Below are 44606 nucleotides of genomic sequence, written 5' to 3' on the forward strand. Positions count from 1 at the left end.
AGGCAGAAGGTCATCGTGGCGCCGGCCACGACGCCTGCCGTAGACAGCGGCATGATGACCCGCACGAAGGTCTCGAAAGGGCCGGCTCCGAGATCCTGCGACGCCTCGATCAGGTTCGAGGGGATGCGCTCCAACGCGGTGAAGATCGGCATCACCATGAAGGGGATGAAGATATAGGTCAGCGTGATGACCATGGCGGCCTGGTTATAGAGAAAGATGTCCAGCGGCTGGTCGATCAGGCCCAGCCAGAGGAGGGCTGAGTTCAGTGCGCCATCCGTGCCAAGGATAATCTTCCAGGTGTAGGCGCGCAGCAGGTAGGAGACCCAGAGCGGCACCACCACGCACATGTAGAGAAGGGTGCGCAGTTTCTCGGAGCGAATGGTGAAGACGAGGAAATAGGCGAGGGGGTAACCGAGCGCGACGGAGTAGAGGGTGACGAGTGCCGCGATCTTCAGGGTTCTGAGGATGACCGTCGAGTATTGCGGGTCATAGAACAGCTGGAGGTAGTTTCCGAGCTGGAAGGCGGGGACGAACAGCGGAAATTTCCGCTCCCAGAAACTCATCATTGCCATCGAGGCATAGGGAAGGATGAGGAAGACCAGGGTCCAGAGAAGCGGCACGGAAAAGAGCAGCCAGAAGCTCGCCTTGTTACGGGTGCGGGCCCTCATGCGGCGTCCTCCGCCCGGTAGACCAGCACATCGAGCGGGGCGACGTGGAAGGCGATGCGGTTTCCGGGCTGGGGAACGCTGCCGTCGGCTGCAACGGTGCTGCGGGGGATGTCGACGAAGATCGGTGCCTCGACGCCGTCGAGCTTGAGCTCGATCTGGAAACGGCCACCGTGGAAGAGCTGGTTGACGACGGTCGCGGCCAATGTCGAGCTTCCATCCGGTGCAGGCCCGGCCTGCATGCGCTCGGGGCGGATCGCGATCAATGCGCGGTCACCATCCTTGAGTGCGGCCTGCGGTTGGACCTCGATCCCGGATATCACGCTGCCATCCGGCAACCGGACCTTGGCGTGTCCGCTTTCACGACCGACGAAGGTGCAGGCAAGCAGATTGGCGGCGCCGATGAAATCGGCGACATAGGGGGTTGCGGGGCGATCGTACAGCTCCGACGGCGAGCCGATCTGGGCGATGCGGCCGCCCTGCATCACCGCGATGCGATCCGACAGCACCAGCGCTTCCTCCTGGTCGTGGGTGACCATCAGGAAGGTGATGCCGAGTTTCTGGTGGAGATGCTTCAGCTCGACCTGCATGGCTTCGCGCAGCTTGACGTCGAGCGCCGAGAGCGGTTCGTCGAGCAGCAGCACTTTCGGTTGGCGCACCAGCGCACGAGCCATTGCCACACGCTGGCGCTGGCCGCCGGAAAGTTGCTGGGGCATGCGATCGGCCTTGTCGGCGAGACCGACCAGCGCAAGCGCATCGGCGGTGCGCCTGACGCGCTCCTCCTTCGGCTTGCGGTTGGCCCGGACCGTCAGCCCGTAAGCGACGTTTTCGGCCACGGTCATGTGGGGGAACAAGGCATAGTCCTGGAACACCGTATTGATGTCGCGGCGATAGGGCGGCTCTTGCGTCACGTCCGAACCTGCCAATGTGATGCGGCCCTGGTCCGCGGTTTCGAAGCCTCCGATGAGGCGAAGCGTCGTCGTTTTGCCGCAGCCGGACGGGCCGAGAAGGGTAACGAATTCACCGGTGCCGATTTCGAGATTGATATTGTGGAGCGCGGTGAAGTTCCCGTAGGCCTTCACGACGTTTTCCAGGGTCACGATGGGTTGCAATGCCATAGGCAGGTCCTTGAGCGGGTCGAATATGAACAGCGGAGATCACCGCCGGAATGACCGGCGGTGATCGGGGTCGTCCTGATCGGTGCTCAGGGAGCCGCCTTCACGGCGTTCCAGACCTCGAGATACTTGTCGAGGCGTGCCGGCATCTGCCACATCACGAGGCTCTTCACGAACTCGATGTTGTTGACCTTCTTGGCTTCCGCGTCGGCGCCCGTCAGGCATCCTGAGACGGATTTCGGGTTGACCGGGAAGTAGCCCGTCGAGCCGACGATGCCGCACTGGCCCTCGGCCGACAGCATGAAGGAGAAGAACTTATAGGCGCATTCGCTGTTGGCGCTGCCCTTGACGAGCTGCATGGAGTCCATCCAGCCCTCGGCCTTTTCCTTCGGCGTGAACTCGACGACCTCGAAGCCCTTCTTGAGGGCGTTTACGTCCTTGCTCTGCAGCCCGGTCCAGGTGTTGGAGACCCAGACTTCCTGGTTGGCGTAGAGTTCGGTGAGTTCGCCAGCGGTCGCCCAGTATTTGCGGATCAGCGGCTTCTGCGCGATCAGCTTCTGCTTGACCGCCTCGAGCTGTTCGTCGGTCAGGTCGTAGATGTTCTCGTAGCCGAGCAGGCGAGCGGTCCAGTAGAGCGACGACTTGTCGTCCCACATGGCGATCTTGCCCTTGTACTTCTCGTCGAAAAGTACACCGATCGAATCCGGCTTCGGGTCGATCTTGTCGGCGCGATACATCAGCGAAATCGAGCCCCAGACGAGCGGAACGGACCAGACCGAGCCCTCGGCCGAAACGTCGTTCGCGCCGGAGAATTCCGGATAGACGTCGGACCAGCCTTCGATCTTGGCGGTGTCGATCGGCTCCACGAATCCGGCTTGGCGCATCAGGCCGATCGTGTCGATCGAAGGGACGATGATGTCATAGACGCCGCCGCCTGCTGCAAGCTTGGGGGCAAAGTCGTCATTCGAGCCGACATAGGTCGAAGTCGTCTTGCAACCGGACGATTCCTCGAACTTGGAGATGAAAGACGGGTCGGCATAGCCTTCCCAGGTCAGAATATTGAGTTCAGCCGAAGCTGCGACGGAAGGGGCGGCAATTGCCAACGCGGAGACGAGGGCAAGCAGACGACGGCCCGGGCCAATATGCTTTTTCATTTCGGTTCCCTTTCTGGATTATTCTTAACGTGCATTTTTCGACCGTTTCTGCCGACGGTTCTTTTGGGTCCTCGGGATCACTCCCGGGACGCGATGCTGCAACGCAAGACGCATGCCAGCCTGTGGCGCGTCGAATTTCTCTTCTTTGTCAGTTGTTTGAGCGAAACGTTAATTCTGCTTCGACGCGTCCGCTGCATTAACGCAGCATGGCGGGCAAAACGGCATCGATGCATGATCGCGATCTGATCCGTCGCTCGGCAAGGAAACCCGTGTTACCCGGCCGTCAAAGTGGTGCGATAGGTTTCGACATGCCGCGCGAGGCATGACATAAGGGCGCCGCAAATCCGCAGTCCCCGTTCTCCAGTTTCCTGTCCGGTCATGATACGCATCGAAAACATCAGCAAGCAGCTCAGCCACCGCATCCTCTTCCTCGAAGCGTCCGCCGCCCTCAACAAGGGCGAGAAGATCGGCCTCGTCGGGCCGAACGGTGCGGGAAAAACGACCATCTTCCGCATGGTCACGGGGCAGGAGCTTCCCGACGAGGGGCAGGTCTCGGTCGAGCGCGGCGTCACCATCGGCTACTTCAACCAGGATGTCGGCGAGATGTCCGGTCGAAGCGCTGTCGCCGAGGTGATGGATGGGGCCGGGCCTGTCAGCGTCGTCGCTGCCGAGCTTCGCGACCTTGAGGCCGCCATGGTCGATCCCGACCGTCTCGACGAAATGGACCAGATCATCGAGCGCTACGGCGAGGTTCAGGCGCGCTACGAGGAGCTGGACGGTTACGGCCTGGAGGGGCGCGCGCGCGAGGTGCTTGCCGGCCTCAGCTTCAGCCAGGAGATGATGGACGGCGACGTGGGCAAGCTTTCCGGTGGCTGGAAGATGCGCGTGGCGCTTGCCCGCATCCTCCTCATGCGTCCCGACGTGATGCTGCTCGACGAACCCTCGAACCATCTCGATCTCGAGAGCCTGATCTGGCTGGAGCAGTTTCTCAAAGGTTATGACGGCGCGCTGCTGATGACCTCGCACGACCGCGAGTTCATGAACCGCATCGTCAACAAGATCATCGAAATCGATGCGGGTTCGCTCAACAGTTATTCCGGCGACTATGAGTTCTATGCGCAGCAGCGGGCGCAGAACGAGAAGCAGCAGCAGGCGCAGTTCGAGCGGCAGCAGGCGATGCTGGCCAAGGAAATCAAGTTCATCGAACGCTTCAAGGCCCGGGCCAGCCATGCCGCACAGGTGCAGAGCCGGGTGAAGAAGCTCGACAAGATCGAACGTGTCGAACCGCCGAAGCGGCGTCAGGTCGTGGCCTTCGAATTCCAACCGGCGCCGCGTTCGGGTGAAGACGTGATCAACCTGAAGAACGTCCACAAGACGTATGGACAGCGGGTGATCTACGACGGTTTCGATTTCATGGTCCGGCGCAAGGAGCGCTGGTGCATCATGGGCGTCAACGGCGCTGGCAAGTCGACGTTGCTGAAGCTGGTCGCCGGCGAGTCCAAGCCGGACCAGGGAACGGTCAACATCGGTGCGAGTGTGAAGATGGGTTACTTCGCCCAGCACGCCATGGATATCCTCGACGGAGACATGACCATCTTCGAAACGCTGGAAAGCACCTTCCCGCGGGCCGGTCAGGCGCCGCTTAGGGCACTCGCCGGCTGCTTCGGCTTTTCCGGTGACGACATCGAGAAGCGTTGCCGGGTCCTGTCCGGCGGCGAGAAGGCGCGTTTGGTGATGGCGATCATGCTGTTCGATCCGCCGAACCTGCTCGTCCTCGACGAGCCGACCAACCACCTCGATCTCGATACCAAGGAAATGCTGATCAAGGCGCTGTCCCAGTACGAGGGGACGATGCTGTTCGTCAGCCACGATCGACACTTCCTGGCCGAGCTTTCGAACCGGGTGCTGGAACTCACCCCGGAAGGCGCCTTCCAGTACAATGGGGGCTACACCGAATATGTGGCGCGCACCGGCCACGAGGCGCCGGGGCTGAGAAGCTGAGCCCGATCAGCCGGCGACAGGTATGACGACAAAAAATACGGAAGCGCGGGACCGACATCCCGCACTTCCGTTTGCCCGGCTTCCGGGTGAAGCTTTCAAGCGCCGAGACGGGCCGGCAGGAAGGTTCCGGCGTTGAGCCCGAGCCGGGTCAGGTGCTCCGGAGGCGCGCCGTCAAGAAACACGCCTGCCGCCCATTCGGACAGCGCTGGGGATGTCAGGATACCGCTTCCGCCCTGCCCGGCCAGCCAGAAGAAATTGGGATCGCGGGGATCGAAACCGACGACCTGATGCTTGTCCGGAGCGAAGGAGCGCAGACCCGCCCACTTGTGGGAAATGGTTCTTACCGGAAGCGTGGTGGACTGCTCGAGAAAATGCGCGGCATAGGCGACGTCGATGTCTTCCGGCTGGGCGTCGCAGGGAATGCTGGGGGTCGCGTCGGCCGGTGAGACCATCAGCTTTCCCGCCTCCGGCTTGAAATAGAAATCCTCGTCGACCTCGTTGACGCCGGGCATGGGGCCCAGATCGTACTCGTCCGGCACGTCGACGGTGATGGCCGTGCGGCGATGCGGCACGATACCGAGCGGTTCGAGGCCGGACAGTTCGGCGAGCCTGTCCGCCCAGGCCCCGGCGGTGTTGACGATGCGCCGGGCAAAGACCGGCCCTTGCGGCGTTTCCAGGCGGTAGGCGTTGTTCTCCCGCTTGACGGCTGTAACGGGCGCGCCCGTGCGGATATCCGCGCCGGCGCGGCGGGCGGCACGCAGATAGCCTTGCAGGATGCTCTCGACCTCCATGTCCCAGCAGGCGGGATCATAGAAGGCCCCGGCCATGTAGTCGCCGCGCAGGAAGGGAACCATGGCGATCGCCTCGTCCGTGGATACCCGGCGGGTTTCCGGCGATGTTCCGATCACTTCGCGAAAGGCCGCGTCCAGCTGGGGCAGGCGGTCCTCGGTGGCAATCACCAGGTTGCCGCGGGGGACAAGCAGCGGCACATCGGCGAAACCCTCCGGAGGGGCCGACAGGAAGTCATAGGATGCGTCCGCGAGCAGGCCGGTCGTCTCATTCTGGAACTGCCGTGAGAATTCCGCGGCCGAACGGCCGGTCGAATGATAGCCGACCTGCGCTTCCGCCTCAAGCAGCACGAGCGATCGGCGCCCGGCTACCCGATAGGCGAACGATGCACCGGCGATGCCGCCTCCCACGACGGCAACGTCGAAGATTTCCATGTCGTTTCCTCCGGCGCCGGTCTTCAGCGCACCATGTCCCTGTCGAGCGGAAAGATCGGCCGCGGGATCTTCTTGTAGGGCAGTCGGGCATAATCGAGCGTGCAGAGTGCGCCGCTGTCGCAGACCACGACCTTGCTGGCGATCGGCTCGAAGGCGGCGCGGAAATGCTGCATGGACTTCAGTCCGACAACACGCTTTTTGGCCGGATCGATGCCGAAGGCGCGGAACTGCTGGAGGTCGAGCATCTGCAGCGGCACGCTGGTGACGAGGACTTCGATGCCATCGACAACGAGGACCGCACTTGTGCCGTAGCTCTGCTCCAGCCCGCCGACCATCGGTCCGTCACCGACGAAGTGGCCGTTGCTGACCAGACGGATCGTGCCCGTCACGGTCAGCGGTTCGCCGCCGAAACGCGGATCGGTCTTGCCGCCGATGGCGATGGTGACAGTTGCACCTTCGCCCTTGGCAGCGAGTGCGGCCGCGGCCTCGGGGTCCACCATCGGACCAAAGGCTGCATCGTCAACGCCCGCCTCCAGCATGGCCTTGAGCAGGTTGGTGGAGTCGCCATAGGAACCGCCACCCGGGTTGTCGGCATAGTCGGCAATGATCAACGGACCGTTGGACTTGGGATAGGTACGCGCCATCTCGGCGACCGTTTCCACCGGGTGGAAGGTGTTCATCACGTCGTGACGCTTTTCCCAGATGTCATCGGCCAGCGTCTCGGCGAAGGCCTGGTGGCGGGCCGGGTCGCCATCGTAAGTGACGAGGACCGTCGGGCCGACCTCGGGGATGTCGGCTTCCGGGAACGCGCCGTTGATGCTGACGGCCAGTGCGCCCGGCTCGCTCTTCTCATAGGCGCGTGCCTTGGCGATCCGTTCCACCATGGCGCCGACGTCGGTGCGGCCGCCATTCGCCTCTTCGAGCATCGGCAGCTGGATGCGCAGCGTCCTTGGTGCGATCTCGCCCTTCATCGTGCGGTCGAGCAGGCTGCCGGCGTGGTAGGCAGTCTCCCGCAGGTCGATATGCGGATAGGTCTTGTAGGAGACGAGGATCTGGGCAAGCGCGCACATGCGCTTCGTCACGTTGGCGTGCAGGTCGAGCGTGACTGCAATCGGCAGATCCGGGCCGACGACGGCCCGCAGACGCTCGAGCAGTTCGCCTTCGCCGTCGTCCGTGTGTTCGGCGACCATCGCACCGTGCAGGCAGAGCAGGATGCCGTCGAACTTCTCGGCCTTGGCGGCTTCGATGATCTTGCCCGTCAGGAACTCATAGGCTTCGACGGTGACGGGCCCCGACGGCTCGGTCCAGGCGCTTACCGAATGGCGCATGTCCCAGCCGAACTCCTTCTGGCAGACGAGCGCGCCGGCGAGCCCGGTGTTCGACTGGCTGCGTTTGGCGATCGCCTCGTCGCCCATCATCAGCGTTTCACGCTCAAACTCGGGAATGCCGGTCTTGCGGATGCTGAAGGTGTTGGACTCATGCATGAACTCGGCAGTCAGGACTTTAAACGGCATTCTCGGTCTCCAGTATGATTTGCGCCGCGCCCCTGACGTGGCATGCCACGGCATGGGTCCCGGCCAGGGATTTCAGGTGAGGCAATTGGCTGTGGCAGCGATCCTCGACGAGGGGACAGCGGCTGGCGAAGGCACAGCCCCGGGGTTCGTCGTAGCCGCTCCGGATCTCTCCGCTGATGCGCGGAATGTCCCGGCGATTGTGCGGGTCTGGCACGAAGGCGCTGTCGAGAAGCGCGATTGTGTAGGGATGCGTCGGCGTTGCTCCGCGCGGCAGCACCTCGACGATGCGGCCGAGATACATCACGAGGATCCGGTCGCAGAAATACTGGACCAGCGCCAGGTCATGCGAGATGAAGACGTAGGTCAGGTCGAGGCGGTCTCGCAGGTCCTGCAGCAGGTTGATAACCTGGGCCTGGATCGACACGTCGAGGGAGGCCGTCGGTTCGTCGAGCACCACCAACGAGGGGGAAAGCGCCAGCGCGCGGGCGATGCCGACACGCTGTTTCTGTCCGCCGGACAGCTGGTGCTGATAACTGTCTGCCAGGTGCGCGGGCAGCGAGACCATCGCGAGGAGTTCCGACACCTTGGCGTCGCGTTCCGCCCGGTTCATGCGGATGCCTTGCACGTCGAAGGGTTCGAGTAGGGCGGAGCGGATCGACTGGCGCGGGTCGATCGAGGAGTAGGGGTCCTGGAACACCATCTGGAATCGTCGGCGGAGACGGCTCAGCGCACGACCTTTCAACGGACGGATGTCCTGTCCGTCGAAGAGGATTTCCCCGCCGGTGGGCTCGATCAGGCGCGAGACGAGGCGGGCGAGCGTCGACTTGCCACAGCCGGATTCGCCGACGACGCCGAGAATTTCGCCGCGCTCTATATCGAAGGACACGTCGGTCACGGCACGGAACTGGCGTTTCTTGCGGAAGAGACCGCCGCCGTTCGAGAAGACGCGGGACAGCGATCGGATGGAAAGAAGTGGCGTCATGCGCTCGCTCCTTCGGCAAGGAAACAGGCGACCGATCGTCCGGCATCGACCACGCTCGGCGGGCTCGATGAGCGGCAGACGTCGATCGCCTGCGGGCATCGCGGATTGAAACGGCAGCCGGCGGGCATGGCGCTTGCCGGCGGCACCATTCCGGGGATTCCGGCCAAGCTGCCCGGGGCCATGCCGGGTTGAGGGATGCAGCCGATCAGCGCGCGAGTATAGGGATGACGGGGTGCGTCGAAGATCGCGTCGACCTGGCCGTATTCGACGACCTTGCCGCAATACATGACCGCGACCTCGTCGCAGGTCTGGGCGACGACGCCCATATCATGAGTGATGAGAACAAGGCCGAGGCCCTTTTCCTTCACGAGCTCGTGGAGGAGCGCGATGATCTGCGCCTGGACCGTGACGTCGAGCGCCGTGGTCGGTTCGTCGGCGATCAGCAGGTCGGGGTCGCCGGCCAGCGCCATGGCGATGACGATGCGCTGACGCAGGCCGCCCGACAGCTGATGCGGGAAGAGATCGTAGGTCATTTCGGGTGAAGGGATGCGCATGCGCGCCATCAGGCCAATCGTCTTTTCCCTGGCAGCCCGCCGGTCGAGCCTGAGGTGGATCTCCGCGACCTGGTCGATCTGTCGGCCGACCTTCACGACCGGATCGAGCGAGGTCATGGGATTCTGGGTAATCAGCGCGATCCGGCCGCCGCGGAGGTTGCGATAGGCCTTTTCGCCGATGGAGGTCAGGTCGGTCCCGTCGAACAGGATGCGGCCCGACTTGATCCGACCGCCCATCAGCGGCAGCAGGCCCATCACGCTCATCGCCGTCATCGACTTGCCCGAACCGGACTCGCCGACGAGGCCGAGAATGCGGCCGCGATCGACGGCGATGTCGACGCCGGCCAGCGGTTCAAGCGGCCCGAAGCCGATATGGAGGTCTTCGACCTTGAGGAGGGCGGGCATTAGCTTCTCATCCTCGCCTTGACGTCGAGGGACTTCAGCACGCCCTGCCCGAACAGATTGATGAAGATCACCGAGGCGGCGACGAAGACACCCGGCCAGAGGATGACCCATGGCGCGTTGAAGAGCTGGGCGGATCCCGTGCTCATCATTCCGCCCCAGCTCGGCACCGGCGGCTGCGCGCCCATGCCGAAGAAGCCCAGGGTCGCCTCAAGTAGGATGGCGTTGCCGGTCGACAGCATGGCGACGACCACGACCGGCGCGATCGCGTTCGGGAGAAGCCGCCGCATCATGATGTGGAAGGGGCCGGCGCCCATGCTGCGGCTCGCCTCGACGAAGGTCTGCCGCTTCAGCGTGATGATCTGGGTTCTCGTCAGGCGGGTGAACTGCGCCAGATAGGCGATCGCGATCGCCAGGATCGTACTGCCGGAGCCGGGGCCGAGGATTGCGACGATCAGCAGCGCCAGGAGGATTTCCGGAAAGCACCAGGTCAGGTCGACCGCGGACATGACGAGCCGGTCGAAGCGGCCGCCGATATAGCCGCAGACGGCGCCGATCAGGATTCCGCCGACCAGGGACAGGGTGATCGAGATCACGGAGACGCTCAGCGAGGTACGGGCGCCGTAGATGACGCGCGAGAGAATGTCGCGACCGAACTCGTCGGTACCGAACCAGTGCAGGGCCGACGGCGCCTGGTTGGCGATCGAGAGATCCTGCACGTCGTAGGCGTAAGGTGAAAGCCAGGGCGCACCGATCGCCGCAATGGCGAGCGCGACGAGGCCAAGGCCGGAAAAGGCTGCCGCCGGGGTTGGCGCAAGGGATGCCAGACGCTGCATCGGGGAAAGCTGGTGCACGCGCCCGCTCATGCTGCCGCCTCCTCGCGCTGCCGCGGGTCCATGGCCGCTTGAAGAAGGTCGCCGAGCAGGGTGCCCAGCATCACGGCGATGGCGAGAAAAAGAAGACAGCCCTGGATCAGCGGATAGTCGCGCTGACCGAGCGCACGGATCAAAAGCGAGCCGAGACCGGGCCGGGCAAAGACATATTCGACCGTGACCGAGCCGCCGACGATGAGGCCGATGCGCAGGCTCAAGATGGTGACGACCGGGATCAGCGCATGGCGCAGGACGTGGGCAATCTGGATGCGAAGGCGCGACAGGCCCTTGGCGTGCAGGAGCATGACGAAATCCTCACGAGCCGTCTCGATCATGGCGACGCGGGTCACCTGGGCGACGAGGGCCATGCCGCCGAGGCCGACGGTCAGGACCGGCAGGATGAGGGACGTCCAGTGGCGCGCACCGGAGACCGGAACCCAGCCAAGCTCCACGGCAAAGAGCATGATCATCAACAGGCCGAGCCAGAAGGTCGGAACCGTCGAGCCAAGTAGGGAGACGCCCATCAGGGCATGGTCCACGAAGCGATCGCGGAAGCTTGCGGCAAGCGCGCCGGCGAGAATGCCGAAGACGGCGGAAAAGGCGAGGGCCCAGGCGCCGAGCGCGAGGCTCGGACCGAGATTGGCGAGAATGAGGTCGGCCACGGGACGGCGCATGACGATGGCCGTCCCGAGGTCGCCTTGGGCGACATTGCCGAGCCAGGTGACGTATTGCTCGAGGAGTGAACGGTCCAGCCCGTAGCGGGCGATGATCGCCGCCCGCTGTTCGGGTGAGGAACCTGTCCTGATCAGATTGTCCACCGGATCGCCGGGGACGAGATGGACGATCAGGAAGACCACGCCGGAGACGACGAAGAAGACCGGTATCATCGCGAGAAGGCGCCTGAGCGCATAACCCATCATATCCGCCGTCTCCGAACCGTCATTCCTTGACTTCGACGTCGAGGACGCTCTGGGCCGAGAATTGCGGGCCATCGATCTTGGCCGGCACGCTCAGACGATCCTTGTTGTAGACAAGAGTTTGCACGGGCTCGTAGATCGGTGCGAAGGGCACCTGGCTCAGCACATACTCATGATAGGTAATGAAGTTGGCCACGCGTTCTTCCGGGGTCTTCGAACCCGTCAGCGCCTTGACGCGCAGTTCTTCCGCCTTCGGATCCTTCCACATGGAGACGTTCGGATAACCGAGGCGTTCGCCGGAGAAGAACCAGTCGAGGATGTCGGCATTGTTCCAGCCATAGCTGCGGACCGCGAGCTGCTGGGTGCCCTTCTTGTATTCGGCACGGATCGAGCTGGTGTCGAACACCGTGATCTCGGCATTGATGCCGACGGCCTTCAGCTGGGCCTGGATGACTTCGGTCAGGCGCTTGAACTCGGTGTCGCTCTGGGTCCAGAGGGTGACGGTGAGCGGCTTTCCGTCCTTCGAACGGCTGCCGTCAGCGCCGGCCTTCCAGCCTGCCTCTTCCAGGAGCGCCTTGGCCTGTTCCGGATCGTAGGAAATGTTGAACTTCGGGTCGACCTTGGATTCCGGCAGAGAGGCGATCAGGAAGTTGTGCGCGGCAAGGCCACGACCGCCGAACAGCTTGTCGAGGATTTCCTGCTGGTTGATGGCGAGAGCCGCCGCCTTGCGCACTTTGAGGTCGGTGAAGGGTTCGACCGTCGTATTGATGGGCATGTAGAAGGTGCCGAAGCCAGGCATGCTCTGGACGGTGGCGTTTTCGACCGTCTCATATTGCGGGAGGATATCGCTCGGAACGTCGAGCACGGCATCGACGCCGCCGGTCTTCAACTCCAGGAAGCTGGTCGAGGAATCAGCGATCTCGCGCAGCGTCAGGCGGTCGATCTTGGCCGGACCCTTGTTTTGCGAAACCGCGCTGCCCCAGGTGTAGTCCTCGTTGCGCACGAGAACCGATTCGACGCCGGTGGTGAAGCTCTCGAGCTTGTAGGGGCCGGTGCCGACGGCGACGGTGACGCCGTAATTGGTGCCTTCGGCGTCATAGGCCTTCGGGCTCGGCACGCCCATGAAGGCGCTCGACAGGTTGTAGAGCAGGTTGGCGTCAGGGTGCTTCATGACGAAGCGCACCGTCAGGTCATCGACGACTTCGACCTTGTCGATGGCGGCAACGAGATACTCGTTCTCGGTGCCGGCAAATTTCGGGATCCACCACTCGATGGTCTTGGCGTTGAAGGGCTCGCCATCGTGGAACTTGACGCCTTCCTTGAGGTGGAAGGTCCAGGTCATGCCGTCGGCCGATGTTTCCCAGCTGGTCGCGAGATGCGGGTAGTAACCCTGATCGGCGCCCTGCACGACGAGGCGGTCGTAGATCAGCGCGTCGGCAAGCGTCATCAGCGTGCCGCGGATCGGGTCGTGATTGGCCGCGCCGGCTTCCGAAGACGGAAGTACGAAGACCGCCTCGGCGGCCGACAGGGCCGACGCCGGCATGGTGCCGGCGCAGGCGAGCGTGAGCGCGATCATCGCGCCTTTGAATTCCCACTTCATTTTCGTCATCGTCTGCGTTCCCCTTTTTTGACTTGGCGTGACGGGTGGAGGATTGGATCTGTCAGTCTTCCGGGGTGCCTCCGGCATAGCCCGTGAAGGTCTTGTAGCAATTGAACATCTGGCCCAACCGGTCCTCGACCTCGACGCCGAGCTCACTGAAGACGCCGCTGATGGCGAGCTGTACGAGCGAGACAAGCGGGCTGAGAGAGTCCCAGAACTGATTGAGGGCGGTGGGTACCGCGAAGACCTCGCTCGAAGCGGAGGTTGCCCAGTCGCAATAGGTGTCGGTGATGATGGTGACCGGAATGCCCTTCGCGTGGGCGGCTTCGGCGAGCTGCTTGCTCTGGCGGGAATAGCGACGGGTGTCGATCACCACGAGCATGATGCCGTCCGCATTGGTCAGCAGCACGTCGACAAAATTTCCGGCAGCCATGTCTACGATATGGACTTCGTCGCGAAGATACTGGAGCTGATGGGCAAGCACCGCGGCGACGCCGCGCTCGGTTTGGAAGCCGGCGCAGTAAACCTTGCGGGCCTTGCTGAGACGGGTGACGAAGCGGGCGAATTCCGGCGTCTGGGCAAGTTCGTAGACACGGACCAGTGCGCCGATCTCCATTTCGAGACCGGCGGCCAGCTGGTCGTTGCCGGAGCGGGCGCGTGCCGCGAACTCCTTCAGCCGGTCACCGACAAGCCAAGGGCTGTCGCCGAAGTCGTCCTTCAGGTCGGCCTTCAGTTCCTTGAAATGGGTGTAGCCGATCGAGCGGCAGAAACGACCGACGGTCATTTCACCGACGCCGACCTTGGCGGCGATGCTGGCGGCCGTCTCGAAGGGCAGCTCGCTCAGATTCGACAGCATGTAAGTGGCGATCGCACGGCCGGCGGCCGTGGAATTTTCCAGACTGTCGAGCAAACGCTCCTTGACCGTCGCCATCAAATCCCTCTGTCAAAATGTTATTTTTATATCTCTATAGCCATACGGTATATTTTTATATCATCCCGTCAAGCCGCCATTCAGGAAAAATTATGGGGTGCCGAGGCCGTCGGCGCCGTTGGTTGGTCGCGAGCCTTGGAGCGGAATGACGAAGAGCCCCGCGGTCGTGGGACCGCGGGGCTCTGCAAAGCGCGATGAATGGGGGCTTTCGGACGACGGCGGCTGTTCCTAGGCTACGGCTCCATGGGCCGTGTCCCGAGCGCGGGCCACCCAGGCCGCACCTTCACGGGCGTGATGGAAGCCGTTCGAAAGGGGAGCGGCGGGATAGATCTCCCGCAACCGGCCAAGCGCCTCTTCCGGATCAAGGGCACCGTCGAGCACGCTGCGATAGAGGTTGGCGACGGAGACCATGTCGCAGTCCTGGGGGGAGAGGCGGATCGCCGCGATCCCGCATTTGGCGAGGTCTTCGAGTTCACCTAGAAGGGCCTGGCAGGTGTGAGAGACCGTCTGAACGCCGTTCAGCGCCAGGAACGACTGGCGGTCAAGGGTCCTCACCGGCAGACCATCGGGTTCCTCGCCGCAGACGAACAGGCAGTTGTCCTTGATCTTGCCCTTCGAGCGGGCGTGGGCGCAGCGGGCGGAGATGGCGAGCGGCATGCGACCGAAGGCGAAAACCTCGAAATCGATGCCGGGGCTTTCGGCGACGATGCGCTCGACCGAGGTGAAGGGCAGCTCCGGCGGCAGACAGATGCGGGTCGCGCCGCGCCCGCCCAGCAGCCTCGCGGTCGCGGCGTTGTAGACGTTGACCAGCGGGCCGACGGTGTGGGGCATTCCGTTCAACAGGCCGAGAGCCGAGAGATCGTTCGCCTCGACCAGATGATCGCTTTGTCCGACCAAGTCGCGGATCTGTCGGCTCTCACGTTCCAGAGTGACCAGTGCGAGCGTCGAGAACACCACCGTTTTGCCGGCAGCCTCGAGCCGCTCGGTGACCTCGGCAATGTGCGGTTCGATGAAATGCTGGCGTTTGGAGCAGACGGTCTCGCCGATCACGACCGTGTCGAAAGGGGACTCGTCGGCAATGCGGAAATGGTAGTCGCGCCATTTCGGGCCGTCCCACAGATAGTAGACGGGGCCCATCGTGAGCGACGGTGCTTTCATATCGTTCATGCTCATCTCCAGCGCTTCTCGTAGGCGCCCGATGTGGTCTTCTGGCCCTCGCTCAGGCCACGAAGACGCGACAGGAGGGCCGACCGTTGGTCGGGACGGGCGGAAAGGGCCTTTTTCAGCGTTGAGACGACTTCGGCGACATAGGCCTTGCCGCGCTGGCGCCCTTCGATCTTCAGGGCGCTGACGCCGGCTGCGGTCAAAGCGTCGATCTCACCCATGACGTCGAGCGAAACCGGGTCCTCGAAGGCATAGCTGCGATCGTCGGCGATATCGAAGCGCCCCTTGCAGAGCGTCGGATAGCCGGCCGCCTCGCCGGCGGGAAACCGGTTGATGGTGTAGTCACCAAGCTCCGAGACAAGCTCATTGCCCTCCTTCCGGTAGTGAACGTGGCTGGCGGGTGAACACACGCCGTTCATGTTCGGCGACTTGCCGGTTGCGTAGGAGGACAGCGAGCAGCGGCCTTCTGCCATGACGCAGAGCCCACCGAAGACGAAGACCTCGATCTCGCAGCGGATCTTCGGGGCCATCCGGGCGATGTCGGCGATTGTCAGCGTGCGCGGCAGGACCACGCGTTTGGCATTGAAGGCCTCGACCAGGAAGTTGATCGCATCGACATTCGAGGCGGAGGCCTGCACGGATACATGCAGGCGCTGGTCGGGATAGCGCTCCGCCACGTGGGCCATCAGACCGAAATCCGCGAGGATCAATGCGTCGGCGCCGAGCGCGACCGCATCGGCGGCGGCGCGGTACCAGATCTCCTCGTCCCCGGCCCGCATGAAGGTGTTGAGCGCGACGAAGGTCTGCGTGCCGCGCCGGTGGGCATAGGCAATCGCATCGCGCAGCTCGTCCCGGCTAAAGTTGAGACCGGGAAAGTTCCGGGCATTCGTCTCGTCGCGGAAGCCGCAATAGACGGCGTCAGCACCGGCGTCGACGGCTTCGTGAAAGGCCGCAGGCGTGCCGGCCGGGCAGATCAGTTCCATGGGGAGTTCTCCCCGGACAGGGCGTGCCGGCGGATTCCTTCGCCGATCCGTCCGAAGAGCGGTGCGAGTGGTCCCGCCAGCGTCGAGAGATCGCGCGGCAGATCTATGTCGCAGTCGTCGAGGGCATTGCGCATCGCGAGCATCGCCTCCATGTCGCCGGTGACCGAAAGATCGCGTGAGAAAAAGAGGGCATCCGCGTCGCAGCGACCTTCGAGCAGTGCGAGCAGAGTAAAGAGCGGGCCTTCCACAGAGGCATCGACGCCCGCTGGCGAACCGGACCTGCGCATGACGCGGATCCCTGGCCTTGCCGGTTCGACGACGAAGCACAACGGCACATCGACGGGGAGGAAGGCGAAGCGCTTTTCCTTGTGTTCGCCGAGGCGGTCGAACATACCCGGATGCTCTTTCATCATCCGCTGGAAGAGCAGGGTCACCGCTCGTTCGATCGCGGCCAAGGGAACAAGATTGAGCGGGGCCGCAAGCGTGTGGGGAAATTGCATGGTTATCAAGCCTTTGCAGAGAGCGATCCGCGGCATGCTAACGGCTTGTCCGAAGAAAGCGTTTGAGCCAGCGCAAAGACGTCATTAATATTACCCGCCACACAGGCAGCATGACACACGCAGCATCGACGATCAGGCGCTATGCCGACCTGCAGGAATTCGTGGCGGAACTCGAGCGACGGGGGAGTCTGAAGCGCGTCGAAAGGCCTGTCTCGCTGGTTCACGAGGTCACGGAAATCCACCAGCGCGTGCTTGCCGCGGAGGGGCCGGCGCTGCTGTTCGAAAAGCCGGTCAATGCGGCCGGCGAGGTTATGTCGATACCCTTGCTTGCCAATCTCTTCGGCAGACGCGACCGGATCGAATGGGGTTTCGGACTTCCAAGTGGCGGAATAGGAGAACTGGCGAACCTGCTCGGCGAGTTGCGCGAACCCCGACCGCCGCAGTCGTTCAGGGAGGCGGTCGGCAAGCTGCCCCTCCTGCAATCCGCTCTGTCGCTCAGGGTCAGACAGGTTTCGGCTGCCGCCTGCCAGCAGATCGTCTGGCGGGGCAACGAGATTGATCTCGGCCGCCTGCCGATCCAGTGGTGCTGGCCGGGGGAACCGGCACCGCTGGTAAGCTGGCCGCTGGTCATCACGCAGTCGCCAGACGATCCGAGCGACGTCAATGTCGGTATCTATCGCATGCAGGTGCTTGGCCGTGACCGCCTGATCATGCGGTGGCTCGCCCATCGCGGCGGCGCGAAACATCATCGCCAATGGCAGAAGCTCGGCCGGGACATGCCTGTCGCAGTGGTGATCGGCGCGGATCCCGCGACGATCCTGTCTGCAGTGATGCCGCTGCCGGAAGGCATGAGCGAACTGGGTTTCGCCGGGGTGCTCAAGCGGCGGCGAAGCCGGGTTGTGAAAGCGGTGACCCAGCCGCTCTGTGTTCCCGCCAACGCCGAGATCGTGCTGGAAGGCACTGTTTCCGCAAGCGAACTGGCGGAAGAGGGGCCTTACGGCGACCACACCGGCTACTACAATTCGGTGGAGCGGTTTCCGGTGATGACGCTCTCTGCGATCACGATGCGCAGAAAGCCGATCTATCTCTCGACCTATACGGGGCGTCCACCGGACGAACCCTCGAAGCTTGGTGAGGCGATGAACGAGCTGTTCGTGCCGCTGGTCCGGAAGCAGTTCCCCGAAATCCACGATCTCTGGCTCCCGCCGGAGGCCTGTTCCTACCGGGCGATCGTGGTCTCCATCGACAAGCGCTATCCGGGTCAGGCCAAGCGTATCATGATGGGTCTGTGGTCGATGCTGCCGCAGTTCAACTATACTAAGCTGATCATCGTGGTGGATCCCGACATCGATGTGCGCAGCTGGCCGGACGTCGTCTGGGCCTTGTCGACGCGTTTCGACGCCGGTCGCGATGTGACCGTCATTCATGACACGCCGATCGACTATCTCGATTTTGCCTCTCCGAGGCCGGGGCTGGGCGGCAAGCTCGGGCTCGACGCGACACGCAAGCTTGGCCCGGAGACGGATCGGGAGTGGGGCCGGGTCCTCGACATGGTGCCCGACGTCGTTGCACGGGTCGATGCGCTCTGGGGTGAACTCGGGCTTGGAGATCCATCATGAAGGCTCGCAGGATCGTGCTCGGCGTTTCCGGTGCATCAGGTGCGACGATTTCGCTGCGGATCGCCGAACGGCTCGCGGCGATCGAGGCGGTCGAACTGCATCTCGTCGTGTCGGCTGCGGCCGAACGGACCTTTGCCCATGAGCTCGGCGATGGTGCACTCCCGGCGCTCGAAAAGCTCGCCGCCTGCCGCTATCGGATCGACGACATCGGCGCGGCGATCGCCAGCGGGTCGTTTCGGACGGCGGGCATGATCGTTGCGCCGTGTTCGATGCGAAGCCTTGCGGGTATTGCGGCGGGGCTTGCCGATACCTTGCTGATCCGTGCCGCGGACGTGCATCTCAAGGAGCGTCGACCGCTGGTGCTCCTTGCGCGAGAAACGCCGCTTCATCTCGGTCACCTTCGCAACATGGTTTCGGTGACCGAAATGGGGGCCGTGGTGATGCCGCCGGTGCCAGCCTTCTATCGCCGTCCCGAAAGCGTGGACGCCATCGTCGACCACATCGCCGCGCGCGCCATCGACCTTTTGCGGGTCACCGATGAGCCGCTCGCTGCCGAATGGAAGGGCGATGATGATCGCTAGAGCATTTCCGGCGATTACGGATTCGCCTCAATGCTCTATCTCCTTGTTTTGACGCAATTCTTCACGCAAAACCGCTTCACACTTTTGCTGGAATTGCTCTAGAAGGTTGCGGCGAGAAGAGGGTCCGCCCCGAACAGTGCGGCATGACCGCCGGCGAGCAGCCACCAGGTGACTACGACTGCGATCGCGGCCGAGACGATCATCGGCCGATCGATGCGAAGCCGGTTGTGGCCCTTGAGGATCGCGGCGAAGGGGATCATCGAATGGGTTCTGCTCATCGGCGCCCAGTCGTCGCCGAGACGTTTGCGCGCGCGTCGGTCGAGCATCAACAGTCCCGCAAGCGTGAAGAGCGACAAACCGCCAAACAGGATCAGCGAGCGCAGATCGCCGTTCGGGACCAAGTGGCCGACCGACCAGAGCAGGAAGCCCCACATGACCGGATGGCGTGTCACGGATGTGATGGCACCCGGCGCCACATCCGGGCGGATGCTGACCGACATGGGATTGGGACTGGCAAGCCCCGCCAGAACCAGGAACAGACCGAGGGGAGCCGTCATGATGGTAACCTTGGCCTGCCAGCCGGCCGGTTGCCAGAGTGGAATGTAGTCCGTGGCCAGCGCCGCTTGGAACACCCAACCGAGCACCACGATGGAGACCAGCGAGTATATCATCAGGTAGGTTCTGCGGCCGAGAAGGCTGATCGCTCCCGCCCGCACGGGCGGTAGTGCGGGTATGGAATGCAGCGCCAGGAAGACCGTGAGCGCGATCAGCAGGTTCGTCATAGCACGGCTGCCTGCCGCTCGGGCTCACCGGCGAAAACGGAGTCGATGACGGCCGTCTCGGCGGCGATATGGCGACGGACGCATTCGAAGAAGCCGCGCAGCATGTAGCCGACGGTATCGAAGGAGAGGCCGCAGCGTCCGGCGAGGAGTGCCTTCAGAGTCAGCGAGATTTCCTCCGCAGCCAGACGGTCGCAACGGTGTTCGTTTTTCAGCCGCTCGATCATCATGGCCGTGAAACACGAGCCGGCGCTGCGGTCGAGATCCGGGAACAGCAGTTGTTCCTCGAATTTCTGCGTCCTGTCGATGAGCGGCACGACGGCGTCCGAGACCTTGCGGCAAAGGGTGTCGTCGACGTCGAATGGCAGGGAGTCTGCGAGCTCCTCGAGGCTGCGGCAGAGGCCGAGCAGTTCCTCGTGGTTCTGCTGCAGGGTTTTCAGGTCCAGTTCGTCAATCCGCTTTTCCGTGCGCATGGCGCACCTCCTTACTGTCCTAGGAAAAGTATGGTCGCTATGGCGACCGATGCCAGCACTGCAGATATCGTGCCGCCGCGCTGCAACACGCCCATGCGATAAAGCAGGATGGCAAAGCCGATGATGATAGGTGTGGCAACGGCAAGGCCGATCTGGGCATCAGTCATCGAAGCAATCTCCATTCATGATCCAATCCTAACTTGCCTCCTGTCATTTTTCTTTGAGCTTCCGCAAAGAAGCAAAGAACGGCCTTGGCTAAAAATGTCGCATGAACACGATAGCCAACATCGCCACGGCGGGGTCCGCGACGGCCGCAGACGAACAGGAAGGCGATGTCTTTCTGCTCTGGGTGCTCGTTTGGAGCGAGCTGGTCGCCTTCGGTATCCTGATCTGCGCATTTCTCGTGATGTCGGCGCTCGAGCCCGATCGTTTCGCGCAGGCGCGGCTGCATCTGAGCCCGGGGCTGGCGGCCATCAACACCGTTGTTCTGTTGACGAGCGGCTGGCTCGCAGCGATCGCCGCCCGGCGCAATGCGACCTCCCGTCAGACGCAACGTTCGCTGGTCTTGTCCGCCATGTTCGGTTTCGTGTTCGTCGGCATTAAGCTCTTCGAGTATTTCGGCGAGGCGCAGTATGCCGCCGACGAGGCTCTCAGCCGTTTCTACGAGATCTATTTCATCATCACCGGCTTCCATCTCATGCATGTCGTATTCGGTTCGATCGTCATGCTCCTGGTGGCGATGAAGCCGTCGCGCACCAACGTGCTGCTTATCACCACGCTCTGGCATGCGGTCGACCTCGTGTGGATCGTCATGTTCCCGATCATCTACCTGGCCTGATACGATGAACCGTTTTTCCCTGGAACGCCTGCATTGGGCCTTTGTCACCCTGATGGTCCTTGCTGTCGGCGGGGCCGTCTTCGCGGCCCTCAGCGGTAGTCTGCTGGTGCCAGTCGTCATCGTGCTCGCCGCGGCCGTCGCAAAGGCGCGGCTGGTCATTCTCGACTTCATGGATCTTCGCGAAGCGCGCGGATTGTTGCGGACGGCACTGATCGGCTGGCCGGTGTTTTTCCTCGTCCTTGCCCTTTCGCGGGCCGTCCTGATCACCCTCGTTTGAGTGTCTCCTCGACCATCGCCCGTTTGTTTGCCGAAACGCAAAGAAGGCTTCTGCCGCGCCGCTAGAAAGGGAACATCCCGCAGAACGGCTTGAGGGGCGTGTCGCCGCCGTCGACTGCAGGGGATTTCACCAGGCCGGCGGCGGAATGAAACCTACGGCGAACGAAAGGACCATGGGGATGGCAGAGCGCCTAACCAAGACAGGGGCCCGCAACGTCTTCTACGGCGGGTCCATCTTCTTCTTCACGATCTTCGTGGGCCTCACGGCCCATAGCCACTACTACATGAAGACGACATCTACCGATGAATCGACGCTGACTGACGGCGTCGCCCGCGGCAAGCATGTCTGGGAAAAGAACGCCTGCATCAATTGTCACACCCTGCTCGGTGAAGGCGCCTATTTCGCGCCGGAGCTCGGCAATGTCTGGAAGCGCTGGGGCGGCGAAAGCGACCCGGAAAGCGCCCGCGAAACGTTGAAATCGTGGATGGCCGCGCAGCCTTCGGGTGTCGAGGGACGGCGGCAGATGCCGCAGTTCAACCTGACCGAACAGGAACTCAACGACCTCGCCGATTTCCTCGAGTGGACGAGCCGGATCAAGACCCAGAACTGGCCGCCGAACGAGGCGGGCTGAGCACGCGTCGCGACAAGGAGAAACAACATGAAATATCAAACCCAGAAGGTCGCGATGCTGTATTTCTACGGCGCGCTCGGCCTCTTCCTCGCCCAGGTGCTGTTCGGCGTGCTTGCCGGCACCATCTATGTCCTGCCCAACACGCTTTCCGAGCTCCTGCCGTTCAACATCGTCCGGATGGTCCATACCAATGCGCTCATCGTCTGGCTGTTGATGGGCTTCATGGGGGCAACCTACTATCTGCTTCCCGAAGAGGCGGAGACCGAGCTGTATAGCCCCAAGCTGGCAATTGCCCAGTTCTGGATCTTCCTCGTCGCCGCTGCCGTGGCCGTGGTGGGCTATCTCTTCCACATCCACGAAGGCCGCGAGTTCCTCGAGCAGCCCTTCGCCATCAAGGTCGGCATCGTCATCGTCGCGCTGATGTTCCTGTTCAACGTGACGCTCACGATCCTCAAGGGCCGCAAGACGGTGGTCACCAATATCCTGGTCTTCGGGTTGTGGGGTGTCGCGATCTTCTTCCTCTTCGCCTTCTACAACCCGGCCAACCTGGCGCTCGACAAGATGTACTGGTGGTATGTCGTTCATCTCTGGGTCGAAGGCGTATGGGAACTGATCATGGCGTCGGTGCTTGCCTTCCTGATGATCAAGCTCAACGGAATCGACCGCGAAGTGGTCGAGAAGTGGCTCTATGTCATCGTCGGCCTTGCTCTTTTCTCGGGCATTCTCGGCACCGGCCACCACTACTACTGGATCGGTGCACCGGGTTATTGGCAGTGGATCGGCTCCCTGTTCTCGACGCTCGAGGTCGCTCCGTTCTTCACCATGGTGATCTTCACCTTCGTGATGAGCTGGAAGGCGGGCCGCAAGCATCCGAACAAGGCGGCGCTGCTCTGGTCGATCGGCTGCTCGGTCATGGCCTTCTTCGGCGCCGGTGTCTGGGGCTTCCTGCACACTCTGTCGTCGGTGAACTACTATACCCACGGCACGCAGGTTACCGCGGCTCATGGTCACCTCGCCTTCTTCGGCGCCTATGTGATGCTCAATCTCGCCGTCATGGCCTATGCCGTACCGGAAATCCGCGGCCGGCAGCCCTACAACCAGTGGCTCTCGATCATCAGCTTCTGGATGATGTGCACGGCGATGTCGGTGATGACCTTCGCGCTCACGTTTGCCGGGGTCCTGCAGGTCCATCTGCAGCGTGTGCTCGGCGAAAGCTACATGGCCGTCCAGGATCAGCTTGCGCTGTTCTACTGGGTCCGCCTGGGCTCCGGCGTGGTCGTACTGATCTCCGCGCTGATGTTCATCTGGGCGATCCTGGTTCCCGGCAAGGAAAAGGCGCCTGCCTTCGGCGGCTACGCCGAACCCGCCGAGTAAATCTCTCCTTCTCCCTTCGGGGAGAGGGCAGTCCTCCGCCCCGGATGAGGGGGCGCCGTTTGTCCCCTCATCCCTTTCGAATGCGACCGGTGCCTCTCCCCGCAGGGAGGAGGACCCGAACAATTCCTGTCCGTGACGGCATCGTCAGCCTTGAAGGAAACACCCCGATGAACATCATGCTCACCAATCCTCCATCCGGCGTCGACATTCCGGCCTATACACCGATCGGCAACGAGTGCGAGCTGTTCGAGACGGCCTGGACCCGCCAGCTTCCGCTGCTGCTCAAGGGCCCCACGGGCTGCGGAAAGACCCGCTTCGTCAGCCACATGGCCGCCCGGCTCGGCCTGCCGCTCTCGACGGTCTCCTGCCATGACGACCTTGCGGCTGCGGACCTGACCGGCCGCTTTCTGCTCAAGGGCGGTGACACCGTCTGGGTCGACGGTCCTCTCACGCGCGCGGTGCGTGACGGCGGGATTTGCTATCTCGACGAGGTGGTCGAAGCCCGCAAGGACGTCGCCGTGGTTCTCCATCCGCTGACCGACGACCGGCGTATCCTGCCGCTCGAACGAACCGGTGAGCAGTTGAGCGCACCGCCCGGTTTCATGCTCGTCGTTTCGTACAATCCGGGCTACCAGAACCTGCTCAAGACGCTGAAGCCTTCGACGCGCCAGCGTTTCGTCGCCATCGAGTTCGACTTCCTGCCGCGCGACCGCGAGATCGCTGTGGTGGCCGCGGAAAGCGGACTGGCCGAGGGGCTGGTCGTGCCGCTCGTCGAGCTGGCGCGGCGCCTGCGGGCACTCAAGGGACATGATCTCGAAGAAGGTGTGTCGACCCGTCTGCTCGTCTACTGCGCGAGCCTGATCGACGCCGGCCTGCCGCCGAAGGATGCGGTGCGCTCGGCCATGATCGAGCCGCTCACCGACGAAGCCGACGTACGCGCAGCCCTTCTCGAACTGGCCGGCGCGATCATCCGCTAGAGAGGTATGTCATGCTCGACTTCCTCGAACTGGAAGAGACCGTCGGCCGCGCCTGGCACAACATTGCCGGCAATACACGCACCTGGCCTCGCTATCCCGAGGCGGGGGTGGCGCTGGAGGATGTCCAGGCGGTGCTTGCCGTGTGCTTTCGTGGCTTCGGCGGCGAGCACGCGGTGCAGATCGCTCCGGCGCGGGGACGCACCTCCGGACACCGTCTCAAGCTTCGCCAGCGGCTGGGTCTTGGCGAGGAGAAACTGGTGCAGCCCGGTCGCGACCACGCGACCCTGATGCTTCCTCCGGTGATCGACCTCTTTCCGCGCGCTTCGCTGAACGGCGATCTCTATGTCTGGCTTGCTGCCGTGATGGCGACCATGCCACTCGATCCGGTAGCGGACATGGATCCGCTGGTTCGTGACGTTTCCCTGCTGGCGCGGGCCGAGGCTTCCGCGCGGGCGACGATCAGAGCCTTCCCGGGGCTCGAGGTTCGTTACCTCCGCCTGTGCGCTGCGGCACTGGTCGAGAGGCATCGTGGCAAGCTGCCGCGGGTCGAGCAAATGGTCGAGGATCGCGTGATCGGCCTGTTGCGCGCTGGAGCGGGCCTCGCACCTCTGGCTTTTCCGGAACCGCTGCCGGCCCGCGCACCGCCCGGCTATCTGCCGATGCTGCCGGTACCGCTCTGGCCGGACGCTCTCATTCGAGAGGAAAGCCCTCCCCGGGAGGGCGAGGACCGCCCTGCGGCAGGTGGCGATCGGCAAGGTGCCGCCGCAGGGCGCCACATTGCGACCCGGGAGAAGAATGACGGCCGGGACAAGGATCGCAGCCCCTTCATTCTCAACCGGTTCGAGAAGATCCTCGCCATGGCCGAGATGGTCAATGTCGATCGCCCCGGCGACGACAGCGACGACCACGACGCGACTGCGGCAGAGGAACTCGACGACATGACGCTCGGCGAGCGCAAAGGGCGTCCGTCGGCCCGCTTCCGCTTCGACCTCGACCTGCCACCCGAAGCGCTCGACCGCACGCCCCTGTCAGCTGAGCTGTCCTATCCTGAATGGGACTACCGGCGGAATGCGTATCTCAAGAACTATTGTCGGGTTCTTTCCGGCTCGGCAAGCGAAGCCGGCGAGAGCCCGGAAACGAGTGCGGCAATGAAGAGCCTGATTAGGCGCGTGCGCCGCCAGTTCGAGGTTCTGCGTCCTCGGCACGAAATGTTGCGTGCACAGCTCGACGGGGCCGATCTCGACCTCGACGCGGTCGTACGCAGTCGGACCGATCTCAGGGCCGGAGGCGAGGGGAGCGACCGCATCCATCTGATGAGCCGGCCGCAGGCGCATGACCTTGCCGTCACGCTGCTTGTTGACGTCTCACTGTCGACCGATGCCTGGTTCGACGACCGGCGCGTGCTGGACGTGGAAAAGGAAGCGCTTCTGGTGCTCGCCAATGGTCTCTCGGCATGCGGCGACAACCATTCGATCCTGACATTCACCTCGCGCCGCAGATCCTGGGTTCGCGTCGAGACGATCAAGGACTTCGGCGAGAAGATGGGGCCGGTGGTCGAGAACCGCATCGCCGCCCTGAAGCCGGGCTACTATACGCGCATAGGAGCGGCGATCCGCCATGCGACAGCCAAGCTCGCCGAACAGCCGAACCGTCGGCAACTCCTGCTGGTGCTGACCGATGGCAAGCCGAACGACGTCGATCACTACGAGGGACGCTTTGCCCTCGAAGACAGCCGCCGCGCGGTCGTGGAAGCCCGCCGCAAGGGTGTTCGGGTATTCGGAGTGACCGTGGATCGCGACGCGAAGTCTTATGTGCCGGCGATTTTCGGGCAGCACGGCTATGCCGTCGTGTCCAACATCGGGCGGCTGCCGTCGGCCCTGCCGGCGATCTATCGCGGCCTTGCCGGATAAGGCGGAGGCGGGTCGCGTAAAGAAAGGCCCGGCGCTTGGGGTAGCGCCGGGCCTTTCCGTTTCCGGGAAAGGGCGAAAGTCTCAGGCTGCCTTGGAATGGGTTCGGGCCGACTGATCGAGATAGGCGTCGAAACTGGCTGCCACCGCGCGGATGACGAAGCGGCAGTCGCGGCGAACGGAAACGACACCGTCGGCGATATCCGCGATGCCGTCCTCGAGAATGCTCTCGAACATCGCGTTGCCGGACAGCAGCTGATCGGGCTCGAAACCGTAGGCTGCGCACAGCGCGGGGAGATCGGCCCTGAAATCGCACATGAGCCGTTCAATCACGGCCGCCCGCAGCCGGTCTTCCGCGGTCATGCGGTAACCTTTCGCGGTGGCAAGCTTTCCGGAGGCGATGCGCTGCGCGTATTGGCCGATTGCCACCTCGTTCTGGACGTAGCCGTCCGCGGTCCGGCCGATCGCAGAGGCGCCGAGGCCGATCAGCGTCGTGCAGGCATCCGTCGTGTAACCCTGGAAATTGCGGTGGAGGCGGCCGTTGTCGGCGGCGAGGGAGAGTTCGTCGTCCGGCAGGGCAAAATGGTCAAGGCCGATACGGCGATAGCCGGCGGTCGAAAGAGTATCGGCTATGGCTTCCGCCTGGGCATGCCGGGCGGCGGCGTCCGGGAGCGCATTTTCGTCGATCAGGCGCTGGTGCTTCTTGAAGGACGGGATGTGCGCATAACCAAAGACGGCGAAGCGGTCCGGGCGCATTGCGATCGCTGTCCTGGCCGTCGCAACGCAGGATTCCACGGTCTGATGCGGCAGCCCGTAGATCAGGTCGAAGTTGATGCTCTCGATACCGGCGTCACGCAGACCGGAAACCGCATTGGCCGTCTGTTCCGCTGTCTGGATGCGGTTGATTGCCTTCTGTACCGTCGGATCGAAACTCTGCACCCCGAGGCTGGCGCGGGTTACCCCGGACTGTCCCAATGCGCCGATCATCGATCGGGAAAGCGTGCGCGGGTCGATCTCGACGGCGATCCCGGCGGTGGGGGTGACGTCGAGTTCCCGTTGCAGGAAGGCTGACAGGTCGAGAAACTCTTCCGGTTTCATGATCGTCGGCGTGCCGCCGCCGAAGTGGATCTGTCCTACTCTCAGTCTTTTGCCAGCGGCCTTGCCCACAAGTCTGATCTCCCGCTTAAGGACGTCGAGATAGTCGAGGATCGGTTGGTCCTTCTGCGTGATCGACGTGTGACAGCCGCAATACCAGCACATGGACCGGCAGAACGGGATGTGCAGGTAGAGAGAAACGGCCTCCCGAGCGGGGATGCGAGATAGCCAGTCGCCATAGGTGCCGGCTGCGATGCCGGGGGCAAAGCGCGGCGCCGTTGGATAGCTCGTGTAGCGGGGCAGGCGGGACTCGCCATATTTCCGGATCAATTCATGGGGCATCGAGGCTCTCCAGTTTTTGGTGAACCCTTCCTAGACCGGCCTTTCGTCTTGCTCTTTGCCAAATCCCAAGCAGCGCGACGAAAGGCCGGTCGGGCATCTCGGACTTGTTTGCGCGGCGTCAAGTTTCGATGACCGACTTCACGCTAGAAATGCCGGCAGGCCAGGCCCGGGCCGCGACGGAAACCAGCGGGCCGAGACAGAGAGGATAGACTGATGACCGACATTGCAGAGATCAAGCCATCGATCGACGTACGCCTCGTGCCGCCGCCGGAACGCCATCCCCGGATCTTCGGCATGCTCAACGCACTGCTCCCAGGCGGCTCGATGCTGATCACGAGTGACCATGATCCGCGGCCGTTGCATTATCATCTCGAAACGAATTTCTCGGGCATGTTCGGCTGGGAATATCTCGAACAAGGACCGGAGGTCTGGCGGGTCGAGATCGCACGCATGAAGGACGCCGGCTGCGAGTGCAGCTGTGGCGGGGACCATTAGGCAGACCGTCCCTGACGCTTCCGCTATGAGGTGATCGACATGCCGAGTGCCAGTCTTTCCCGTTGGACAATGGGCTACTTCGCGGCCGCTTGCCTTTTCCTGCTGATCGGTCAGGCATTGCTGGCCGCGGGCTACGGGGATCCGATATCCGCGGTCGAGGCGCCGTCGACGCTTGCCGTCGTTCACCTCTTCACGGCCGGCTGGCTCGGCCTTCTGATGTCCGGTGCGTTACTGCAGTTCGTCCCGGTCCTGATCGCCAAGCCGCTCAAAGGCGAGGGCGCAGCCTTTCCGGCACTCGGTGCGATCGTCGCCGGAGCGTCGAGCCTCGTCATCGGCTTTGCCGGTATGGCCGGGGATTTCTCGCTTGCACCGCATCTGCTTACCTGCGGTGCTCTCCTGCTCGCGGGTGGCTATCTCTGCGTTGCGGCCATTCTCGTTCTCACGATCGCTACCGCGCGACCACTCGGTCTGCCAGCCCGCTTCGTCACCGTCGGCCTCTTCTGTCTCTGCGCGACGTTCGGTCTCGGGGTCGTCTTCGCTTTTGCACTTTCGGGGTTTCTGCCAGCCAGCTGGCTTGCCATCCTGCCTGATACGCTGCCCTTGCACGTCGCCTTGGGTCTCGGAGGCTGGCTGAGTTTTTCTGCGCTCGGCGTCAGCTACAGACTGCTGCCGATGTTCATGCTGGCGCCCGACAGCGCGTCCCGGTTCGGCGGCAAGGTGTGGATTTCCGGCTCCGCGGCTATCGCGGTGGTGGCGGCCGTGCTTGCGCTGGTCCTAGCCGATGTCCCGGGCGCCAGAATAATCATGGTTGCCGCACTCGGGCTTTCGATCGCCGGTCTCGGCCTCTATGGTGCCGACCTTATCGCAATGTACCGGGCGCGGCGTCGACCACAGCTGGAGCTGAACAGTCTTGCCAGCATAGCGGCATTCGCGGCGCTCGCTTCCGGAGCGCTGTGGCTGACACTCGCAACAATCGCGGGGCGGCTTGGCGAAGATGTTCCGGCGATCGTCTATCTTCTCGGGTTCGGATGGCTGACAGGCCTCGGGCTCGCCAAGCTCTACAAGATCGTACCTTTCCTAACCTGGCTCGAATGCTATGGCCCGGTCCTCGGTCGTGGGCCGACGCCGCGAGTGCAGGATCTCGTCAACGAACCGCGTGCGCGGCTGTGGTTCGCGATGTTCCATTGCGCCGTGGTCGCTTCGACGGCCTCGCTTGTGCTTGGAAACAATCTTCTTTTTCGCAGCGCCGCCAGCCTGCAATTCGCCGCGATTACCGGGCTTTGTTTCGAATTCTTCCGTGCCCGACGCCTGATGGAGGTCGAGCCGAATAAGCGCTTGCCCGCGGGCGCCGTTCGGCCCAATTTCTTTCTACCCTCTTTCCACCCCACGAGGTCACAATGACAACCCCTTACAGAGAACTCGACGTGCGTCCCATCCTGCGCAATGGCGGAGAACCGTTTCATGCCATCATGGAAGCCGTTCAATCGCTGAAGCCAGGTGAAGGGCTCAGGCTCGTGGCCACCTTCAAGCCTGAGCCGCTTTTCCGCGTGATGGGCAAGCGCGGATATGCGCACGAGGCGGTCGAGATCGAGGGCGGCGACTGGCAGGTGCTTTTTACGCCCGAGGCCGGAGGCGCGGCCGATGTAGCCGCCTCGAGCGGGGCAGCCGAGGCGGCGGCCGTGTGGGCCGAGCCGATCTTCCATCTCGACCTCACCGATCTCGATCCTCCGGAGCCGATGGCCAAGATCCTGTCCCGGATCGAACTCATGGAGCCGGGCGAGGTTCTCTTCGCGCTGCTATCGCGTGAACCCGTCTTCCTGATGCCAGAACTGGAGAAGCGCGGCCACCAGTGGGTCGGCAACTACGACGAGACGGGCGAGGCCTACCGCATGCTGGTGCGGGTTGGTGGCGTGGCGGAGTAGATGATGGATGTCGATCAAGCGCGAGGTCTTGCGGCCGATGTTCTGGTCGCCCTGACCGGCATCACCGATCCCGAGATCGGCGGCAACATCGTTGACCTCGGGCTTATCTACGACGTGTCCGTCGACGAGGCGGGCGCCGCAAACGTCGTCATGACGACGACGACGAAGGGATGTCCGGCAGCCGGTTTCCTGCAACAGGCGGTGCGGGCCTCGGTCGAGGCCGTTGCGGGGGTGACGGTGGCTGTTGTGCAACTGACCTATGAACCGCGCTGGACGCCGGAGATGATCCGTCCGGGCGTCTTTCCCTTTTCCTCACGACACTGAACTTTGAAATTCATGCCAGTCTTGGTGAGCCCGACGTCGTGAGACGCCGGGTTTTGCTGCTCTATGCTTCAAACCACGCGGCGGACCCGTGTGAGCATCGGGCCGTATTCGACGACGAACAGGCCAAAGGCGAGCATCCAGCACAGGCCGGCCGCGGCGTAGAGTTCCAACCCCTGCGCCGGCACAAAGTCGGCTGCCGGGCGCAGCAAGGCTGCGAAGAGGAGCGCGACATAGGACGCGGTCGTGATCTTCGAGGCTGTCAGGACGCGCCCGGTGTGGCCGCGTATCGCGCGGGTCATCACCGCCAGCATCATCATGGAGATTGCTCCGACGGTCATGACGTGCAGTACGGCATTCGGGGCCAGTTGCTGCCATTGGCCGAGCGCTACCGCAAAGAGGCCGAGCGGTACGAATGCATAGGCGGTGTGCAGCACGAAGAGCAGTTTTTCGGCGAACACCGTGTGACCGCGCCAGCGCAGGAGCCGGGCGGCATGCAAACCGCCTGCAACGAGCGCGACACCACCCGTCAGGCGGTCCTGCGGAATAAGTGTCCAGCTGCCGAGCGCCACCACGCCGGCAATGATCGCAATTGCATCGAAGCGATTGTAGGGAACGGGGAAACGCGTCTCGCCTTTCTGGTTCAGCCAGTTTCGGGAAAAGCTCGGGATGATGCGCCCACCGACGATCATGATCAGAACGATGTAGGCCGAAACCGCCAGCCGTTGCACGATCCCGGTTGTCTCCCCGGTCAGCGTCCCGACGTGAAACCCGATGTTGGCGAGAGAAAGAAGGGCAAGGATGGCCAGCACCTTGAGTTCCTTCCATTTGCGGCCCGCGATGATCTCGCGGGCGCAGACGAAGAGAAACGCAGGGAGGAAGAGGCTGTCGATCGTCACGGCGATCTCGACAGTCAGCAGGTCAGGATCGATCAGCACGATCCGTCCCGCCAGCCAGAGGCCGAACAGCGCCATCAGGGGAGGGCCGGAGACCGGAAGCCTGCCGGTCCAGTTGGGGACGGCTGTCAGCAGGAAGCCGGCGACCACGGCCGAAGCAAAGCCGAACAGCATTTCGTGGGCGTGCCAGGCGCTGGCGCCATAGGATCCTCCGACCGCAAGACCCTGGGTCAATGCGAGGATCCAAAGGAACATCACGCCGATGGCGACGATGGCGGCGCCGAGAAAGAACGGCCGGAAGCCGTAGGAAAAGAAGACCGAACCGGTTCTGGACAAGCCGCGCGGAATACCGCCGGCGGGGCGAGTAGGCTGTCGCATGGTCATGGGAAATCCCTCAAATTTGACAATGTGCAAACCTGCTACGGCATCGAGCCTGCGTCCTCTTTGACCAGGCGCAAGGAAAACGCTTGTTTCTCAATAGATTCTGCGACTTCCGCTGCGCGCTTCCTGCCAAATTGACGCAGGTGGTCTGCCGCTCGGCGAAGTTTGTGCTGGCACAAATTGCGGCATCCGGTTCGGGGGTAGAACACCCTCACCGGACGATATTCAGTCCGCCAAGACCCACAAGGAGATATTCCGATGACTGAGCAGTTTCAGGTGACCCGCCGCACAATTCTGGCCGGCGCGGCCTTTGCCGGCGCCCTGGCGCCGATCATCAAGACGACCGAAGCCCGCGCCGAAGGCGGCAGCATCAAGACCAACGCAGCGGCGACCGCCGCCGACATTGCCAAGTTGCCGCGCGAAAAGGTCGAGCTGGTAAAGCCCCCGTTCGTTCATGCACATACCCAGAAGGCCGAAGGTGGTCCCAAGGTCGTCGAGTTCACGCTGACCATCAAGGAGCAGAAGATGATCCTCGATGATTCCGGCACCGAGGTCCATGCCATGACCTTCAATGGTTCCGTTCCCGGCCCGTTGATGGTGGTGCACCAGGACGATTACGTCGAACTCACGCTGATCAACCCCGCCACCAACACGCTGCAGCACAACATCGATTTCCATGCCGCAACGGGTGCGTTGGGCGGCGGTGCGCTGACCATCGTCAACCCCGGCGAACAGACGGTGCTCCGCTTCAAGGCAACGAAGGCCGGCGTCTTCGTCTACCACTGCGCACCTCCCGGAATGGTTCCGTGGCACGTCACCTCGGGCATGAACGGCGCCATCATGGTCCTGCCGCGTGACGGCCTGAAAGACGGCAAGGGCAATGATCTCGCCTATGACAAGATCTACTATGTCGGCGAGCAGGATTTCTATGTCCCGAAGGATGCGGACGGCAACTACAAGAAGTACGAAAGCGCCGGCGACGCCTATGCCGACACGCTGGAAGTCATGAATACGCTGACCCCCAGCCACATCGTCTTCAATGGTGCGGTCGGTGCGCTGACCGGCGAACACGCGATGAAGGCAGAAGTCGGTGATCGTGTCCTGATCGTTCACTCCCAGGCCAACCGGGATACCCGCCCGCACCTGATCGGCGGTCATGGTGACTATGTCTGGGCAACCGGCAAGTTCGCCAACGCGCCGGACGTTGACCAGGAAACCTGGTTCATCCCCGGTGGTGCTGCCGGCGCCGCATACTACACCTTCCACCAGCCGGGTGTGTATGCCTACGTGAACCATAACCTGATCGAGGCATTCGAAAAGGGTGCTGCCGCCCACTTCACCGTCACGGGTGACTGGAACGACGACCTGATGACCTCGGTCATGGCTCCTTCGGCCAGCTGATCGGCCAAGGCCCATGCCAGCCTTTGGTAGGCATGGGCCACCCTCACGACCGGACAGGTTCTTTCCGGGAGATTTTAAATGCATTCGCTCAGCCAAAACCATCCAGCGGCTTCAAGTGACTCGCTCGTCATTCCGATTGCGCTGATCGCTGTGATCGGCGTTGCACTCGGGCTGCAGTCCGGACTGTTCCATCAGCCTGCGCCGACGGTCACGGTACCGATGACCGTGAGCATCGAGCCCCGCGCCTTCGAGTACCGTCCCGCCGGCGAGTTCTACAAGAACGGCTTCGCGGTAGATGCGCCCAAGGTCGAGGTTGTCAGGGCGCATACCCTGTCGATCACGAAATTTCAGATCACCACCGCCGAGTACGATGCCTGCGTCGCAGACGGTGCCTGCCCGGCGCGCGAGAGCGCCACGGAATCGACGGACGACCTGCCGGTGACCGGCGTCAGCCATGATGATGCGACGGCTTATGCGAACTGGCTCAGCGAAAAGAGCGGTGCGGTCTGGACCCTGCCCACAGACGAAGACCTTGCCTTTGCGGCGGGCTCGAAGTTTCCCGATGATGCGCTCGGCGTCGATCCCGACAGCAAGAACCCGGCCCTTCGCTGGCTTGCGGATTACAGGCGGGAAGCCGAACGCAAGGCGTCGCGCGATCCCGCGCCGCAGGCCCTTGGGCATTTCGGTGAAGGGGAATACGGCCTCGCCGATTTCGGCGGCAACATCTGGGAGTGGACAATGACCTGCAATCGGCGTGTCCTCCTGCAGGAAACGGCCCAGGAAGTAGAGGGTGCCAGTGATTGTGGGATCTACATCGCTTCAGGCAAGCACCGGGCACCGCTCAGTTCCTTTATCCGTGACCCCAAGGGCGGCGGCTGCTCCGTCGGCACCCCGCCGGACAATGTCGGCTTCCGGCTCGTTCGCGATGATCGGTGGTTTGCAAGGCTACTTTTTGCCTTTCGTTAAGTGGCTCGCTGGGTTAGAAAGCCAACCTTGAAGGGTAGATCGACGTCGTTGCGCTCGGCCTAAATGCCTTGAGTGCATCGGTCGCCTGAAGGAAGGATTCACGACGGTGAAAATTGATCGAGCCGTCGTCAAGGCTCTTCCCCTGTTCGACCGGATGAGCGATGAGGATCTCGACAAGCTCCTTGGCCACGCCAGCCCGCGGCGCGTGCCGCAGGGCGACACAGTCTTCGAACAAGGCCAACCCGCCGTCAGTTTCTACCTCCTGCTGCACGGTCGCCTGAAGGTGACGCAGGTCACCGCCGACGGCCAACAGATCATCGTCCGTGTTGTCCACCCCGGCGACCTCTTCGGATTTGCCAAGGCATTGCAGCGCAGCGATTATCCCGGTACGGCGATCGCGGCCGCCGAGAGCCTGACGCTAGGCTGGCCGACGGACCTCTGGCCCAGTTTCGTGGAACACAATCCCCGCCTTGCCGTCAGTGCGATGCAGACCATCGGACAGCGGCTCGAGGAAGCGCACACACGCATTCGTGAAATGTCGACGCAGGAAGTGGAGCGCCGCGTTGCCCATGCCGTCCTTCGCCTGGCCAAGAAGGCCGGTCGCAAGGAAGACGGCGGCATCCGTATCGACTTCCCGATCTCGCGCCAGGACATCGCCGAAATGACCGGGACCACGCTGCATACAGTGTCGCGCATTCTCAGTGCGTGGGAAAGCCTGGGTCTCGTCGAGGGCGGGCGGCAGAAGCTCATCGTCAAAAACCCGGCGGGCCTTTCCGAACTTGCCGAGGGCTCCAAGGATCGGGCCTGAACGAGCCAAAATGCGAATGTCTTGCAAGTTGCGTTCTGCTATTTGTGCGGCGACAAAGAAGCCGTGCCCCGGTGGGCGTATCTCTTGTCCCAACGGACCCGAGGGGTCCTGATTTCAAGGAGATAAGAGAATGTCCGCAATGCTGAAGCGTTTCGCCGTCGCCGGTGCCGTCCTCGCTGCTTTCGTCGGTTCTGCCGTTGCCGCCGATTTCGAAGTCCACATGCTGAACAAGGGCAAGGACGGTGCGATGGTGTTCGAACCGGCCGGCCTGAAGATCGCTGCCGGTGACAGCGTGACCTTCATTCCTACCGACAAGGGCCACAACGCCGAAAGCATCAAGGGCATGATCCCGGAAGGTGCCACCGAGTTCAAAGGGAAGATGAACGAGCAGATCAAGGTGACTTTCAGTGTTCCGGGCGCCTACGGTGTGAAGTGCGCACCGCATGTCGGCATGGGCATGGTCGGCGTCGTCGTGGTCGGTGACGCATCGGCGAACCTCGAAGCCTTCAAGGCCGTCAAGCTGCCCAAGAAGGCTCAGGAACGCGTGGAAGCAGCACTGGCAAGCGCTCAGTAATCTCGAATGACCTTTTAGAAAGGCCCGCCTCGGCGCCCCGAGGCGGGCTTTTGATATGATCCAGCATCCTATGTTGTGTCCCCTGGCGTTGCGTGTCTGCACCTTCGCCTCTAGTGTTCACCTGCAACGAGACAGAGCAGGAAGAACGTGTGAAGGCAGGCATCGCAACTTGTCTGGTCATTGCCAGCATCGCCGGAGTGCCCCATCGGGCCGCAGCCGAATGGAAGCCCATCGAGAAGGTCCAGCCTTATTCCATCGCCGGCACGAGCGGTCTGGAGCTCTACCAGTCGATCGGAGCGCGTGGCCCGAAACTTAGTGTCGGGATGCGCACCATCGCGCAGACGAGTTTCGCCCTGACATGGACACGCAAATACGAGACCCGCGGCAATGACTGCGTACTCGCCGTGGCGAAGCCGAAGCTCATCATTACCTATGTCCTGCCAAAACCGGAGAACCGGCTGTCAGGTCACGTCAACGCCAGCTGGGCGACCTTCATCGAAGGCGTGCAGGCGCATGAGAAGGTTCATGGGGATATCATCGTCGACATGGTGCGCAAGATCGAAGCGGCGACATTGGGGTTGACCGTGCCGGACGATCCGAAATGCCGCAAGATCAGGGACGAAATGACCACCCGGCTTTCGGCCCTCTCCCAGGAGCAGCGGAAGCGGAGCCGCGATTTCGACCAGGTCGAACTCAGCCCTGGCGGGAATGTCCACCAGCTGATCCTGAATCTGGTGAACGGCGACTGATCAGCTCTTCCGGATATCGTTTCGGTTGCGTTCCTAGAGCCGTCACAGGCGCGGTCGTCCAATCGTCCGTAAGAAGTTTCTAACCTACTGCTTGTGGTATTCTTCTTCTTTTCTCTTATTTTTCAATTGGCTGCGCAGGTGGCGGGCTGCTCCGGTGCGATTTGTTGCGCGGGAAATCGGCAATTGCACCCCTGACGAATCTGTGCAACAAATTACGTGTGGTTGTGCTTGGGAGGGCCGGCCATGAATGGGAGCAGAAATATTATCCAGTGCATTCGGGGCGGCTTAGGGTCGTGCCGACGTTATTGACCAGGAAATATTTTTGGGAGGAAAGCCATGTCGCGGGCCGAGCTGTCCGAGCACTCGCTTTCGATAAAGTCGGCGTTGGTCATCGATGATCATCCACTCTATTGCGATGCCTTGGCAACGACGATGGAGAGCATCTTCAATACCCGCCGGATCCGAACAGCGACGTCACTGGGCGAGGCGCTGCAGCAGCTGCGCATGCGTTTTTCGCCTGATCTTGTCATTCTCGATCTGAACCTGCCGGATGCCTCCGGCCTCAGCGGTTTCCTGAAGATCAAGGAAAAGACGCCGGACATTCCGGTAATCGTCATTTCCGCGATCACGACGGAAGGGGTTGTCCAGTCGGTCCTCGCGGCCGGGGCTGCGGGCTTCATCCCGAAGGAGACGGGCCGGCAGACCTTCCAGGACGCCATGCGCGATATCTGGAACGGCAAGACCTATGTCCCGCCGGGGATCGCACTTCCGACGCGGACGCAATCGTCCGATCGCTCCGTTGAGACAATCTCGCGCAAGATCGCGCATCTTTCTCAACAGCAGACCCGTATCCTGGGCCTGATCTGCGAGGGCATGCCGAACAAGCTGATCGCCTACGAGATGCAACTCGCGGAGGCAACGGTCAAAGCGCATATCACGGCTCTGCTCCGAAGGCTCGGCGTGCACAACCGCACGCAGGCCGCCATGCTGGTCCGCGAGGTCTCGATCCGCCACAGCCTTCAGTGAAACAAACGGGGGTCGAGTGGGTGCGGACCCCTGGGAGGAGGACGGCAGCACGGTGACGGTACTGGAGGATCTCGAACGCTTGCCCGCGAAAGCGGTGCGGATTGCCGTGTCTCATCTCGATGACGCGGAGGCGGCGCTTGCTGATCTTCGACGGCAATTGAGCCATGCGCGGCCGAGCTTTATCCTGCTCTTCGTTCCGAGTCGGCTTCCTCCCGATGCGCTGGCGGAAGCGTTGCGCAACGTCTTTCCGAACACTGTGGTCTTCGGCTGTACCACCGCGGGCCAGATCACGCCGCGCGGCTACGAGGACGAAGCCCTGGTCGCGCTTGCCTTCGAGCGCAGCCATTTCCGCGTGGCCTCGACCTTGTTCTCGCCGATCTCGCCGGTCTCCATCGCAGAAGTCGTCCAGCAGACGGAGAGGCTTGCGGAGCAGTTCCGGGTTACGCCGGGGAGAAAGCGGCTGGCGCTGATCTTTGCAGATGGCCTGTCCAAGCAGGAGGACATTCTCGTGGCGGCGCTGGAGGCGGGCCTCAAGGACATTCCCGTCTTCGGCGGCTCGGCCGGGGACGGCATGCGTTTCGAGCAGACCCAGGTTCTACGCAACGGCGAATTCCATAGCAACGCCGCCCTGCTGCTGCTGCTCGAGACCGACCTCAGCTTCAGCGGGTTGGGGTTCGATCACTTCCAGCCGACGGACAGCCGGATGGTGGTGACCCGGGCGGTGCCGGAGGAGCGGTTGGTGCTGGAGATCAACGGCTCGCCGGCGGCTCACGAATATGCCCGTCTCGTCAACGTGCCTGTCGACGAGCTTTCCCCGACCATCTTTGCCGAAAACCCGGTGCTGGTTCGTAACGGCAACACCTATCACGTCCGGGCGATCCAGCAGATCCACGGCGAACATGGCCTGACCTTTCTGTCGGCGATCGACGATGGACTGCTTCTGACACTGGGCCGCGGCAAGGAGATCATCCGGACGCTCGACACAGGCCTTGCCGTCACCGACAAACAGGGCGATCCACCTGATTTCATCCTCGGTTTCGACTGTTATCTGCGCAAGCTCGAGATCGACCGCAAGGGCCTGGCGCAGGAGGCATCCGAGCGCTTTCGCGAACGCCGCGTGGTGGGTTTCAGCACCTATGGCGAACAACATCTCGGCGTGCATGTGAACCAGACCTTCGTCGGTGTGGCCTTCTTCAAACCACGGGGAAGTGTTTTGCCGTGATCGATCCGAGCGAACCCTACGAGGTACAGATCGCCAAGCAGGCCAAGATCATCGAAGCGCTGATCAATCGTGCCGAGCGCGGGCACGAAGTGGGCAGCACCGCCTACTCTCTGTTCCAGTCGGCCATCGCCCTGCAGGCGGAAGTCTGGGAAAAGACCAAGGATCTCGAAAAGGCGCTGGACACGCTCGGCCGCGCATCCAGCGAACTGGAGATCGCCTATCAGGCGCAGGAGCGGATCCAGCGTAACCTCGCGGACGCGATGGTGGCGATGGAAGGCGGTTTCGCGCTCTTTTCGGAAGATCGGCTGCAGGTATGCAATGCGCAGTTTCGGCGCCTGCTTCCCGATCTCGAGCCGTTGCTGAAACCGGGACTTGCCTTCGATGATTATCTGGCCGCGGTAAACACCAGTCGCTATCTCGTGCAGACCAGTGGCGAGAGAAATGCGACGCGTAGCCGGGTTGTAGCGCCGGCGTCTGGTCCTGTCGGCGCGCGGTTCTCGTCCTTCGTGATGGAATTGCGCAACGATCGATGGTTCCAGATCTCCTATCGCCAGACGAGCTCCGACAACATCGCAGTGCTGCAGACCGAGATCACTGATCTGGTGCGGGAGAACCGGCGCGAGAAGGACCGGCTGATCGACCAGCAGGCGCATCTCCTGCAGGCGGCCTTCGACCATATGGCGCTTGGTGTCTGTACATTCTCGTCGGCAGGCGAACTTCTCGTTCACAACGAACGATTCGGCGAACTGCTCGGGATTCCGTTGCCGCTGCTGAAGAAGGGCACCCGATTCCAGCGGCTCGTGGAGCATATAGAGCGCCATGAGATCCTGGGTCGATCGTCGCGCCGCAAGGATCTGGCGGGTTGGTTCAAAGCCCTTGCGCGGGGGGAGACGGTGCAGCAGCGCTTCCGACGGCGCGATGGCATGAGCCTCGATCTGCGCCTGCATGCCCTTCCCGACGACGGCTTCATCGTTTCGATCATGGACGTCACCGCCGAAACCGAGGCGGCGGCTCTGCTCGAGCGGAGGGTTCAGGAACGCACCGCCGAACTCACTGAGGTCAACCGGCTGCTGCAGATCCATGCCGTCGAGCAGGCGAAGATCGAGGGTGATCTTCGCCTGGCCAAGGAAGCTGCGGAGGCTGCGCATACGTCCAAGACACGCTTTCTCGCGGCCGCAAGCCACGACCTGCTGCAGCCGATCAATGCGGCCAAGCTTTACCTCTCCATGCTGACGGAGACTGTCGAACAACCCGGTGCGCGGGAGGTGGTCAGCCGGCTGAACCGCTCCTTCACCTCGATTGAAACACTGTTGCAGGCGCTTCTCGACATTTCGCGGCTGGACAGCGCCGGCGCCGAGTTCAACGTCACATCCTTCAGCCTTGGCAGCCTGCTTCAGGGCATCGCGGAGGATCTTGCGCCGCTCGCCGCCGAGAAGGGAATCGACCTCACCATCGTTCCTTCCACGCGTTGGGTTACCAGCGATCAGCGCTACCTGATGCGCAGCGTACAGAACCTCGTGGTGAATGCGATCCAGTACACCGAACGCGGGCGTGTGCTGGTCGGATGCAGGCTTGCGGGCAACCGCTTGCGCATTGAGGTCTGGGATACAGGCATCGGGATTTCCGAGAAGGATCAGGCGCGTGTCTTCAAGGAGTTTACCCGCGCCGGCGGCGGGAAGGGAACCGGCATGGGACTCGGGCTGTCGATCGTCGAGCGTGCGTGCCGCCATCTCGATCATCCGGTGCGGCTGGTCTCGCGACCGGGGCACGGTTCCATGTTCTCGATCGAAGTGCCGTTGGCGGTGCCCGGCCCCGACAGCGCCTTCGAAAACCCTGCGGTTGAGGCCATGCCCGAGGGCAATCTCGACCTGATCGTTCTCATCGTGGAGAACGATGCGGACGAACTCCACGCAATGACACAGAAGCTCGAAAGCTGGGGGGCAAGCGTGCTGGCGGCGGCCTCCACTGCGGAGGCTGTGGCGCTGATGCAGGAGATCGGCACGCCACCCGACATCCTGCTGGCCGACTACCAGCTGGACGAGGACGACAACGGCATCGAGACGATCCGCACGCTGCGGGCGCTTGCCGGCGTCGAGATCCCCGCCGTCATCATTTCGGCCAACCGCCAGCGGGAGTTCCTGCGCCTCGGCAATGAAATGTCGTTTGCGGTCCTGACCAAACCGGTCCAACTGGTGCGGCTCAGAGCCCTCATCGACTGGAAGACCCGCTCGCGTGTCGCGTGACCAATACCGACCAATGTCTGCGGTGACTAAGGCGTGGCGGGGACTAGGCTGTCGGACAAAAAGGGAGGTCTGCGATGCGTCTGTTTCTGCTTCTTCTTTTCTTCACGACGGGGTTTGCGGCGCAGGGTGCGGCCGCCGAGACCTACGATCTTCTGTTCCGGAAGGGGTCGCTTTCCAGTCTCAATGCTTCTCCACCCGCTGCCGACGGCCAGCAGGGCAAGGATACGCTCGTCTACGACAAGCTGACGTCGGGTCTCAAGAAGGGTGATTCTCCGGACACCGACAGCATCGGCCTGCAATTGACGACGGATGACAACGTGACCCTCATCCTTCATCGCGGACCTCAGATGCGTTCGCTCGGCAATTTCCCGGCTTCCGTCGGCAATCCGCTCATCATGTATTTCCTCGAGAGCGCGCTCGACGATGTCGCGAAGCAGTCGGGTGGAAGCCCCTTCTATATCCGCAACAGGATCAAGGATGCGCTCAGAAGGGACGCCGAGATCGTGCCGGTCGCGGTACGTTTCGGCGATCGCGATGTCCAGGCGCAGCAGGTAACGCTGCGGCCGTTCGAGAAGGACAAGGCGCGCGACAAGATGGGCCGTTTCGCCGATCTCGCGCTTGCCATCACCGTGTCGGAAGACGTGCCGGGCGGGTACTATTCGCTTAAGGCGACGGTGCCGGAGGGCAAGGGCGACGCGGATATCGGCTATGTCAACACGATCACGCTCAAGGGGCTCGGCGAGGTAAAGCCATGAGGCGCGGGGTTGTCTGGCTCGGAACCGCGCTTCTGTCCGTAACAGCCGCCGCCGCGCAGGTGATGCCGGAGCACCTTAACGACTATCCCACCGAGGCCCGCACCGACTATGTCTTCGGCTGCATGGCGGCCAACGGGCAGAACCGTGAGGTCCTGCGCAAATGCGCCTGCTCGATCGATGTCATCGCATCGATCCTGCCTTACGAAAAATATGTCGAGGCGGAGACTGTTCTGGCCTTGCAGCAAGGGACTGGCGAGCAACTCGCGATGTACAAGACGGCGGTGGTATCGCAGACGATGGTCGCCGAACTGAGGCGCGCCCAGGCCGAAGCCGAAATTCTGTGCTTCTAGAACTTGCGGGGAAAGGCCCGGTCTTCAGGCCGGTGGTCGTTTCGGCAGGACCTGATCGAAGACGTTGCCTTCGGTGTCGACCGCATGCACGGCAAGATCGGGGGAGCCGTTATCCGAATAGCTGAAGCGAAAGACCGGGTTCTCGCTGATGGAGATCCCCCCTTCAAGGGAGAAGAGCAGTTCTCCGCCCTGGCGCACTTCCAGCTGGTTGATGAAATGGGCGCCGATGAACAACTGCGTGACCTGATCCCGCTGCAGTCCCGAATAGTTGGGATGCCGGATCATGATCTGCGCCTCGCGGCGAGTCAGGGGAACCGCCGCGTCGAAAAGCTTGAGCCGCATGTCGCCCATTCCGGCGAGTGCTGCTGCCGGGTCCTTGCCGGCCGGCGCCGAGCAGCCGCCCGAAGCCTTGACGAAACGGCCGGTCATGTAGCTTCCGTCCGGCGTTTCCGCAATCGCGCGGATGTTCGAATACTGGTTGACGCGCACGCGTGTCTCGAATCTGAGCGGCATCATGGCCGGTCCGAAGCGGATCTCGGCGGCGACCGGAGCGGGGTTCTCGTCGATGACGAGCGTGATCGCTTTGATCAGCAGTTTAGCCGAGGTTTTCTGTTCGATGACCACCGGAACGGTTGCGGCATCGTCGGCGCGATAGGGCGCCGTCAGGGTGAAGAGCGAGGTTCCGTCCTTCAGCTCCGTGTTGCCGACGACATCAGCCTTGATCTCCTCCCAGGTCGGACTTTCGGCAAGCGCATTATCGGACGGCGCCTCCTGGGCGCTTGCGAGACCGGCAGCAAGAAAGAGCGATAAGCCTGCAAAGATGAACTTCATGGTCCGGCCCCATCTGGCAAGGACATCACCCGCCGTGTTGTCGGGCAGGCGGGCATTATACGCCAGGGCGCCGTGATGCAGAACCGAGCCTTTCGGATGTGTTGCGGGCCTCATGGGCGGGGGGCAGGCTCTTTCCCGGCAGGAAATGCGGAGGAGGAGCATGTTCGAGGCTTTTGCGGTCGTCTGCGCTCTCGCATCGGCGCCGCCGGATGGTTCACCGTCCGCTCCGGAAATCTGTCGGACGGCGCTGTTTCCGGGGCATGCCGCGCAAACGCTAGCAGGGTGCGAGAAAGGTGCATTGTCCACGCCTCGACAGTGGCCCGGACTTGTCGTTGGGGAACCCTTCTGCCGCTCACGTCCGACTTCCTCTCTCGAATTCGACGAAGTTGCACCGGGACTTTTCGTCCACCGCGGTGAGATTGCGGAGGTCGGATCCGGCAATCTCGGCGACATCGCCAACCTTGCCTTCATCGTCGGGGAAGACCGGATCGCCGTTGTCGATGCGGGCGGATCACGGCAAATCGGCGAGCAGGTCTATCTCGCAATCCGGCAACGAAGCGAGTTGCCGATTTCGCACCTGATCCTCACCCACATGCATCCCGATCACGTGTTCGGCGCCGAAGTGTTTCGAGAGGCCGGCGCCCAGATCGTCGGCCAGCAAAACCTGCCGCGGGCGCTCGCTGAGCGCGCGGAGAACTATCAGGCAAGTTTTACGCGGTTGATCGGCGAGCCCGGCATGCTCGGCAGCCGGATCGTCCCGTCTGATCACACGGTAGAGGACAGCGAGGCCATCGATCTCGGGGGGCGGCAAATCGAGCTTCGTGCTTGGCCGACCGCCCATACCGTGACCGATCTCACGGTGTTAGACCGCAAGACCGCGACGCTTTTGGTCGGGGATCTGCTGTTCGACCAACACACGCCTGCACTCGACGGATCGGTCAAGGGATGGCGGCATGTGCTGCAGGAGCTGATGGCGATCAAGGCTGACCGGGTGATTCCGGGGCACGGTGGCCCCGTCCTCCCCTGGCCGCAAGGCGGATTGCCGCTTGAGCGTTATCTAGCGGTGCTGGAGGAGGACACGCGGGCGGCCCTTGCGAAAGGGGTGCCGTTGTCGTCCGCGACGGAGTGGATCGGGCGGAGCGAGGCCAATCGCTGGCAGCTTTTCGATCTCTACAATCCGCGCAACGCGACTGCCGCCTATACGGAGCTGGAATGGGACTAGCCGAATGCTCTCAGTTCGGCACGTGCTTCAGCAGGAGTTGTGCGATCGCATAGGCTCGCTTTTCGAGAAGGACGGGTGTTTCGCAGACATAGGTCAGCGCGCGGGCGCGATCGTGGTAGATGCGCTCATCCCAGTCGATCTGTTCCTCCAGCTTGTCGATACGATCGAAGTCGGGATTGGCCTCGGCCGTCAGTCGGGTCATCTCGCCCTGGCTCTGATCGATCTTCTGCGCCAGCCTGATCTGGCTCTCAGAGTAACGCGCGATGCCGCTCATCAGACGCTGGCGGTCGGATGACAGCTTGTCGAAGACGCGGTGGAAGACGTTGCCCAGCAGCCGGGCATCCGAGGACGGCGTCTTTCCGACAAAGTCGGAAACCTGTCGTTCTGCATCCTCCAGAGAGACCCGGCGCAGCGCCAGAAGCGTTGCCAGGCTCTCCGCTTCCGGTGTGAGTTCGACCTTTTCGACGGGAGTGGGCCACATGAGGCCGGCCGAAAGGTTTTCCACCTTGCGCTGGATGCAGGGCCATGTCGGGTCGGAGAAGTCTGCCGCGATGCTGCCGGCGGGCAGAAACAGCAGGCACAGCAGCAGATTGGCGGCTCTCATGGCGCAGTCTCCTCCTCGAAGATGCGTCAGTATAGGCCTACGCAGCCCTTCGGCCCAAGGTGGCAATTTACACACTAAGGTCGCAATTGTCAGTGCGCTTTGACCGTCTGTAATCTGACGTCAAGGTCGGAAAAGGCCGGCATTCCATAACGCATATCCCGGGAGGCGATCCATGCGCACACGCGCTGCTCTGGCTGTTCAGGCCGGAAAACCCCTTGTTGTGACCGAAGTCGAGCTCGAAGGCCCGCGTGCCGGCGAGGTTCTGATCGAGGTTAAGGCGACGGGGATCTGCCATACCGACGACTTCACGCTGTCGGGGGCCGATCCGGAAGGCCTGTTCCCGGCGATCCTCGGCCATGAGGGTGCCGGC

General features: G+C 62.7%; 46 protein-coding genes (1 of these 46 cut by a window edge). 25 read left to right on the plus strand and 21 right to left on the minus strand.

Features of this window, described 5'->3' with window-relative positions; all coding sequences use genetic code 11:
* From ACX93L_RS19585 to ACX93L_RS19595, 3 genes are all read right to left on the minus strand, one after another.
* Positions 1-668, minus strand: the 5' portion of a protein-coding gene (locus ACX93L_RS19585; RefSeq protein WP_459406390.1) for an ABC transporter permease. 202 nt of this gene lie to the left of the window's left edge; 668 of the gene's 870 nt are visible here — the first part of the coding sequence; the start codon lies at positions 666-668; the stop codon falls past the left edge of the window.
* Complete coding sequence (locus ACX93L_RS19590) at positions 665-1783, minus strand: ABC transporter ATP-binding protein (protein WP_459406391.1); 1119 nt, start codon at positions 1781-1783, stop codon at positions 665-667. The genes ACX93L_RS19585 and ACX93L_RS19590 overlap by 4 nt, the downstream gene beginning before the upstream one ends.
* Positions 1784-1869: 86 nt before the next feature.
* Positions 1870-2934 (minus strand): ABC transporter substrate-binding protein, encoded by a 1065-nt coding sequence (locus ACX93L_RS19595; RefSeq protein WP_169594328.1) that lies wholly within the window; start codon positions 2932-2934, stop codon positions 1870-1872.
* A gap of 378 nt (positions 2935-3312) precedes the next feature.
* On the opposite strand from ACX93L_RS19595, the gene ACX93L_RS19600 reads away from it, so the two are divergent.
* The gene (locus ACX93L_RS19600) at positions 3313-4935 is read left to right on the plus strand and encodes an ABC-F family ATP-binding cassette domain-containing protein (RefSeq protein ID WP_459406392.1); all 1623 of its coding nucleotides are present in this window, start codon (positions 3313-3315) and stop codon (positions 4933-4935) included.
* Positions 4936-5030: 95 nt separating this feature from the next.
* Here ACX93L_RS19600 and ACX93L_RS19605 read toward each other — a convergent pair whose 3' ends face one another.
* The 11 genes from ACX93L_RS19605 to ubiT all read right to left on the minus strand — a co-directional run bounded on the left by ACX93L_RS19605 (position 5031) and on the right by ubiT (position 16577).
* Positions 5031-6158, minus strand: coding sequence for an NAD(P)/FAD-dependent oxidoreductase (locus ACX93L_RS19605; RefSeq protein ID WP_459406393.1), 1128 nt, complete (start codon positions 6156-6158; stop codon positions 5031-5033).
* Positions 6159-6181: 23 nt separating this feature from the next.
* Positions 6182-7672, minus strand: coding sequence for a M81 family metallopeptidase (locus ACX93L_RS19610; protein ID WP_459406394.1), 1491 nt, complete (start codon positions 7670-7672; stop codon positions 6182-6184).
* Positions 7662-8654, minus strand: coding sequence for an ABC transporter ATP-binding protein (locus ACX93L_RS19615; RefSeq protein WP_459406395.1), 993 nt, complete (start codon positions 8652-8654; stop codon positions 7662-7664). The genes ACX93L_RS19610 and ACX93L_RS19615 overlap by 11 nt, the downstream gene beginning before the upstream one ends.
* Positions 8651-9613 (minus strand): ABC transporter ATP-binding protein, encoded by a 963-nt coding sequence (locus ACX93L_RS19620; RefSeq protein WP_459406396.1) that lies wholly within the window; start codon positions 9611-9613, stop codon positions 8651-8653. The genes ACX93L_RS19615 and ACX93L_RS19620 overlap by 4 nt, the downstream gene beginning before the upstream one ends.
* Complete coding sequence (locus ACX93L_RS19625; RefSeq protein ID WP_459406397.1) at positions 9613-10476, minus strand: ABC transporter permease; 864 nt, start codon at positions 10474-10476, stop codon at positions 9613-9615. Before ACX93L_RS19625 ends, ACX93L_RS19620 begins: the two co-directional genes overlap by 1 nt.
* Entirely contained in the window at positions 10473-11402 is a 930-nt protein-coding gene (locus ACX93L_RS19630; protein WP_459406398.1) for an ABC transporter permease, read from the minus strand. The genes ACX93L_RS19625 and ACX93L_RS19630 overlap by 4 nt, the downstream gene beginning before the upstream one ends.
* Positions 11403-11421: 19 nt before the next feature.
* Complete coding sequence (locus ACX93L_RS19635) at positions 11422-13008, minus strand: ABC transporter substrate-binding protein (protein WP_459406399.1); 1587 nt, start codon at positions 13006-13008, stop codon at positions 11422-11424.
* Between the two features lie 52 nt (positions 13009-13060).
* Entirely contained in the window at positions 13061-13930 is an 870-nt protein-coding gene (locus ACX93L_RS19640; protein ID WP_459406400.1) for a MurR/RpiR family transcriptional regulator, read from the minus strand.
* A 228-nt stretch (positions 13931-14158) separates the two neighbouring features.
* The gene (ubiV, locus tag ACX93L_RS19645; RefSeq protein ID WP_459406401.1) at positions 14159-15097 is read right to left on the minus strand and encodes a ubiquinone anaerobic biosynthesis protein UbiV; all 939 of its coding nucleotides are present in this window, start codon (positions 15095-15097) and stop codon (positions 14159-14161) included.
* Positions 15098-15099: 2 nt separating this feature from the next.
* The gene (gene ubiU, locus ACX93L_RS19650; protein WP_459406402.1) at positions 15100-16077 is read right to left on the minus strand and encodes a ubiquinone anaerobic biosynthesis protein UbiU; all 978 of its coding nucleotides are present in this window, start codon (positions 16075-16077) and stop codon (positions 15100-15102) included.
* Positions 16068-16577: a ubiquinone anaerobic biosynthesis accessory factor UbiT gene (gene ubiT, locus ACX93L_RS19655; RefSeq protein WP_459406403.1), complete on the minus strand. Its 510-nt coding sequence runs from the start codon at positions 16575-16577 to the stop codon at positions 16068-16070. The genes ubiU and ubiT overlap by 10 nt, the downstream gene beginning before the upstream one ends.
* Before the next feature lie 110 nt (positions 16578-16687).
* On the opposite strand from ubiT, the gene ACX93L_RS19660 reads away from it, so the two are divergent.
* Both ACX93L_RS19660 and ACX93L_RS19665 read left to right on the plus strand, forming a co-directional pair.
* The gene (locus ACX93L_RS19660) at positions 16688-18196 is read left to right on the plus strand and encodes a UbiD family decarboxylase (RefSeq protein ID WP_459406404.1); all 1509 of its coding nucleotides are present in this window, start codon (positions 16688-16690) and stop codon (positions 18194-18196) included.
* Positions 18193-18777, plus strand: coding sequence for a UbiX family flavin prenyltransferase (locus tag ACX93L_RS19665; RefSeq protein ID WP_459406405.1), 585 nt, complete (start codon positions 18193-18195; stop codon positions 18775-18777). Before ACX93L_RS19660 ends, ACX93L_RS19665 begins: the two co-directional genes overlap by 4 nt.
* 98 nt (positions 18778-18875) lie before the next feature.
* On the opposite strand, the gene ACX93L_RS19670 is transcribed toward ACX93L_RS19665, so the two are convergent.
* The 3 genes from ACX93L_RS19670 to ACX93L_RS19680 are packed head-to-tail and all read right to left on the minus strand — an operon-like array spanning position 18876 to position 20196.
* Positions 18876-19559 (minus strand): NnrU family protein, encoded by a 684-nt coding sequence (locus ACX93L_RS19670; RefSeq protein WP_459406406.1) that lies wholly within the window; start codon positions 19557-19559, stop codon positions 18876-18878.
* The gene (locus ACX93L_RS19675) at positions 19556-20029 is read right to left on the minus strand and encodes a hemerythrin domain-containing protein (protein WP_459406407.1); all 474 of its coding nucleotides are present in this window, start codon (positions 20027-20029) and stop codon (positions 19556-19558) included. The genes ACX93L_RS19670 and ACX93L_RS19675 overlap by 4 nt, the downstream gene beginning before the upstream one ends.
* Before the next feature lie 11 nt (positions 20030-20040).
* Positions 20041-20196 (minus strand): hypothetical protein, encoded by a 156-nt coding sequence (locus tag ACX93L_RS19680; protein ID WP_169594299.1) that lies wholly within the window; start codon positions 20194-20196, stop codon positions 20041-20043.
* 101 nt (positions 20197-20297) lie between these two features.
* Here ACX93L_RS19680 and ACX93L_RS19685 point away from each other — a divergent pair, with 101 nt between their 5' ends.
* The 6 genes from ACX93L_RS19685 (at position 20298) to ACX93L_RS19710 (ending at position 26036) form a co-directional block, all read left to right on the plus strand.
* Positions 20298-20867 carry a cytochrome c oxidase subunit 3 gene (locus ACX93L_RS19685; protein WP_459406408.1) on the plus strand — a complete coding sequence of 190 codons (570 nt, stop codon included), beginning with the start codon at positions 20298-20300 and terminating at the stop codon, positions 20865-20867.
* A 4-nt stretch (positions 20868-20871) separates the two neighbouring features.
* On the plus strand, positions 20872-21144 hold the full coding sequence (locus ACX93L_RS19690; protein WP_169594294.1) for a cytochrome C oxidase subunit IV family protein: 273 nt from the start codon (positions 20872-20874) through the stop codon (positions 21142-21144).
* Between the two features lie 178 nt (positions 21145-21322).
* The gene (locus tag ACX93L_RS19695) at positions 21323-21775 is read left to right on the plus strand and encodes a c-type cytochrome (protein ID WP_459406409.1); all 453 of its coding nucleotides are present in this window, start codon (positions 21323-21325) and stop codon (positions 21773-21775) included.
* A gap of 27 nt (positions 21776-21802) precedes the next feature.
* Complete coding sequence (locus tag ACX93L_RS19700; protein ID WP_459406410.1) at positions 21803-23149, plus strand: cbb3-type cytochrome c oxidase subunit I; 1347 nt, start codon at positions 21803-21805, stop codon at positions 23147-23149.
* 167 nt (positions 23150-23316) lie between these two features.
* Entirely contained in the window at positions 23317-24126 is an 810-nt protein-coding gene (locus ACX93L_RS19705; protein WP_169594286.1) for a CbbQ/NirQ/NorQ/GpvN family protein, read from the plus strand.
* 11 nt (positions 24127-24137) lie between these two features.
* Entirely contained in the window at positions 24138-26036 is a 1899-nt protein-coding gene (locus ACX93L_RS19710) for a VWA domain-containing protein (protein WP_459406411.1), read from the plus strand.
* 81 nt (positions 26037-26117) lie between these two features.
* Here the strand turns inward: ACX93L_RS19710 and hemN are convergent, their stop codons facing one another.
* Positions 26118-27470 (minus strand): oxygen-independent coproporphyrinogen III oxidase, encoded by a 1353-nt coding sequence (hemN, locus tag ACX93L_RS19715; RefSeq protein WP_459406412.1) that lies wholly within the window; start codon positions 27468-27470, stop codon positions 26118-26120.
* Positions 27471-27683: 213 nt separating this feature from the next.
* On the opposite strand from hemN, the gene ACX93L_RS19720 reads away from it, so the two are divergent.
* The 4 genes from ACX93L_RS19720 to ACX93L_RS19735 are packed head-to-tail and all read left to right on the plus strand — an operon-like array spanning position 27684 to position 30211.
* Positions 27684-27965, plus strand: coding sequence for a DUF2249 domain-containing protein (locus ACX93L_RS19720; RefSeq protein WP_169594279.1), 282 nt, complete (start codon positions 27684-27686; stop codon positions 27963-27965).
* A gap of 39 nt (positions 27966-28004) precedes the next feature.
* A complete protein-coding gene (locus ACX93L_RS19725; RefSeq protein WP_459406413.1) occupies positions 28005-29366 on the plus strand; it encodes a hypothetical protein in 1362 nt (453 codons plus the stop codon).
* Complete coding sequence (locus ACX93L_RS19730; RefSeq protein ID WP_459406414.1) at positions 29363-29887, plus strand: DUF2249 domain-containing protein; 525 nt, start codon at positions 29363-29365, stop codon at positions 29885-29887. Before ACX93L_RS19725 ends, ACX93L_RS19730 begins: the two co-directional genes overlap by 4 nt.
* Before the next feature lie 3 nt (positions 29888-29890).
* Entirely contained in the window at positions 29891-30211 is a 321-nt protein-coding gene (locus ACX93L_RS19735) for a metal-sulfur cluster assembly factor (protein ID WP_459406415.1), read from the plus strand.
* A 68-nt stretch (positions 30212-30279) separates the two neighbouring features.
* On the opposite strand, the gene ACX93L_RS19740 is transcribed toward ACX93L_RS19735, so the two are convergent.
* A complete protein-coding gene (locus ACX93L_RS19740; RefSeq protein WP_459406416.1) occupies positions 30280-31488 on the minus strand; it encodes an NnrS family protein in 1209 nt (402 codons plus the stop codon).
* A 255-nt stretch (positions 31489-31743) separates the two neighbouring features.
* On the opposite strand from ACX93L_RS19740, the gene nirK reads away from it, so the two are divergent.
* The 10 genes from nirK to ACX93L_RS19790 all read left to right on the plus strand — a co-directional run bounded on the left by nirK (position 31744) and on the right by ACX93L_RS19790 (position 41579).
* Positions 31744-32886, plus strand: coding sequence for a copper-containing nitrite reductase (gene nirK / locus ACX93L_RS19745; protein WP_459406417.1), 1143 nt, complete (start codon positions 31744-31746; stop codon positions 32884-32886).
* Positions 32887-32964: 78 nt separating this feature from the next.
* Positions 32965-33852: an SUMF1/EgtB/PvdO family nonheme iron enzyme gene (locus ACX93L_RS19750; protein ID WP_459406418.1), complete on the plus strand. Its 888-nt coding sequence runs from the start codon at positions 32965-32967 to the stop codon at positions 33850-33852.
* Between the two features lie 106 nt (positions 33853-33958).
* Positions 33959-34660 carry a Crp/Fnr family transcriptional regulator gene (locus tag ACX93L_RS19755; protein ID WP_459406419.1) on the plus strand — a complete coding sequence of 234 codons (702 nt, stop codon included), beginning with the start codon at positions 33959-33961 and terminating at the stop codon, positions 34658-34660.
* Between the two features lie 130 nt (positions 34661-34790).
* On the plus strand, positions 34791-35234 hold the full coding sequence (locus tag ACX93L_RS19760) for a pseudoazurin (RefSeq protein WP_459406420.1): 444 nt from the start codon (positions 34791-34793) through the stop codon (positions 35232-35234).
* A 149-nt stretch (positions 35235-35383) separates the two neighbouring features.
* Entirely contained in the window at positions 35384-35983 is a 600-nt protein-coding gene (locus ACX93L_RS19765) for a DUF922 domain-containing Zn-dependent protease (RefSeq protein ID WP_459406421.1), read from the plus strand.
* Positions 35984-36319: 336 nt separating this feature from the next.
* Positions 36320-37009, plus strand: coding sequence for a response regulator (locus tag ACX93L_RS19770; RefSeq protein ID WP_459406422.1), 690 nt, complete (start codon positions 36320-36322; stop codon positions 37007-37009).
* A gap of 52 nt (positions 37010-37061) precedes the next feature.
* Positions 37062-38231, plus strand: coding sequence for an FIST N-terminal domain-containing protein (locus ACX93L_RS19775; protein WP_459406433.1), 1170 nt, complete (start codon positions 37062-37064; stop codon positions 38229-38231).
* Positions 38228-40474 carry a hybrid sensor histidine kinase/response regulator gene (locus ACX93L_RS19780; RefSeq protein ID WP_459406423.1) on the plus strand — a complete coding sequence of 749 codons (2247 nt, stop codon included), beginning with the start codon at positions 38228-38230 and terminating at the stop codon, positions 40472-40474. Before ACX93L_RS19775 ends, ACX93L_RS19780 begins: the two co-directional genes overlap by 4 nt.
* A gap of 74 nt (positions 40475-40548) precedes the next feature.
* A complete protein-coding gene (locus ACX93L_RS19785; RefSeq protein ID WP_459406424.1) occupies positions 40549-41229 on the plus strand; it encodes a hypothetical protein in 681 nt (226 codons plus the stop codon).
* Positions 41226-41579 carry a hypothetical protein gene (locus tag ACX93L_RS19790; protein WP_459406425.1) on the plus strand — a complete coding sequence of 118 codons (354 nt, stop codon included), beginning with the start codon at positions 41226-41228 and terminating at the stop codon, positions 41577-41579. Before ACX93L_RS19785 ends, ACX93L_RS19790 begins: the two co-directional genes overlap by 4 nt.
* Before the next feature lie 24 nt (positions 41580-41603).
* Here ACX93L_RS19790 and ACX93L_RS19795 read toward each other — a convergent pair whose 3' ends face one another.
* Positions 41604-42410, minus strand: a complete 807-nt coding sequence (locus tag ACX93L_RS19795) for a quinoprotein dehydrogenase-associated SoxYZ-like carrier (protein ID WP_459406426.1) — start codon at positions 42408-42410, stop codon at positions 41604-41606.
* A gap of 298 nt (positions 42411-42708) precedes the next feature.
* Between ACX93L_RS19795 and ACX93L_RS19800 the strand changes: the two genes are divergently transcribed.
* The gene (locus ACX93L_RS19800) at positions 42709-43632 is read left to right on the plus strand and encodes a quinoprotein relay system zinc metallohydrolase 2 (RefSeq protein ID WP_459406427.1); all 924 of its coding nucleotides are present in this window, start codon (positions 42709-42711) and stop codon (positions 43630-43632) included.
* Between the two features lie 10 nt (positions 43633-43642).
* On the opposite strand, the gene ACX93L_RS19805 is transcribed toward ACX93L_RS19800, so the two are convergent.
* The gene (locus ACX93L_RS19805; RefSeq protein ID WP_459406428.1) at positions 43643-44236 is read right to left on the minus strand and encodes a hypothetical protein; all 594 of its coding nucleotides are present in this window, start codon (positions 44234-44236) and stop codon (positions 43643-43645) included.
* A 172-nt stretch (positions 44237-44408) separates the two neighbouring features.
* Here ACX93L_RS19805 and ACX93L_RS19810 point away from each other — a divergent pair.
* The coding region (locus ACX93L_RS19810; protein WP_459406429.1) for an alcohol dehydrogenase catalytic domain-containing protein at positions 44409-44606 on the plus strand (198 nt) is incomplete at its 3' end.

The sequence above is a fragment of the Rhizobium sp. CAU 1783 genome (genome assembly GCF_054551725.1).

What these genes read in the sequence shown, in the direction of transcription:
- ACX93L_RS19590 (WP_459406391.1), bottom strand. Translation starts at nt 1,783, where the DNA reads ATGGCATTGCAACCCATCGTGACCCTGGAAAACGTCGTGAAGGCCTAC.
- ACX93L_RS19595 (WP_169594328.1), bottom strand. Translation starts at nt 2,934, where the DNA reads ATGAAAAAGCATATTGGCCCGGGCCGTCGTCTGCTTGCCCTCGTCTCC.
- ACX93L_RS19600 (WP_459406392.1), top strand. Translation starts at nt 3,313, where the DNA reads ATGATACGCATCGAAAACATCAGCAAGCAGCTCAGCCACCGCATCCTC.
- ACX93L_RS19605 (WP_459406393.1), bottom strand. Translation starts at nt 6,158, where the DNA reads ATGGAAATCTTCGACGTTGCCGTCGTGGGAGGCGGCATCGCCGGTGCA.
- ACX93L_RS19610 (WP_459406394.1), bottom strand. Translation starts at nt 7,672, where the DNA reads ATGCCGTTTAAAGTCCTGACTGCCGAGTTCATGCATGAGTCCAACACC.
- ACX93L_RS19615 (WP_459406395.1), bottom strand. Translation starts at nt 8,654, where the DNA reads ATGACGCCACTTCTTTCCATCCGATCGCTGTCCCGCGTCTTCTCGAAC.
- ACX93L_RS19620 (WP_459406396.1), bottom strand. Translation starts at nt 9,613, where the DNA reads ATGCCCGCCCTCCTCAAGGTCGAAGACCTCCATATCGGCTTCGGGCCG.
- ACX93L_RS19625 (WP_459406397.1), bottom strand. Translation starts at nt 10,476, where the DNA reads ATGAGCGGGCGCGTGCACCAGCTTTCCCCGATGCAGCGTCTGGCATCC.
- ACX93L_RS19630 (WP_459406398.1), bottom strand. Translation starts at nt 11,402, where the DNA reads ATGATGGGTTATGCGCTCAGGCGCCTTCTCGCGATGATACCGGTCTTC.
- ACX93L_RS19635 (WP_459406399.1), bottom strand. Translation starts at nt 13,008, where the DNA reads ATGACGAAAATGAAGTGGGAATTCAAAGGCGCGATGATCGCGCTCACG.
- ACX93L_RS19640 (WP_459406400.1), bottom strand. Translation starts at nt 13,930, where the DNA reads ATGGCGACGGTCAAGGAGCGTTTGCTCGACAGTCTGGAAAATTCCACG.
- ubiV (WP_459406401.1), bottom strand. Translation starts at nt 15,097, where the DNA reads ATGAACGATATGAAAGCACCGTCGCTCACGATGGGCCCCGTCTACTAT.
- ubiU (WP_459406402.1), bottom strand. Translation starts at nt 16,077, where the DNA reads ATGGAACTGATCTGCCCGGCCGGCACGCCTGCGGCCTTTCACGAAGCC.
- ubiT (WP_459406403.1), bottom strand. Translation starts at nt 16,577, where the DNA reads ATGCAATTTCCCCACACGCTTGCGGCCCCGCTCAATCTTGTTCCCTTG.
- ACX93L_RS19660 (WP_459406404.1), top strand. Translation starts at nt 16,688, where the DNA reads ATGACACACGCAGCATCGACGATCAGGCGCTATGCCGACCTGCAGGAA.
- ACX93L_RS19665 (WP_459406405.1), top strand. Translation starts at nt 18,193, where the DNA reads ATGAAGGCTCGCAGGATCGTGCTCGGCGTTTCCGGTGCATCAGGTGCG.
- ACX93L_RS19670 (WP_459406406.1), bottom strand. Translation starts at nt 19,559, where the DNA reads ATGACGAACCTGCTGATCGCGCTCACGGTCTTCCTGGCGCTGCATTCC.
- ACX93L_RS19675 (WP_459406407.1), bottom strand. Translation starts at nt 20,029, where the DNA reads ATGCGCACGGAAAAGCGGATTGACGAACTGGACCTGAAAACCCTGCAG.
- ACX93L_RS19680 (WP_169594299.1), bottom strand. Translation starts at nt 20,196, where the DNA reads ATGACTGATGCCCAGATCGGCCTTGCCGTTGCCACACCTATCATCATC.
- ACX93L_RS19685 (WP_459406408.1), top strand. Translation starts at nt 20,298, where the DNA reads ATGAACACGATAGCCAACATCGCCACGGCGGGGTCCGCGACGGCCGCA.
- ACX93L_RS19690 (WP_169594294.1), top strand. Translation starts at nt 20,872, where the DNA reads ATGAACCGTTTTTCCCTGGAACGCCTGCATTGGGCCTTTGTCACCCTG.
- ACX93L_RS19695 (WP_459406409.1), top strand. Translation starts at nt 21,323, where the DNA reads ATGGCAGAGCGCCTAACCAAGACAGGGGCCCGCAACGTCTTCTACGGC.
- ACX93L_RS19700 (WP_459406410.1), top strand. Translation starts at nt 21,803, where the DNA reads ATGAAATATCAAACCCAGAAGGTCGCGATGCTGTATTTCTACGGCGCG.
- ACX93L_RS19705 (WP_169594286.1), top strand. Translation starts at nt 23,317, where the DNA reads ATGAACATCATGCTCACCAATCCTCCATCCGGCGTCGACATTCCGGCC.
- ACX93L_RS19710 (WP_459406411.1), top strand. Translation starts at nt 24,138, where the DNA reads ATGCTCGACTTCCTCGAACTGGAAGAGACCGTCGGCCGCGCCTGGCAC.
- hemN (WP_459406412.1), bottom strand. Translation starts at nt 27,470, where the DNA reads ATGCCCCATGAATTGATCCGGAAATATGGCGAGTCCCGCCTGCCCCGC.
- ACX93L_RS19720 (WP_169594279.1), top strand. Translation starts at nt 27,684, where the DNA reads ATGACCGACATTGCAGAGATCAAGCCATCGATCGACGTACGCCTCGTG.
- ACX93L_RS19725 (WP_459406413.1), top strand. Translation starts at nt 28,005, where the DNA reads ATGCCGAGTGCCAGTCTTTCCCGTTGGACAATGGGCTACTTCGCGGCC.
- ACX93L_RS19730 (WP_459406414.1), top strand. Translation starts at nt 29,363, where the DNA reads ATGACAACCCCTTACAGAGAACTCGACGTGCGTCCCATCCTGCGCAAT.
- ACX93L_RS19735 (WP_459406415.1), top strand. Translation starts at nt 29,891, where the DNA reads ATGGATGTCGATCAAGCGCGAGGTCTTGCGGCCGATGTTCTGGTCGCC.
- ACX93L_RS19740 (WP_459406416.1), bottom strand. Translation starts at nt 31,488, where the DNA reads ATGACCATGCGACAGCCTACTCGCCCCGCCGGCGGTATTCCGCGCGGC.
- nirK (WP_459406417.1), top strand. Translation starts at nt 31,744, where the DNA reads ATGACTGAGCAGTTTCAGGTGACCCGCCGCACAATTCTGGCCGGCGCG.
- ACX93L_RS19750 (WP_459406418.1), top strand. Translation starts at nt 32,965, where the DNA reads ATGCATTCGCTCAGCCAAAACCATCCAGCGGCTTCAAGTGACTCGCTC.
- ACX93L_RS19760 (WP_459406420.1), top strand. Translation starts at nt 34,791, where the DNA reads ATGTCCGCAATGCTGAAGCGTTTCGCCGTCGCCGGTGCCGTCCTCGCT.
- ACX93L_RS19770 (WP_459406422.1), top strand. Translation starts at nt 36,320, where the DNA reads ATGTCGCGGGCCGAGCTGTCCGAGCACTCGCTTTCGATAAAGTCGGCG.
- ACX93L_RS19785 (WP_459406424.1), top strand. Translation starts at nt 40,549, where the DNA reads ATGCGTCTGTTTCTGCTTCTTCTTTTCTTCACGACGGGGTTTGCGGCG.
- ACX93L_RS19790 (WP_459406425.1), top strand. Translation starts at nt 41,226, where the DNA reads ATGAGGCGCGGGGTTGTCTGGCTCGGAACCGCGCTTCTGTCCGTAACA.
- ACX93L_RS19795 (WP_459406426.1), bottom strand. Translation starts at nt 42,410, where the DNA reads ATGAAGTTCATCTTTGCAGGCTTATCGCTCTTTCTTGCTGCCGGTCTC.
- ACX93L_RS19805 (WP_459406428.1), bottom strand. Translation starts at nt 44,236, where the DNA reads ATGAGAGCCGCCAATCTGCTGCTGTGCCTGCTGTTTCTGCCCGCCGGC.